Source organism: Niameybacter massiliensis (assembly GCF_001282685.1).
GTDB classification, from domain to species: Bacteria; Bacillota; Clostridia; order Lachnospirales; family Cellulosilyticaceae; genus Holtiella; species Holtiella tumoricola.
The window spans coordinates 2,501-59,636 of sequence record NZ_LN875032.1 but is presented as its reverse complement, the minus strand read 5'-3'; the positions used below and the strand labels follow the sequence as shown (position 1 = coordinate 59,636).

Annotated in this window: 65 protein-coding genes, 4 tRNA genes, 1 rRNA gene, 2 riboswitches and 1 other annotated feature (2 of these 73 cut by a window edge); of the genes, 54 read left to right on the top strand and 16 right to left on the bottom strand. The window is 34.5% G+C overall.

Annotation, left to right across the window (positions count from 1 at the left end):
- On the top strand, positions 1–291 hold the final stretch of the coding sequence (locus BN2390_RS01425) for a glycoside hydrolase family 31 protein (RefSeq protein WP_082238526.1). The gene continues 1,773 nt to the left of window position 1, outside the view; the window shows 291 of its 2,064 coding nt (coding positions 1,774–2,064); its start codon lies beyond the left edge, outside the window; its stop codon occupies positions 289–291.
- 34 nt (positions 292–325) lie between these two features.
- Positions 326–958, top strand: coding sequence for a DUF305 domain-containing protein (locus tag BN2390_RS01420; protein ID WP_053982570.1), 633 nt, complete (start codon positions 326–328; stop codon positions 956–958).
- 38 nt (positions 959–996) lie between these two features.
- Here BN2390_RS01420 and BN2390_RS01415 read toward each other — a convergent pair whose 3' ends face one another.
- Genes BN2390_RS01415 through BN2390_RS01395 form a run of 5 tightly spaced genes read right to left on the bottom strand, consistent with a single transcriptional unit; the run spans position 997 to position 4,486 of the window.
- Entirely contained in the window at positions 997–1,836 is an 840-nt protein-coding gene (locus BN2390_RS01415) for an ATP-binding cassette domain-containing protein (protein ID WP_053982569.1), read from the bottom strand.
- A 7-nt stretch (positions 1,837–1,843) separates the two neighbouring features.
- Positions 1,844–2,623 carry a cobalt ECF transporter T component CbiQ gene (cbiQ, locus tag BN2390_RS01410; RefSeq protein WP_053982568.1) on the bottom strand — a complete coding sequence of 260 codons (780 nt, stop codon included), beginning with the start codon at positions 2,621–2,623 and terminating at the stop codon, positions 1,844–1,846.
- Complete coding sequence (locus BN2390_RS01405) at positions 2,620–2,916, bottom strand: energy-coupling factor ABC transporter substrate-binding protein (protein WP_053982567.1); 297 nt, start codon at positions 2,914–2,916, stop codon at positions 2,620–2,622. The genes cbiQ and BN2390_RS01405 overlap by 4 nt, the downstream gene beginning before the upstream one ends.
- 3 nt (positions 2,917–2,919) lie before the next feature.
- Positions 2,920–3,660, bottom strand: coding sequence for an energy-coupling factor ABC transporter permease (locus BN2390_RS01400; protein ID WP_053982566.1), 741 nt, complete (start codon positions 3,658–3,660; stop codon positions 2,920–2,922).
- 46 nt (positions 3,661–3,706) lie between these two features.
- Positions 3,707–4,486, bottom strand: coding sequence for a sirohydrochlorin cobaltochelatase (locus BN2390_RS01395; RefSeq protein ID WP_053982565.1), 780 nt, complete (start codon positions 4,484–4,486; stop codon positions 3,707–3,709).
- Between the two features lie 129 nt (positions 4,487–4,615).
- A riboswitch (cobalamin riboswitch) is annotated at positions 4,616–4,803 on the bottom strand.
- 152 nt (positions 4,804–4,955) lie between these two features.
- Here BN2390_RS01395 and BN2390_RS01390 point away from each other — a divergent pair.
- From BN2390_RS01390 to BN2390_RS01315, 16 genes are all read left to right on the top strand, one after another.
- A complete protein-coding gene (locus BN2390_RS01390; protein WP_242847631.1) occupies positions 4,956–6,713 on the top strand; it encodes a sensor domain-containing diguanylate cyclase/phosphohydrolase in 1,758 nt (585 codons plus the stop codon).
- Positions 6,714–6,750: 37 nt separating this feature from the next.
- Positions 6,751–6,987, top strand: coding sequence for a DUF1653 domain-containing protein (locus BN2390_RS01385; protein ID WP_053982563.1), 237 nt, complete (start codon positions 6,751–6,753; stop codon positions 6,985–6,987).
- A 121-nt stretch (positions 6,988–7,108) separates the two neighbouring features.
- A complete protein-coding gene (locus tag BN2390_RS01380; protein ID WP_053982562.1) occupies positions 7,109–7,615 on the top strand; it encodes an RNA polymerase sigma factor in 507 nt (168 codons plus the stop codon).
- Entirely contained in the window at positions 7,615–7,941 is a 327-nt protein-coding gene (locus BN2390_RS01375) for a hypothetical protein (RefSeq protein WP_053982561.1), read from the top strand. Before BN2390_RS01380 ends, BN2390_RS01375 begins: the two co-directional genes overlap by 1 nt.
- Before the next feature lie 19 nt (positions 7,942–7,960).
- A complete protein-coding gene (locus BN2390_RS01370) occupies positions 7,961–8,800 on the top strand; it encodes a zinc ribbon domain-containing protein (RefSeq protein ID WP_053982560.1) in 840 nt (279 codons plus the stop codon).
- A 198-nt stretch (positions 8,801–8,998) separates the two neighbouring features.
- Positions 8,999–9,718: a polyphosphate polymerase domain-containing protein gene (locus BN2390_RS01365; RefSeq protein ID WP_053982559.1), complete on the top strand. Its 720-nt coding sequence runs from the start codon at positions 8,999–9,001 to the stop codon at positions 9,716–9,718.
- On the top strand, positions 9,700–10,374 hold the full coding sequence (locus BN2390_RS01360) for a DUF4956 domain-containing protein (RefSeq protein ID WP_053982558.1): 675 nt from the start codon (positions 9,700–9,702) through the stop codon (positions 10,372–10,374). Before BN2390_RS01365 ends, BN2390_RS01360 begins: the two co-directional genes overlap by 19 nt.
- A gap of 20 nt (positions 10,375–10,394) precedes the next feature.
- The gene (locus tag BN2390_RS01355) at positions 10,395–12,470 is read left to right on the top strand and encodes a carbohydrate-binding domain-containing protein (protein WP_053982557.1); all 2,076 of its coding nucleotides are present in this window, start codon (positions 10,395–10,397) and stop codon (positions 12,468–12,470) included.
- Between the two features lie 259 nt (positions 12,471–12,729).
- Positions 12,730–13,545 carry a C39 family peptidase gene (locus tag BN2390_RS01350; RefSeq protein WP_198524838.1) on the top strand — a complete coding sequence of 272 codons (816 nt, stop codon included), beginning with the start codon at positions 12,730–12,732 and terminating at the stop codon, positions 13,543–13,545.
- 221 nt (positions 13,546–13,766) lie between these two features.
- Positions 13,767–15,065, top strand: a complete 1,299-nt coding sequence (locus BN2390_RS01345; protein ID WP_053982556.1) for a phenylacetate--CoA ligase family protein — start codon at positions 13,767–13,769, stop codon at positions 15,063–15,065.
- Between the two features lie 20 nt (positions 15,066–15,085).
- Entirely contained in the window at positions 15,086–16,384 is a 1,299-nt protein-coding gene (locus BN2390_RS01340) for a phenylacetate--CoA ligase family protein (RefSeq protein WP_053982555.1), read from the top strand.
- Between the two features lies 1 nt (position 16,385).
- On the top strand, positions 16,386–16,811 hold the full coding sequence (locus BN2390_RS01335) for an ACT domain-containing protein (RefSeq protein WP_053982554.1): 426 nt from the start codon (positions 16,386–16,388) through the stop codon (positions 16,809–16,811).
- Between the two features lie 60 nt (positions 16,812–16,871).
- On the top strand, positions 16,872–17,186 hold the full coding sequence (locus BN2390_RS01330) for a PadR family transcriptional regulator (RefSeq protein WP_301335055.1): 315 nt from the start codon (positions 16,872–16,874) through the stop codon (positions 17,184–17,186).
- A 118-nt stretch (positions 17,187–17,304) separates the two neighbouring features.
- Positions 17,305–17,808, top strand: coding sequence for a nitroreductase family protein (locus BN2390_RS01325; protein ID WP_053982553.1), 504 nt, complete (start codon positions 17,305–17,307; stop codon positions 17,806–17,808).
- A gap of 17 nt (positions 17,809–17,825) precedes the next feature.
- Positions 17,826–18,482, top strand: coding sequence for an ABC transporter ATP-binding protein (locus tag BN2390_RS01320; protein ID WP_053982552.1), 657 nt, complete (start codon positions 17,826–17,828; stop codon positions 18,480–18,482).
- Entirely contained in the window at positions 18,482–19,225 is a 744-nt protein-coding gene (locus tag BN2390_RS01315) for an ABC transporter permease (protein ID WP_053982551.1), read from the top strand. The genes BN2390_RS01320 and BN2390_RS01315 overlap by 1 nt, the downstream gene beginning before the upstream one ends.
- 101 nt (positions 19,226–19,326) lie before the next feature.
- Here BN2390_RS01315 and BN2390_RS01310 read toward each other — a convergent pair whose 3' ends face one another.
- Positions 19,327–20,172: a DegV family protein gene (locus tag BN2390_RS01310; RefSeq protein WP_053982550.1), complete on the bottom strand. Its 846-nt coding sequence runs from the start codon at positions 20,170–20,172 to the stop codon at positions 19,327–19,329.
- Positions 20,173–20,288: 116 nt separating this feature from the next.
- On the opposite strand from BN2390_RS01310, the gene BN2390_RS01305 reads away from it, so the two are divergent.
- Entirely contained in the window at positions 20,289–20,825 is a 537-nt protein-coding gene (locus BN2390_RS01305) for a TetR/AcrR family transcriptional regulator (protein WP_053982549.1), read from the top strand.
- 268 nt (positions 20,826–21,093) lie between these two features.
- On the top strand, positions 21,094–22,149 hold the full coding sequence (locus BN2390_RS01300) for an ABC transporter substrate-binding protein (RefSeq protein ID WP_053982548.1): 1,056 nt from the start codon (positions 21,094–21,096) through the stop codon (positions 22,147–22,149).
- A gap of 60 nt (positions 22,150–22,209) precedes the next feature.
- Here BN2390_RS01300 and BN2390_RS01295 read toward each other — a convergent pair whose 3' ends face one another.
- Positions 22,210–22,836 (bottom strand): biliverdin-producing heme oxygenase, encoded by a 627-nt coding sequence (locus BN2390_RS01295; RefSeq protein ID WP_053982547.1) that lies wholly within the window; start codon positions 22,834–22,836, stop codon positions 22,210–22,212.
- A gap of 268 nt (positions 22,837–23,104) precedes the next feature.
- Here BN2390_RS01295 and BN2390_RS01290 point away from each other — a divergent pair, with 268 nt between their 5' ends.
- On the top strand, positions 23,105–23,413 hold the full coding sequence (locus tag BN2390_RS01290; protein ID WP_053982546.1) for a hypothetical protein: 309 nt from the start codon (positions 23,105–23,107) through the stop codon (positions 23,411–23,413).
- 51 nt (positions 23,414–23,464) lie between these two features.
- Here the strand turns inward: BN2390_RS01290 and BN2390_RS01285 are convergent, their stop codons facing one another.
- Positions 23,465–24,118: a lysoplasmalogenase family protein gene (locus BN2390_RS01285; RefSeq protein ID WP_053982545.1), complete on the bottom strand. Its 654-nt coding sequence runs from the start codon at positions 24,116–24,118 to the stop codon at positions 23,465–23,467.
- Between the two features lie 139 nt (positions 24,119–24,257).
- Entirely contained in the window at positions 24,258–25,649 is a 1,392-nt protein-coding gene (locus tag BN2390_RS01280) for an alanine/glycine:cation symporter family protein (RefSeq protein WP_053982544.1), read from the bottom strand.
- A 75-nt stretch (positions 25,650–25,724) separates the two neighbouring features.
- A riboswitch (glycine riboswitch) is annotated at positions 25,725–25,822 on the bottom strand.
- A gap of 195 nt (positions 25,823–26,017) precedes the next feature.
- On the opposite strand from BN2390_RS01280, the gene BN2390_RS01275 reads away from it, so the two are divergent.
- Together BN2390_RS01275 and BN2390_RS01270 are read left to right on the top strand one after the other, a co-directional pair.
- A complete protein-coding gene (locus tag BN2390_RS01275; protein WP_154668748.1) occupies positions 26,018–27,478 on the top strand; it encodes a hypothetical protein in 1,461 nt (486 codons plus the stop codon).
- A gap of 56 nt (positions 27,479–27,534) precedes the next feature.
- Positions 27,535–27,729, top strand: a complete 195-nt coding sequence (locus BN2390_RS01270; protein WP_053982542.1) for a ferredoxin — start codon at positions 27,535–27,537, stop codon at positions 27,727–27,729.
- 65 nt (positions 27,730–27,794) lie between these two features.
- On the opposite strand, the gene BN2390_RS01265 is transcribed toward BN2390_RS01270, so the two are convergent.
- Positions 27,795–28,640, bottom strand: a complete 846-nt coding sequence (locus BN2390_RS01265; RefSeq protein ID WP_053982541.1) for a DegV family protein — start codon at positions 28,638–28,640, stop codon at positions 27,795–27,797.
- A 221-nt stretch (positions 28,641–28,861) separates the two neighbouring features.
- Between BN2390_RS01265 and BN2390_RS01260 the strand changes: the two genes are divergently transcribed.
- The 6 genes from BN2390_RS01260 to BN2390_RS01235 all read left to right on the top strand — a co-directional run bounded on the left by BN2390_RS01260 (position 28,862) and on the right by BN2390_RS01235 (position 31,223).
- Positions 28,862–29,056, top strand: coding sequence for a ferredoxin (locus BN2390_RS01260; RefSeq protein ID WP_053982540.1), 195 nt, complete (start codon positions 28,862–28,864; stop codon positions 29,054–29,056).
- A gap of 215 nt (positions 29,057–29,271) precedes the next feature.
- Positions 29,272–29,817 (top strand): NADH peroxidase, encoded by a 546-nt coding sequence (locus BN2390_RS01255; RefSeq protein WP_053982539.1) that lies wholly within the window; start codon positions 29,272–29,274, stop codon positions 29,815–29,817.
- Positions 29,818–29,961: 144 nt separating this feature from the next.
- Positions 29,962–30,825, top strand: a complete 864-nt coding sequence (locus tag BN2390_RS01250) for a class I SAM-dependent methyltransferase (protein WP_053982538.1) — start codon at positions 29,962–29,964, stop codon at positions 30,823–30,825.
- A gap of 129 nt (positions 30,826–30,954) precedes the next feature.
- A tRNA-Ile gene (locus BN2390_RS01245) sits at positions 30,955–31,028 on the top strand.
- A 15-nt stretch (positions 31,029–31,043) separates the two neighbouring features.
- Positions 31,044–31,115, top strand: a tRNA-Asn gene (locus tag BN2390_RS01240).
- A gap of 35 nt (positions 31,116–31,150) precedes the next feature.
- A tRNA-Thr gene (locus BN2390_RS01235) sits at positions 31,151–31,223 on the top strand.
- A gap of 88 nt (positions 31,224–31,311) precedes the next feature.
- Here the strand turns inward: BN2390_RS01235 and BN2390_RS01230 are convergent.
- Positions 31,312–31,836 (bottom strand): DUF6512 family protein, encoded by a 525-nt coding sequence (locus BN2390_RS01230; RefSeq protein WP_053982537.1) that lies wholly within the window; start codon positions 31,834–31,836, stop codon positions 31,312–31,314.
- 384 nt (positions 31,837–32,220) lie between these two features.
- Positions 32,221–33,078, top strand: a sequence feature (23S ribosomal RNA rRNA prediction is too short).
- 759 nt (positions 33,079–33,837) lie between these two features.
- Between BN2390_RS01230 and BN2390_RS01220 the strand changes: the two genes are divergently transcribed.
- The 20 genes from BN2390_RS01220 to BN2390_RS01130 all read left to right on the top strand — a co-directional run bounded on the left by BN2390_RS01220 (position 33,838) and on the right by BN2390_RS01130 (position 50,335).
- A complete protein-coding gene (locus BN2390_RS01220; RefSeq protein WP_053982536.1) occupies positions 33,838–34,143 on the top strand; it encodes a PTS sugar transporter subunit IIB in 306 nt (101 codons plus the stop codon).
- Between the two features lie 36 nt (positions 34,144–34,179).
- Positions 34,180–35,451 carry a PTS sugar transporter subunit IIC gene (locus BN2390_RS01215; RefSeq protein ID WP_053982535.1) on the top strand — a complete coding sequence of 424 codons (1,272 nt, stop codon included), beginning with the start codon at positions 34,180–34,182 and terminating at the stop codon, positions 35,449–35,451.
- A 141-nt stretch (positions 35,452–35,592) separates the two neighbouring features.
- Positions 35,593–35,907: a PTS sugar transporter subunit IIA gene (locus BN2390_RS01210; protein WP_053982534.1), complete on the top strand. Its 315-nt coding sequence runs from the start codon at positions 35,593–35,595 to the stop codon at positions 35,905–35,907.
- Positions 35,908–35,935: 28 nt separating this feature from the next.
- Positions 35,936–36,151 (top strand): hypothetical protein, encoded by a 216-nt coding sequence (locus BN2390_RS01205; protein ID WP_053982533.1) that lies wholly within the window; start codon positions 35,936–35,938, stop codon positions 36,149–36,151.
- 20 nt (positions 36,152–36,171) lie between these two features.
- Positions 36,172–36,321 (top strand): hypothetical protein, encoded by a 150-nt coding sequence (locus BN2390_RS21530; protein ID WP_154668747.1) that lies wholly within the window; start codon positions 36,172–36,174, stop codon positions 36,319–36,321.
- Positions 36,322–36,333: 12 nt separating this feature from the next.
- Complete coding sequence (locus BN2390_RS01200; protein WP_053982532.1) at positions 36,334–36,774, top strand: DUF3284 domain-containing protein; 441 nt, start codon at positions 36,334–36,336, stop codon at positions 36,772–36,774.
- 39 nt (positions 36,775–36,813) lie between these two features.
- Positions 36,814–37,905 (top strand): DUF871 domain-containing protein, encoded by a 1,092-nt coding sequence (locus BN2390_RS01195; protein ID WP_053982531.1) that lies wholly within the window; start codon positions 36,814–36,816, stop codon positions 37,903–37,905.
- A 16-nt stretch (positions 37,906–37,921) separates the two neighbouring features.
- Positions 37,922–38,590: a GntR family transcriptional regulator gene (locus BN2390_RS01190; RefSeq protein ID WP_053982530.1), complete on the top strand. Its 669-nt coding sequence runs from the start codon at positions 37,922–37,924 to the stop codon at positions 38,588–38,590.
- Between the two features lie 49 nt (positions 38,591–38,639).
- Positions 38,640–39,359: a glucosamine-6-phosphate deaminase gene (nagB, locus tag BN2390_RS01185; protein WP_053982529.1), complete on the top strand. Its 720-nt coding sequence runs from the start codon at positions 38,640–38,642 to the stop codon at positions 39,357–39,359.
- A gap of 87 nt (positions 39,360–39,446) precedes the next feature.
- A 5S ribosomal RNA gene (rrf, locus tag BN2390_RS01180) occupies positions 39,447–39,564 on the top strand.
- 28 nt (positions 39,565–39,592) lie between these two features.
- A tRNA-Met gene (locus BN2390_RS01175) sits at positions 39,593–39,665 on the top strand.
- 180 nt (positions 39,666–39,845) lie between these two features.
- Positions 39,846–41,465, top strand: coding sequence for an extracellular solute-binding protein (locus BN2390_RS01170; protein WP_053982528.1), 1,620 nt, complete (start codon positions 39,846–39,848; stop codon positions 41,463–41,465).
- 74 nt (positions 41,466–41,539) lie between these two features.
- A complete protein-coding gene (locus tag BN2390_RS01165) occupies positions 41,540–42,466 on the top strand; it encodes an ABC transporter permease (protein ID WP_053982527.1) in 927 nt (308 codons plus the stop codon).
- Between the two features lie 12 nt (positions 42,467–42,478).
- Positions 42,479–43,351, top strand: a complete 873-nt coding sequence (locus BN2390_RS01160) for a carbohydrate ABC transporter permease (protein WP_053982526.1) — start codon at positions 42,479–42,481, stop codon at positions 43,349–43,351.
- 59 nt (positions 43,352–43,410) lie between these two features.
- Positions 43,411–44,337, top strand: coding sequence for an N-acetylmuramic acid 6-phosphate etherase (murQ, locus tag BN2390_RS01155; RefSeq protein WP_053982525.1), 927 nt, complete (start codon positions 43,411–43,413; stop codon positions 44,335–44,337).
- A gap of 2 nt (positions 44,338–44,339) precedes the next feature.
- Positions 44,340–45,344: an N-acetylglucosamine kinase gene (locus BN2390_RS01150; protein WP_053982524.1), complete on the top strand. Its 1,005-nt coding sequence runs from the start codon at positions 44,340–44,342 to the stop codon at positions 45,342–45,344.
- Positions 45,345–45,366: 22 nt separating this feature from the next.
- Positions 45,367–46,677 (top strand): 6-phospho-beta-glucosidase, encoded by a 1,311-nt coding sequence (locus BN2390_RS01145; RefSeq protein WP_053982523.1) that lies wholly within the window; start codon positions 45,367–45,369, stop codon positions 46,675–46,677.
- Between the two features lie 20 nt (positions 46,678–46,697).
- Positions 46,698–47,852 carry an anhydro-N-acetylmuramic acid kinase AnmK gene (anmK, locus tag BN2390_RS01140; RefSeq protein WP_053982522.1) on the top strand — a complete coding sequence of 385 codons (1,155 nt, stop codon included), beginning with the start codon at positions 46,698–46,700 and terminating at the stop codon, positions 47,850–47,852.
- A 16-nt stretch (positions 47,853–47,868) separates the two neighbouring features.
- Positions 47,869–49,437, top strand: a complete 1,569-nt coding sequence (locus BN2390_RS01135) for a glycoside hydrolase family 3 protein (protein ID WP_053982521.1) — start codon at positions 47,869–47,871, stop codon at positions 49,435–49,437.
- A 43-nt stretch (positions 49,438–49,480) separates the two neighbouring features.
- Positions 49,481–50,335: a MurR/RpiR family transcriptional regulator gene (locus BN2390_RS01130; protein ID WP_053982520.1), complete on the top strand. Its 855-nt coding sequence runs from the start codon at positions 49,481–49,483 to the stop codon at positions 50,333–50,335.
- Between the two features lie 55 nt (positions 50,336–50,390).
- On the opposite strand, the gene BN2390_RS01125 is transcribed toward BN2390_RS01130, so the two are convergent.
- Positions 50,391–51,716 carry a LysM peptidoglycan-binding domain-containing protein gene (locus BN2390_RS01125; protein ID WP_198524837.1) on the bottom strand — a complete coding sequence of 442 codons (1,326 nt, stop codon included), beginning with the start codon at positions 51,714–51,716 and terminating at the stop codon, positions 50,391–50,393.
- A 193-nt stretch (positions 51,717–51,909) separates the two neighbouring features.
- Between BN2390_RS01125 and BN2390_RS21290 the strand changes: the two genes are divergently transcribed.
- The gene (locus tag BN2390_RS21290) at positions 51,910–52,086 is read left to right on the top strand and encodes an HTH domain-containing protein (protein ID WP_082238524.1); all 177 of its coding nucleotides are present in this window, start codon (positions 51,910–51,912) and stop codon (positions 52,084–52,086) included.
- A gap of 49 nt (positions 52,087–52,135) precedes the next feature.
- Here the strand turns inward: BN2390_RS21290 and BN2390_RS01120 are convergent, their stop codons facing one another.
- Both BN2390_RS01120 and BN2390_RS22385 read right to left on the bottom strand, forming a co-directional pair.
- On the bottom strand, positions 52,136–52,573 hold the full coding sequence (locus tag BN2390_RS01120; protein ID WP_053982519.1) for a globin domain-containing protein: 438 nt from the start codon (positions 52,571–52,573) through the stop codon (positions 52,136–52,138).
- A complete protein-coding gene (locus BN2390_RS22385; RefSeq protein WP_053982518.1) occupies positions 52,567–52,950 on the bottom strand; it encodes a YbaN family protein in 384 nt (127 codons plus the stop codon). Before BN2390_RS22385 ends, BN2390_RS01120 begins: the two co-directional genes overlap by 7 nt.
- A 170-nt stretch (positions 52,951–53,120) precedes the next feature.
- Between BN2390_RS22385 and BN2390_RS01110 the strand changes: the two genes are divergently transcribed.
- The gene (locus BN2390_RS01110; RefSeq protein ID WP_053982517.1) at positions 53,121–53,516 is read left to right on the top strand and encodes an RrF2 family transcriptional regulator; all 396 of its coding nucleotides are present in this window, start codon (positions 53,121–53,123) and stop codon (positions 53,514–53,516) included.
- A 569-nt stretch (positions 53,517–54,085) separates the two neighbouring features.
- Here BN2390_RS01110 and BN2390_RS01105 read toward each other — a convergent pair.
- On the bottom strand, positions 54,086–55,063 hold the full coding sequence (locus tag BN2390_RS01105; RefSeq protein WP_053982516.1) for a hypothetical protein: 978 nt from the start codon (positions 55,061–55,063) through the stop codon (positions 54,086–54,088).
- Positions 55,064–55,354: 291 nt separating this feature from the next.
- Between BN2390_RS01105 and BN2390_RS01100 the strand changes: the two genes are divergently transcribed.
- The 3 genes from BN2390_RS01100 (at position 55,355) to BN2390_RS01090 (ending at position 56,554) form a co-directional block, all read left to right on the top strand.
- Positions 55,355–55,921, top strand: a complete 567-nt coding sequence (locus BN2390_RS01100; protein ID WP_053982515.1) for an RNA polymerase sigma factor — start codon at positions 55,355–55,357, stop codon at positions 55,919–55,921.
- Between the two features lie 53 nt (positions 55,922–55,974).
- Complete coding sequence (locus tag BN2390_RS01095) at positions 55,975–56,172, top strand: DUF1659 domain-containing protein (protein WP_053982514.1); 198 nt, start codon at positions 55,975–55,977, stop codon at positions 56,170–56,172.
- 151 nt (positions 56,173–56,323) lie between these two features.
- A complete protein-coding gene (locus BN2390_RS01090) occupies positions 56,324–56,554 on the top strand; it encodes a DUF2922 family protein (RefSeq protein ID WP_053982513.1) in 231 nt (76 codons plus the stop codon).
- A 71-nt stretch (positions 56,555–56,625) separates the two neighbouring features.
- Here BN2390_RS01090 and BN2390_RS01085 read toward each other — a convergent pair whose 3' ends face one another.
- Positions 56,626–57,136 carry the 3' portion of an alpha/beta hydrolase family protein gene (locus tag BN2390_RS01085; protein ID WP_053982512.1) on the bottom strand. It continues 407 nt past the right edge of the window, so only the last 511 of its 918 coding nucleotides appear in the window; its start codon lies beyond the right edge, outside the window; the stop codon is at positions 56,626–56,628.

Here is a 57,136-nt window from a genome sequence, read left to right as displayed (position 1 = left end):
GGTCATCATTATATTGAAGCAGATCTTGATCATTTGCCAGTATTCATTAGACCAAATCATATGTTGATTTTAGGTGAGGTAGCAGCTAATGTAGAGGCACAAGACAGCTCTAAGCTTCATGCTATTGGTTACTACAAAGATCATTGTGCATATAAGCTCTATGAAGATGATGGTATAACACCTAAACCAAAATTAGAAGATTCTATAACTGAAATTTATATGTCTGATATAAACGTGAAACCAGAAAAACTTGAAAAAATAGAGGTATACAAAATCTCATCTTGCGAATAATAAAAAAGAATAAGCGCAAGAAGGAGACAATACTATGAAAAGACTTATCCGAAGAAGCTTGGCGGTTGTATGTCTATGTCTAACATTGGTAAGCTCTGTACAGGCTCAGGAAAGACCTCCAGAAGATCCTGTGGCATATAGAAAAGAACAGAAAGCTATTTTAAAAACGTTAAGAAAAGACATGGATAAGTCGTCAGATGAAGATGATGCTACCCTTGATTATGTAGAACAAATGTTAGCTTACTATAAGGCAGGTTCAGCACTTGCTAAGAATGTAATGGATCATGGCGATAATCAAGTGATTCGTCAAGCAGGACGTAGCATGCGTAAGCGTAATGCTACAGAAGTTAAAAAGATGGAAGAGATTAGGATCCGTCTAAAAGAACAAAAGGTAGAAGATGATTTAAAAGAAGCAGAGTATTTAAAAGTCTTTAAAGAAGCTCTAGATACTATGATAGATGATTTAGAGAAAGTTGAAGATGAAAATGTAGATCGTATGTTTTTACTTCAGATGATTTGCTATAACGAAGGGATTATTAAGATATCACAAAATATCTTAAACTATACACCTAATGTAGAAGTACAAGAAATCGCACAAAAAATCATAGAAAGACATACAAAAGAGATTACTTATTTGCAAAAGTTAGCAAGAGAAATACGTGCATAAAAAAGGCCACCTAAAGGTGGTCTTTTTATAATTAAAAATTATTTTAATAAAGACAGTAATGTCTTGCGAGCATCTTGAACAGTAACAGGTAAATTAGTAAATGCTAAGTGATCCTTTTCCTTAAGCACGTACATGAGTTGACCAACATAAGGTAAGCATAAGTCAGCAGTCTCAAGAATATGAGGTTGTGAAAAAACATCTGACACGGTACCAGATGTATGGAGTTGACCAGATTTTAATACATAAAGATAGTTACAGTATAAAGGAACAAGGTCCATATCATGGGTTGCGATGATTATAGCCATATTAAGATTTTGCTTAAGGGTATCTATAAGATCCATAATTTCTTTAACACCTTGTGGATCTAATCCAGCAGTAGGTTCATCTAGGATGAGAACAGTAGGTTCCATAGCAATAATCCCGGCTAGTGCAACACGCTTTTTTTGACCATAGCTTAGACTATGTGTAGGCTTATGACGTAGTTCATATGTTCCGGTTTGTTTAAGAGCACGTTCAATACGCACACGTGCTTCCGATTCGGAAATACCCAGGTTAACAACTCCAAATGAAACATCTTCATAGACACTTGCAGAAAAAAGCTGTGTGTCAGGATCTTGAAAAACAATACCTACAGATTGACGCAGTTGCTGAAGACCCTTAGAGGTATAAGAGATTGGTTGGTTATTATAAAGTACCTCTCCTTGAGTAGGCTTCAAGATGCCATTTAGAAGGAGAAACAGAGTAGATTTTCCAGCGCCATTACCACCTAAGAGACCTGTAGTAGTACCTTTTTCAAGATGAAGGCAAATATTGTCTAAGGCGTGGGTACCGTCAGGATACTGAAAGGATAGATTTTTAGTCTCCATAATGTAATTCATAGGTATGTTATCCTCCTAAGATAAATTCTATAATTCCTAATCCAATGAGCAAAGCCTCTACAAGGATTAAGTAAAGGTAGGGAAGAGACTTATAAGAGCCTTCATGTAAAACATTAAAGGAACCATTATAGCCACGACACTCTAAAGAAGTATAAAGAACATTGTTCATCTTCAATGTCCTAATAAGTAATGTACTAAGTAACATGCCAAATGAGCGTATGCCTAGATGGAAATTACGATAGCCTAATCTTGCTACTTGAGCAGTATACATGGTAGTAGCAGTATCTATAAATACAAAGATAAATCGATAGATAAGACTCATAATCTCTAATAAAAAGGTAGGACAATGCCATTTTTCCAATACTCTTAAGATATCATTCATAGGTGTAGACAAACATAAGAAGTATAGGCAACTTACACTAGCAAAAACTTTGAAAAACATGAATAAACATATTTCTATACTCCCTTTGCTTATCCCCATGTACATGTGGGTAATGTGGATAGACCACAAAAAAGAATTACTTTCTGTGGAGAAATCAAAAAGTAAAGTAAGCAAACTTAAAATTAAAAAGGTTAGAGGTACTAACATTAGCATAATATAAAGTTTAATAGGGGTTAGCCCTTTGCGGACAGTAAGCCACCCCATTAATAATATAACTGTGATATAGAGCAAAAGAGAATGCTCTATAAGACAAGTTATAAGGACTAATAAGCTAAATAATACTTTTTGAACAGGGTCAAAGTGACGTAGTGGTGAACGATAGGCGTATTGGTCGATAACTTTCATCGATTTTTTAGTGCCTTACTCTTACCGTTGAGGTAACCGAAGCCATAAGCAAGAATACCTGCACCTATAGCAGCTTGGAGTGCAAAAAGAAGGCTTTCAATTTCGCCGCTAGCAGGCTCAACAAGTGGCTCAAACCAAGGTTCATAGTCTTCGTTAATTTGAGTAATCATTGTTTCGGCTTCACCATCTGCACCACCAAATTCTGCATTTTTAATAAGAAAAAGAGGAGCAAAGCTTATAATAATAACAAGTAAAATAAGTAATAAATTAGTAGGGAAAGTATTTTTAGTCATGATTTAAACCTCCTTATTGAGTCGGCCTAAATGGATTAGACCTTCATCACTATATTTTTTTAATGCGTTAACTACAACAACGGTTAAGATACCTTCACTAATTGCAAGTGGAAGTTGAGTAAGTGCAAAGATACCGAGGAATTCAACTAGAGAACCCATAAAGCCACCTGTAGTACTTGGGAAGGCAAGAGCAAGTTGGATCGAGGTCATTACATAGGTAAGTAAGTCACCCAGTGTTGCTGCAAGGAAGATTGCTAACCATCTAGGGGCTTTTGTCTTACTAATAAGTTTATAGATAAAGTAGGCAACAAAGGGACCGACAATAGCCATTGAAAATACATTTGCGCCTAATGTTGTAATGCCACCATGAGCTAATAGGAGGGCTTGAAAGAGGAGGACAATACCACCGATTACAACCATAACAGTAGGACCCAGTAAAATTGCTCCAAGTCCAACACCTGTAGCATGTGAACAACTTCCTGTGACAGAAGGAATCTTTAACGCAGATAAAATAAATGCAAAAGCACCAACCATAGCAAGTAATAGTTTGTTCTGCTTATCCTCTGCAACAATCTTTTTAAGTGAGAGTAAGCCTACTACAAAGAAAGGTAAACAAAGTATTCCCCATGAAATACTCCAGCCAACAGGTAGGAAGCCCTCCATAATGTGCATAGCCTGTGTATCTAATGTTACAAGTCCTGCTACAAAACAAAACATAGCAAAAATCATTAATCTTCTTTTCATTTTCCTATCTCCTTTACGGTTAATAATTTATTTAGTAAATCAAAAACTAAGCTTTTAAAGCATCTAAAGCATGCTCTATAAAGAGGTGGCGAATAGTTTGACTTTCACCTAGACCTTTTAAGTGGATAATAGGGTCAATGTTGTTTTGTTCTAATAGGTTTTTCCAAGAATCAAGTTCATCTCCAGCCATATCGTTAATAGCATGGTCGCCTGCTACTAACATAAAAGGAGCAAGGTAGGCACGTTTACAGTGAGTTTGTTGGAGCTTTTGAAGCACATCCTCGATAGTAGGAAAGCCCTCGACAGTGCCGATATAGACATTAGTATTTACTTGATGGAACATATACTCTAATGCACAGTAAGCAGGGAATACAGGGTGGAAGGTGCCATGCCCCATAAGGATAAGTGCTTCATCTTGTTTTAATTCAGGGAAGAAATCTAGTGTGGCATGAACTGCTTTTTTGTAGTCTTCGATAGTTGTTAATAAAGGTCTGCCAAATTTAAGACTTTTGAATTTAGTACTAAAGGATTCAATTTCTGAGCTAAGCTTATGATACTCATCTCCACAAATAATGTGTAAGGATTGAATTAAGACTTCCTCGAATCCAGCTTCATAAATAGCATTAAGGGCTTCAACTGGGTTAGGTATAATGAGTCCATCACGTTTGGCAAGACGATCGATCACCATCCTAGATGTATAAGCCCTAAAAAAAGTATAGTCAGGAAAAGCCAGCTGTAGATCATGTTCGCACTGTTCAATAGTTTTCTTTCTTGTGTCTTCATAAGTTGTTCCAAAACTTACGACTAATAATGCTTTTTTGGTCATGTTTAACACTCCTTATAAAATGTAATAAGGGGATAAAGGCAATAAAAAAAGCCCTCTATGGAGGGCTCTATGTAAAAAATGCGCACAAAAAATACACAAAATACATATTACCTCCTTTCCCACCGAAAGGGTAATGCATCATTTTAGGCAGGTCTCCTGGCTGACGAATCATCCCAACTGCTCACCTTCCCATACTTATAGTACAGTGGTTAAGCTAAGCTTTTGAACAGATGGTCCTCGTCTACAGTAGCGGGGGCTGCAGTGTATCACACGTTTCCCTATTAAGCTAAAGTAGCACCTAAAATTCTTTTGTTTATATATAGATATTATTTAATTAACCATTTTATTATAGTTTAGAGGAAATAAATAATCTAGTATAAAATTTTTATAGGATAATTTATGCTAAGGAGTTATGCTATAATAAGTTAAGTTATATTCTTATCATGAAGAACAAAGGAGGCAAATCAGTGTGTTTCAAGAAATTTATAAAGCATTCTTAGAAAACATTCCTTGGCCGACATGGATTTCATCAGTAGATGCAAAAATATTATTTATAAATAAACCTTATGAAGCAGTATATAATATGAAATTAGAAGAGGTACAAGGAAAACATTTTAAAGAGATTGTACCTGAGAAAATAGCAGAACGTTATTATAATGAACTTATGCAATGTATAGAGAGTAAAGAAATTTGTAAAAATGAAGCATTAGTGAATGGGAAGTATTTAGAATGTACTTTATTTCCTATACTTAATGAAAAAGAAAAAATAGATGCGGTAGCCGGTATGATATTTGATGTTACTGAACAAAGAAGAAGAGAAAAGGAACTAAAGAATGGAAAAGATATTTTAAGAACCATTATAGATTCTCTACCAGAAGTTATTTTTTATAAAGATAAAGAGAGTAGATTTTTAGGTTATAATAAAGCATTTGAGAGGTATTATAATCAACGAGGTATTTATGATATTAAGGGAAGAACAGATCTTGAGATATACGGAGATCAAGAAGTTGCAAAACAGTTTATAACGTTAGATAAAGAGGTCATGGAGTATAAAGAATCTAAGAGATATGAACAGAAGATTATAGATGGTAACGGGATTATGAGAATAGAGGAGAATATAAAAGTTCCTGTACTTGGGGAAGATGGAGAAGCTTGGGGAGTAGTAGGACTATCTAGAGACATTACAGATAAAAAAGCATTAGATGAAAAGTTAAAGTATATTAGTGAAATAGATGCTTTAACGGGTTTATATAATAGATATAGTTTTGAAGAAAAAATAAATCTATATACTAGAGAGGAATATCTGCCATTAGGAATGATTATGGGAGATGTGAATGGATTAAAGCTAGTGAATGATACATTAGGCCATTTAGAGGGAGATGAACTCTTAAAGAGTATTGCAGAAGTATTAAAGAAGGTATGTAAAGCAAAAGGCCATGTATTTAGGTGGGGGGGCGATGAATTCTTTATCTTAATTCCTAATTGTACAGAAAGTATGTGCGAGGAAATGATGACAGAGATACGTGAATCCTGTGAAAATTATGAGAAACAATTTATTCAATTAAGTATTGCACTAGGAGAAGATGTTAAGTACAACTTAGATGGAAATATTTATGATGACATAAGATGTATAGAAGAAAAGGTTTATCGCCAAAAATTACTTGATAAGAAAAGTATGAAAAGTTCGGTACTGCATACGATGAAAAAGACTTTAGAAGAAAAAAATATGGAGACTCGTGAGCATGCAGATAGAGTAGCGAATAATGCAGTAAGTATTGGACGAGCTATGGGCTTTAAAATGAGTGAATTAGATGAATTAGAATTAACAGCGGAGCTTCATGATATTGGGAAAATAACAATAGCAGAAGAGTTACTTTTAAAACCATCTAAGCTTACAGAAGAAGAGTTTGAGATACTTAAAACTCATGCTGAAAAAGGGTATCGCATTATACATGCATGCGGTGAACTAATTGATGTTGCCAAGTCTGTATTAACTCATCATGAACGATGGGATGGTAGTGGCTATCCATTAGGGTTAAAAGAAGATGAGATACCTCTTATGGCAAGAATTATTAGTATAGCAGATGCTTATGATGTTATGACTCATGATAGAGTATATAAAAGTGCTATAAGCCAAGAAGAAGCTTTTGAAGAGTTGAGGCGTAATGCAGGGACGCAGTTTGATCCTCAGATTGTAGAGGTCTTTATAGAGTATTTAGTACAGTAAGTAGAATATGATTTAATTGAGTATATAGGAGAAAAACATGGAAAGAACAATAGAAATAAGAAGGCCATATAGACACTTCAAAGGGAAACTTTACTATATACATGACATAGCAGTACATACAGAAACAGAAGAATTAATGGTATCTTATCAAGCATTGTATCCACCGTATGGAATGTGGGTTAGACCACTTAAGATGTTCGTAGAAGAAGTAGAGCCTGGACGTGAAGATAATATAACGGGGCAAAAATATCGCTTTGAACTATATAGAGGATAGGTGAAAAGGCTGTTGTATAACAGCCTTTTATTTTTTATAAAGAATATAAAAATCTTTCCAACTTACCTAACACGAGTACGTATATAATAGTGTAAGACAAAACAAGAAAGGGGGATATGTCATGGATGTGGAGCAGTTGATTGATATGCACAAAGATCAGTTGTATAGGCTATGCTTATATTTAGAAAAGAATCAGGATAAGGCAGATGACCTATTTCAAGACACTTGGGTAAAGGCAATCGAGAGACTTGCAACCTATGATAAAACAAAAGCTTTTTATCCATGGCTGACCCAGATAGCAGTTAATAACTATAGGGATAAATTAAGACGTCTAAAGCTAGAGATAAAACGAAGGTGCTATGAACCTGAAGCTGTTATACAAGATAGGAAGAGTGAGGAAGAAAGTATAGAGAGTCAGCTTGTACATAAAGAGGAGCTCCAATGTGTACAACAAGCATTACAACGTCTAGGAGATAAACATAGATTACCTTTGATACTGACAATGGGAGAGCGCATGTCCTATAAAGAGGCTGGAGAAATCTTAGATATTAACGAAGGCTTAGTAAAGTCGAGAGTATATGAAGCAAGGCAAAAACTAAAAAAACTATTAGAAAAGGAGGGGTTATAATGGATGATAAAAAGTTAGATTATTTATTAGGTGAGCTATTTGAGGAAGATATACAAGTTGATATGAAACTAGTCTATGCCACAAAAAATAAAGTAAGAGAACGGGAATCTATTAAGGAACAGAAAAAAGCATGGTATCCTTTCATACTCGTTATACTCATGAACATCCTTCTTGTTTTAATAGAAGTAGGGTGCATGCTCTTTTTAGTAGATACACTGAAACAAGCATCAATGATTATTACTATAGGCCTAGGGTTAATGCAAGTACCTGTTGTAGCTTATTTAATAGGCCAAATTTATTATAAAGAAAATCATAAAGTAAAATAGATTAAAGGAGAGATGAGTGATGGTAGGAAGTATAGTGATGACGTTAATGTTAGCAGCCATAATGGTGATTCCAATAGGATTAATGATTGCATTAGGTGTAGTAGTTTATAAAGATGCTAAGGCACATCATATGAGTGCAGGGCTATGGACAGCAGTGGCGATCCTAGCACCCAACTTTATTGGGGTAATTATCTATTTAGTAGTAAGAAGTAATCAGGAGAAGATTTATACATGTTCTAACTGTGGAGTAGATGTTAAAGAAGATTATAATATGTGTCCAAACTGTAAATCTGTATTTGAGAAGATATGCCACGTGTGTAAGAGAGCAATTAATAATGATGTAGCGTATTGTCCATATTGTGGTACAGAAGTAGATGAAGCTGAACAAGTTCAAACAGCAACCAAGGTATCTAAAAAAACAAATATTGTGAAGCCTTTAGCTATTATTGGTGGTATCTTCTTAGCTTTTGCTCTTATACTTTTTGTTGGAATGTTTTCTATGGCTATAGCTAGTGGAGAGTTTAATAATAGTACTTCTGTATCTGTAATGAGCTATGAAGTAAGCATGGGAGAGCATCTTAAAGCCGGATTTAAGTATAATGAAGGTCGTGATAGTATTAAACTCGATAGACAAGCCGGAGAGGTAGTAGGCCTAGAAGGGGTTATGAATGTGACAAAAGGGAATATTACACTAGATATATTTAACCCAAAAGGTGAAAAAGTTTATACAGAAAAATATGAGGCAAGTGATGTAGAACAACCAGTTAATATTCAATTAGAGGCTCAGGACTCAGGGAAGTATAAGGTTGCATTGACGATATCAAAAGCTTCTGGTAGCTATGATATAAGAGGAAATTAAATAGAGATTAGGTTCATTTTTGATAGGCACGGTAAAGAGATCGTGTCTATTTTTTATGGCTTTAAGCATCTATATATTTATGTAGTAAGACATAGCAGAATAGAAAAATTTCGCACAACCTTCACATAGACAACAATTCATCCTCAAATAAGTAGGTCATAATGATACTATAGCAAGTCACGAAAGGAGCAAAATGGCATGAGCCAAAATGTATTTGAAAGAGTTGAGAAGAAATTTTTGCTTTCTGAAAAACAGTATCAATTATTATTGCAATATATGAATTCCTATATGACTATGGATAGTTATGGAAAACATACGATTTGTAATATTTATTATGATACACCTACTAATGACCTTATTAGTCACTCTATAGAGAAGCCTAAATATAAAGAAAAACTTCGCTTAAGAAGTTATGGTACACCTACTAAAAAAGATAAGGTGTATATCGAAATCAAGAAAAAGTATGATGGGATTGTCTATAAAAGACGTGTACAAATGACCTTAGAAGAGGCCGAACTCTATTTAAACAGACATATTAAAGCGGCACAGGATAACCAAATTCTAAAAGAAATAGACTACTTTATGGATTTTTACAGACCAATTCCTAAGCTATATCTTGCTTATGAAAGAATTGCATACTTTGGAAATGAAGACAAAAATGTGCGTATTACTTTTGACCATAATATTAGAAGTAGAGAAGATAATCTAAGTTTGGGGAATGGAGATAAAGGGGAGTCACTTTTAAAGGATAAGGAGTACTTAATGGAAGTTAAAGTACCTGGAGCAATGCCTTTGTGGCTTGTAAATATTATGTCTATGTTAGAAATCTATCCAGTTTCATTTTCTAAATACGGTAATATTTATAAAAATAAAATCTTACAATCAAGGAGAGATGAACCATGTTCGGTAGCATTATAGATTTAACTTCAAGTGATTTAACCTTAAAACTAATCGTACTTTGTACAATGACATCTATATTAGCAGGATTTGTGATTTCTTATATATATATGTACACAGGTAAGTACACCAAAAATTTTAGTATTGCTTTGGTCATCTTACCAGTACTTATACAAGTTGTAATTATGCTTGTAAATGGTAATTTAGGAACAAGTGTAGCAGTGCTTGGGGCCTTTAGCTTAGTGCGTTTTCGGTCGGTACCAGGAAGTTCAAAAGAGATTTGTAGTATCTTCTTTGCAATGGCAATAGGCCTTGCAACAGGGATGGGGTATTTGACATTTGCACTTTTAGCGACTGTAATCGTAGGCTTAATTTTTGTTATACTCTATAAAACAAGCTTTGGTGAAGTAAAGCAAGATGAAAAAGAACTAAGAATTACAATTCCAGAAAATCTAGATTACACGGAGATTTTTGATGATTTATTTGAAACGTATACATCAGAGTATACATTAGATAAAGTTAAGACAACAAATTTAGGAAGCATGTATGAACTTCATTACCACATCATATTAAAAGATCAAACAAAAGAGAAAAACTTTATTGATGATTTAAGATGTAGAAATGGTAACTTGACCATTATATGCAGTCGTGTTTCTAGTAGAAAAGAAGAATTATAAGACAGATAAGGAGATTAAAAATGTTACTTAAAAAAGTTAGAAAGAGTTCTATAGTAATGGCAATTATACTGAGTATGTCTTTATCTGTAGGATGTAATAATACACATGCAGCTACTGAAGTACCAGTACAAAAAGAACAATCTAATAGTGATCAAGGTGAGAATAACCCAGTAGAAACGGTAGCTACAGGAGATAGACAATTAATCGAAGTGTCCTATAAAACGGCAGATTTAAATGATAGCTTTGAACTAACTAATATGATTAATCTATCAGGCAGTACCATTAACTTTAATGGGAATGGTGCAACTGTATCAGGTAATAGTATTACCATTAATAGTGCAGGAACTTATGTAATAAGTGGAACGCTAGAAGATGGACAAATTATAGTAGAAGCAGATAAGGCGGACAAGGTTCAGTTAGTCTTAAATGGCGCAAGTATTCACTCTAAGACAAGTGCGCCAATCTATGTTAAAAGTGCAGATAAGGTTATTGTAACTTTAGCAGAAGGAACAGCAAATAAATTATCTGATAGTGCTAACTATGTTTATGAAGATTCAGCATCAGATGAACCTAATGCTACCCTTTTTAGTAAAGATGATTTAACAATAAATGGTAAAGGGACACTTGAAATCACAAGTGTATTTAAAGATGGAATTAGAAGTAAGGATGACCTAAAAATTGTAGATGGAACATTTGTTATTGATGCTGCTGACCATGGTATTGTAGGAAAAGATATGGTAGCTATTAAATCAGGTGATTTGACGATTAAAGCAAATGGAGATGCTATTAAATCCACTAATGATACAGATGCAGCTAAAGGCTTTGTATCTGTTGAAGGGGGGAGCTTTAACCTCATAGCTGGTCAAGATGGTATTCAGGCAGAGACAGCTGTACAAATCTTAGATGGTACTTTTGATATCACTTCAGGTGGAGGTAGTAGCAATGGGAGTAAGAAAGTTAATAGCCAAATGATGGGTGGACAAATGCCAGGAGGACAAAAACCATCAAGAAACCAAGAGACAGGTCAAGTTGCTGGAACTTCAACTACTCAGGCTACTACAACTACAGAACAAGAAAGTACAAGTTCAAAAGGTATTAAGGCTAAAACAAATCTTGCGATAGTAGGTGGAAGCTTCACTATAGATGCGGCAGATGATGCAGTACACAGCAATGGTAATGTATTTATTTTGGATGGAGCGCTTGAAATCGCAACAGGGGATGATGGGATTCATGCAGATCAGACTTTGCAAATTGAAGGTGGAGACATTAATATTACAAAGAGTTATGAAGGTTTAGAGGGTTCAGCGATTAATATCTTAAATGGAACCATCCATGTTGTAAGTTCAGATGATGGTATCAATGTTGCAGGTGATACAGGAGCAACTACTAATAGCGTTTTAACTATTACAGATGGCTATGTTGTAGTAGATGCTGGTGGTGATGGTTTAGATGCCAATGGCTCAATTGTAATGACAGGAGGAACGGTTATTGTCAATGGTCCTGAAAATGGTGGGAATGGAGCCTTAGATTATGATAGAGCCTTTGATATAAGTGGTGGCACACTAGTAGCAGTAGGGAGTTCAGCTATGGCACAAGGAATCGCAACCTCATCTTCTCAAAATGCAGTAATGATGACTTACTCAACAACTCAACCAGCAGGAACAATGCTACATTTAGAAGATAGTAAAGGTAACAATATCTTAAGTTTTAAACCAGCCAAATCTTACTCATCAGTGGTGATGTCTACACCTCAAATTGAACAAAATCAAAGCTACAAGCTTTATGCAGGTGGTTCAGTAAGCGGGGATGCTCAAGATGGGCTTAATGTAGATGGAACATATACTGGAGGAAGTTTGGTAGTAGAGTTTAAAACAGGTGATGTACAAACTTACTTAACAGAGTCAGGTGTGACAACAAGTACTTCAAACAGAGGCGGTAGTAAAGGAATGCAAAGACCAAGTGGGTTAGAAGGGCAAAATAGTACTATGGAGAAACCAACAGGTGGCCGCCCACAGAAAGAAGGCATGATGCCTCCAACAAGCGATGAAATAACATCAACTAATGAAAAAGAAACACCAAAAAGCACAACACCATAAAAGTAAAAATCAGCTCTTCCTAACTTATAAATAAGTTAAGAAGAGCTGATTTTTTATAAAAAACTTTTAAAAATATAAAATAGGCTAAAATAAAGTGAAATGATAGTGTATTAAGAGAAAAGTATTCTAAAAGAAATAAAAAGTAACAATATAACTAAACTTAATATACAGTAATAATAAAAAAGCTCTTGAACTCTAGATAAAATTATGTTATTTTTTGTTAGGCAAAGTATACATAAAGATTGGAGTTGACAATTAATTGAAAAAGAAATTATCAGTAGTACTATTCGGATTAACATGTTTATTAGGTATGAGTGTGGTGAGTTACGCAAAAGAAAGTAATCTTATTCCATTCCCAAAAGAGTATGATGCAACAGCTTCAGGAGCTTCTTCATATGATGGAATAGGTAACGTAGCAAACTCAGCATATTTCCCAGTATTTGATTTTTATAATATGGAGAGCAAAGGTAGTCTTACACTTTTACCAAAATATAAGACTTACCAACAAACTACAGAGTACACTTGTGGGCCTGTAGCAGCACTTACTGTTCTTCACCATTTTGGAGAGACAAACTATGAGGAACTTGAGATAGCGGATATTATGGGGTGCCATAAAGATCGTAACTACTCAAATAAACAAAATCCAGGCGTTGCTGATGAGCAAGGTGAATATGGAACTTCTACTTCAGGAATGGTACATTTCTTTGAAGAAATAGGCTGGGATGTAACTTCTAGCTTAACAGAGGCAGATGAAGCAGGTTATACATTCTATGATCCAGAGGATTTCAAAAACTTTGTACTTGAAAACTTAAAGAATAACACACCTATTATGGTTGAAAATATAGATTTTGGTGGCCATTGGCGTGCAATCATTGGATATGACACAATGGGAACAGATGCATTCAGTGATGATGTAATTATTATGGCAGATTCATATGATACATCGGATCACCTTCAAGATGGTTACATTTATACAAATGCAGAAAGATTTTTCTATATGTGGTTTGATTCACATATCTTACCAAACACTCAAAAACAACAACAATGGTTAGTGGCTAAGCCAGCTAATAAATAACAGAGATTTACATAAATAAAGAGGTTATTGCAAAAGATGCAATAGCCTCTTTGTTTATGTATAGAAACTTAAAAATATGCATGATGAAAAAGCCGTATATTCATATTTTCAAATATTTCATATAATGTAGTACAATTTTATTGCGCATAAAAATTAATAATGCTAAACTTCTATGTATAACAAATAAGAAAATATAAATCTTGTATGACAGGGGGAGCAATATGACTTATTGGCAAAAGGAAGAAGTTTATGACATTGAACAAAAAAGACAAGTTCAATCAGAAAGATTAATTACAACGGTTAATCGTGTTTATAATAATGTACCTTTTTATAAAGAAAAAATGAAAGCTATGGGGATTGAACCGGGGGATATTAAGGGGATAGGCGACCTTGATAAGTTGCCTTTTACAACAAAGCAAGATTTAAGAGACCACTATCCTTATGGGTTGTTTGCGGCGCCTATGGAAGAAGTAGTACGTATTCATGCATCTTCAGGTACTACCGGTCAGCCAACAGTAGTTGGATATACAAAGAACGATATTGAAATGTGGTCAGATATGATAGCGCGTTCTTTTACAGCTATGGGTGTAACAAAGAAGGATATTGTTCAAGTGGCTTATGGATATGGACTTTTCACAGGTGGTCTTGGTGCCCATTATGGCACTGAAAGATTAGGAGCAGCAACAGTACCTATCTCTGGCGGGAATACTAAGAAACAAATTCAGCTTTTACAAGAGTTTGGAAGTACTGTTATTGCGTGTACACCATCCTATATCTTGTATATTGGGGAGACCATGAAAAATATGGGAATTGACCCTAGAAGTACAAAATTACATACAGGTATCTTTGGAGCAGAGCCTTGGACAGAAGAAATGAGAGAGCAAATAGAGAGTATGTTTGGTATTAATGCCATGGATATATATGGTCTTAGCGAAGTATTGGGACCAGGTGTTGGGTTTGAATGTAGTGCAAGAAGTGGTATGCATATCAATGATGATCATTTTGTACCTGAAATTATTAATCCAGATACCCTTCAAGCACTACCTGAAGGGCAATCAGGAGAGCTAGTATTTACAATGATTACAAAAGAGGCACTGCCTTTATTAAGATATCGTACAAGAGATATTACAACCTTACATACAGGACAATGTTCATGTGGTAGAACACTTACACGTATGGATAAAATTGCAGGTAGAAGTGATGATATGCTTATTATCCGTGGTGTGAATGTATTCCCATCACAAATAGAAAGTGTTCTATTAAAAGTGGCAGAAACTGCACCACATTATGTCATTATTGTAGACCGTATTAATAACTTAGATACCCTTGAAGTATGGGTTGAAGTAAGACCAGAATTCTTTACTGACGCAATTAAATCACTAGAAAAAATAGAAAAGCATATTACAGCGGAACTGTTTAGTTTATTAGGACTTCATGTAAAAGTTAAGCTTGTGGAACCTCGTAGTATTGAACGTAGTGAGGGCAAAGCGAAACGCATTATTGATAAGAGAAATAAATAGATAATGAAGGAGTGGTATGGGTGATTTGGCAAAAGGAAGAGGCGTTGTCACGGGATGAAATGTGTGCACTTCAAAGTAAGAGATTAGTAAAAACAGTGGCACATGTATATGAAAATGTACCCTTTTATAAGAAAAAGATGGATGACATGGGGCTTGAAGTAGGAGATATTAGAGGGATTGAAGATTTAAATAAGTTACCTTTTACAACCAAACAAGATTTAAGGGATAACTATCCTTATGGTATGTTTGCAGTGCCTATGAAACAAGTTGTACGTGTGCATGCATCTTCAGGGACAACGGGCCAACCTACAGTAGTAGGCTATACCCAAAATGATTTAGATATGTGGGCAAACTGCATGGCTAGAGTATTAGCAGGTATGGGTGCTACAGATGAAGATATTGTACACAATGCTTTGGGATATGGATTTTTCACAGGTGGACTAGGATTTCACTATGGAAGTGAAAAGTTAGGAGCAACTATAGTCCCAATCTCTTCAGGAAATACAAAGAAACAAGTCCAAATCATGCGTGAATTTGAAAGTACAGTACTTGTAACAACACCATCATATGCACTTTATATGGGTGAATATTTAAGGAATTTAGGGATTGACCCAAGGGAATTAAAGTTAAGAATAGGTGCACTAGGTGGAGAGCCTTGGAGTTATGAAATGAGAGGACAGATTGAAGAAAGCTTAGGTATCAAGGCTTATGATAGTTATGGTATGAGTGAGATTGTAGGTCCAGGAGTAGGTTTTGAGTGTACACATAAAAACCATGTTCATCTCAATGAAGATCATTTCATTCCAGAGATTGTTGATCCAGAGACATTAGAAGTACTTCCGATGGGAGCTACTGGAGAGATAGTTTTTACTACTGTTACCAAGGAGGCAATGCCATTATTAAGGTATCGCACAAGAGACATTACAAGCCTTGTAGAAGGTCCATGTAGCTGTGGAAGAACAACGGTACGTATGCGTAAGTGTACTGGAAGAAGTGATGATATGCTTATTATCCGAGGTGTGAATGTATTCCCATCACAAATAGAGAGTGTACTTCTTAACTTAGGAGAAACAGCACCACATTATATGCTTATTGTAGATCGTGTCAATAATTTGGATACCCTTGAAGTATGGGTTGAAGGTAAAGAGGGCATTACTTTTGTAGATGGTATGAGACATATGAAAGAAATTGAAAAGCGTATAACAGCTGAGATTCACTCAGTACTTGGACTTCAAGTTAAAGTAAAGCTTGTTGAACCTAAGTCTATTGAACGAAGTGAAGGGAAGGCTAAAAGAATTATTGATAAGAGGAGGAATTAAAATGATTATTAACCAACTTTCTGTATTTGTAGAAAATAAATCAGGTAGACTTTATGAGGTTATGCAAATTCTAGGAGATGCAAATATTAATGTGTCAGCACTTTCAATTGCGGATACATCAGACTACGGTATTGTAAGACTTATTGTAAGTAACCATGAAGAAGCGTTAAGATTACTTAAAGAACATGGATTTTCAGTTCAAAAAACACCTGTAATAGGATGCAAGGTACCGAATACACCAGGTGGGCTTAAAATGCTCTTAAGTTATTTAGCAGAAGATGATATTAGCATTGAGTATATGTATGCATTCTCAATAGGAGATGATGCTTCTATTATTTTACGCACTGAGGATTGTAATAAGACAATCGAAAATTTATCTAAACATCAAATGGAACTTGTTAAAGCAAGTGATATTTATCAAATTTAAGCTTTAACTGATTCTTTACAAAGTAAATTGCCTATAATAAGATTATTAAGAGGCAAGGAGATGAGATATGTGAAGGATCAGATTATTAGAAAGATATTTAATGGCTTAATATATATTCATATACTTCATCATGGTAACGACGATAAGTTTTATGGAAGTTGGATGATAGATGAGCTCAAAGAGCATGGCTATAACATGAGCCCAGGCACATTATACCCAATTTTAAAAAACATGGTAGAAGAAGGACTTTTAGAAAAAGAAGATGTTAATGTAAATGGTAAGATTAGAAAATACTATAGAACAACTTCGGATGGAGCTAAGTTATTAAATGAATTAAGAGTTAATTTGAGAATATTAGTAGATGAGATAAGCTAAGGAAATGATGGAAATCATATTCTTAGCTTATTTTTTTGTTGCAATTAAGAAAAAGAAATGATAATATTTATAATCGATATCGGAAATCGATATAACTAAGATCCTAAAGGAGTACGACATGAGTATTATTACAAGTAGACAAAGTATACGAACCTTTCTAGATAAATCAGTTGAACAAGATCAAATAATGCAAATTGTAGAAGCTGGTATGGCAGCACCTTCTTCAAAAAATAAAAGACCATGGCAATTTTTAGTGATTAAAAATACAGAACTCCTACAAGAAATTTTAGCCTTTCACCCAAACTGGAAGATGGTAAAGGGAGCGCAGAAAGCTATTATAGTATGCGGTGATAAGAGTAAAGATGATAGAGAGCAGCAACTGACAATGACATGCTCAGCAGTAGCTCAAAATATACTATTAAAGAGTACAGAGCTAGGGCTAGGATCAGTATGGTTAGGATGCTTTCCAGATGCAGCCAGATGTAACTTTTTAATAGAAAAATTAGAATTACCTTCTTATATTGTCCCTATGGCACTTATTCCGATTGGTTATGCAGCTGAGACTTCTGAAAAAAATAGGGTAATAGATCTTCAAAAAATCCATATTGATAGATGGCAGTAAGATAGGAGTCCTACAGAATGAATATTTTAAGTCTAAAAGACATTAAGTATGTAGTAGATGGAATGGATATTTTAAAGGGAATTTCTACAGATATTGATAAGGGTGACTGTATTTCAATAGTAGGTCCTTCAGGAAGTGGTAAAAGTACGTTGATAAAGATATTAGCAGACCTCATACCAATGACACAGGGGGAGGTCTTGTATAAGAATAAACACTACAGAGAGTATGATCCTATTCAATTAAGAAGAGAAGTAAGTTATTGTATTCAATTGCCCCATCTTTTTGGATATACAGTAGAGGAGAATCTTATGTTTCCTTTTAAAATCAGGAAAGAGCAGATGAATAGACAAAGAGTGATTGATCTACTTGAACGGATGAACTTAAATGAGAGCTATATAAGTAAGGATATTCATGCCTTATCTGGTGGAGAGAAACAAAGAGTAGCTTTAATAAGGAATCTAATCTTTACACCACAAATATTGCTGTTAGATGAAGTAACTTCAGCATTAGATAAGGAAAATGCTTTAAATATAGAAACCTATATTAAAGAATTAAATGAGGAAGGTGTAACAGTTTTGTGGATTACCCATAACGAGGCTCAGAGTACAGGTATATTTAACAAAAGATGGATTATGGAAGAAGGACAACTTTTACGTCTGGAGGTTATAAGATAATGGATACACTATCTTTGATTATAGCATCAGCATTGATTCTTATACCTATTATAATCTCGTATAAGGAACAGTTGGGACTAGGGCGTGACATTGTAGTAAGTGTAGTAAGAGCTGTCATTCAGCTTGTTATAGTAGGATATGTTTTGGATATAATCTTTGGGTTAGAAAATCCTATTTTTACAACAATACTGGTATTCGTTATGATTATAAATGCAGCTGTACATACAAAAAAGCGTGCAGGTAATATAGAACATGCAAGATGGATTTCCTTTATTGCCATTACTGTAGGGGCCGGTATTACCATGACAGTATTAGTAATATCAGGTTCTATAGCTTTTACGCCTAATGAAGTCATACCAGTAGCAGGGATGGTTGTAAGTAATGCTATGGTAGCCATTGGACTTTGCTATCAAAATGTTAATAATGCATTTCATAATAAGCGAATAGAGATAGAAGTCAAGCTCTCATTAGGAGCAGATATAAAAGAAGCATCAAAAGATGCAATAAGAGAGAGTATTAAAATGGGGATTGTGCCAACGATAGACTCAGCAAAAACCTTAGGAATCGTAGCCTTACCAGGAATGATGACAGGGCTTATCTTAGCAGGTACTTCACCACTTATGGCGATTAAATTTCAAATTATGGTAACCTTTATGATACTATCGGCAACATCTATTTCAGGCATGCTTGCGACTTATTTATCTTATAGAAGTTTCTTTAATCATAGAAAGCAACTTAAATAAAAATTAGCGTATAATACATAGATTTATATATATGAAAAAGAGCTATAAAACTAATGTGAATTTCTAGTTTTATAGCTCTTTTGTTATTCATCTAAATAACTTTATGCTTCAAATCCGATTAAGATACCACCTTGTTCAGCGTAATAGCTACAAAGGCCACTCGTTGGCATAATTTCAATTTCACATTGTGGAAACTGCTCACGTACTTTAGAAGCAATGTATTCTGCAGTATCAGGAGCAAAACAGTGTGAAATAATCATTTTGCCACCTTTATATTGTCTAAGGAACATTTCTTCAATAGCTTTATCATAAGCTGTCATTTTGCCACGACATTTATGGAGTAAGCCAAGCTCACCTTCATCAGTTGCTACACCTAATAACTTAATGCCAAGGATACCTGCAATACTACCTTGGAATTTACTAAGACGTCCATTTTTGACTAAATTATCAAGGGATTTAAGGACAAATAAGAGATGTGTATGTTTGCGATATTCTTCGATGCGATCTACAATCTCTTCAAAGTCTAAATCTTGACTCATATATTCAGAAAGTTTTCTCACAATAAGTGTCATTTCAGGCCCGGTTGATTTAGAGTCAATGAGATGAATCCTACGTTCTGGATATTGTTCTTTGAATAAATCTACTGCTGTTTTTGCACTAGAATAGCTTCCAGAGAGTGTACCAGTAATGGTAATAGCAAATACACAATCTGATTTTGCATAAGCATTCACCCAATCTTGAGGACTAGGTGCAGCACTTCCTGTTTTACCTTTATAGGCATACATTTCTTTCATAAATTCGTCTATATTAAGATTAAAATCATCAGTAAATTCTTTATCACCGATATCCAGTTTGAGCGCAGCTCTACTAAAATCAATTTTATTAGCTACTTCAGGTGCTAAACTTGTTACGTCACATCCTGAATCAACAACTATTCCGTATTTCATAAACACCTCCAAAGTATTATATATGTATAGTTTTACTTGTTCAAATTGTACTATGTATACGTCTGTGATACAATTTACAAAAGTAGTGAAAATGTAAGAGTATTGGAGTAATGATAATGAGGATATCAGAAGGTGGTACAAATCTTACAGTTAGAAACCAGTACATTAGAATGTGTATAGCTAAAACTTTAATTCAGTTGATGGAAACAAAAGATTTTGATGATATAACAATTACCGAACTAGTAAAACAGGCTAGTGTATCTAGGATGACTTTTTATAAATACTATAAATCTAAGCATGAAGTGCTTGCAGACTATATGTATGAGATTGTAAATGAGTATGTAGAAGATATAAGACAAAGAAATGACATTGGAAAAGTGCATGAACTTAAGCGTATTTGTCACTGCCTTGAGTTTTTTAAAGGATATAGCCATTTAATCATAACCTTGGTGAATGCCAATATGTATAGTGTTATTATTGATGCAGTTAATAACTATATGGATACTTACGTAGTGCCAGAGTCCCACTATTCCCGTTATGAACTTTATTACTATGCGGGGGCATTGTGTAATATATTCATTAAGTGGTTAGAGTCAGGTATGGAAGAGTCACCAGAAAAAATAGCTGAAATGGTACATGGCCATTTTGCATAAGTTAAGGAGGCACTAGGAGTATAAGAGTGTGCGTCCTTTTTTGATGTTCAAAATGAATTTAGGGAGATAAATGTACACATAATAAGTAAAATATTGATTGATAGATATTTTTAAATGAAGAGGTGTTCTAATATTTGTTTATATAAAGATAAATAGTTAAATGATAATTATTCTTTTTAGATTAAAGATGATGTGGTATAGTAAGAAAGTTAGATTATAAAAATTTATTTTAACTCAATAGATATAATGAAAGGATAAAACAATCAATATGAATAAATTAATGAAAGTATTAAGCTTAGCAGGTTCTGTACTAATAGCAGGGATGCTATTTACAGGATGTAGCCAACAGAGTGGGGAATCAATTACCTTCTTCAACTATGGAGAGAATATAGATAAAGAAACACTAAAACAGTTTGAAGAAGAATATGGAATCAAAGTGAAGATGAGTACTTTTGATGATATGGACACTATGTATCTGAAATTATCTGAGAGTAATGCGCAATATGATGTTATTTTAGTTTCAGATGCAGTAATGCCAAAGATGATTGAAGGAGGTCTCCTTCAAGAGCTTAACAAGGATAACATACCTAATATTTCTCAAATGGATGAAGAGTATTTAGATTTATCCATAGATCCAGAAAATAAGTATTCAGTACCATATATGTTTGGAACTATAGGAATTATTTATGATAAGAATGTAGTTACAGAGGCAGTAAATAGTTGGGATATACTATGGGATGAACAATATAAAGGCAAAGTATTTATGTTTGATACGTATAGAGATACTATAGGAGCAACATTAAAAAGACTAGGTTATTCAATGAACTCAGAGAATCCAGATGAGCTTGAAGAAGCTAAACAACTTTTGATAGAGCAAAGAAAATTAGTAGATCCAATATATGGTGTTGACAATGGAACATCTATGATAGCATCAGGAGAGACAGCCCTTAATATGATTTGGTCAGGTGAGGGACTTAATCTTCAAGATGAATACCCAAACTTAGTTTATACAATTCCTAAAGAAGGGGCAAACTTCTGGATAGACAGCTTATGTATTCCTGCTAATGCAAAGAATGTAGAAGGTGCTGAGAAGTTTATTAACTTTGTAAGTGATAAAGAAAGTGCATTCAGAATAGCTGATGAAATTGGCTATACAACACCAAACAAAGAAGCAAGACTAGAACAACCAGAGCATGTGAGAAATAATCCTAATGCTTATATGCCAAAGGAATTAATGGAGTTAAGTGAACTTTATGTACCTTTATCACTTGATGTGAAAAAAATGTATGATCGTGTATGGACAGATATTAAAGTAGAACATTAAGAGCATAATAAATCCCCCTCCTAGAAGTGTTAGACAGCACTCTAGGAGGGGGATTTTAGTTTATTTTAATTTAGCTTCTAGTTCGTTTGAAATAGCTAAGTTATAAATATAAGCGTTATTTACTTCGTTGATGAAATCTCTTTTTTGTTCTTCAGATAAATTGATTTCAGCTAACATGTTATGGTACTTCATAACATACCCTCTAAGGTCATTAATTTCAGGGAATTGATAATAGTTGAGGCCTTCACTTTTAACTTTATAGGTTGTACTTAAAAGAGAAAGGAATGTTCTACCACCAAATAAGTCTGCTAAGAAGCGTGTATAAGCATAAGCTACTACAAGTTCAGGATTATATTTAGATAAATATTCGATTCGAGAGATGCAAGTTTCAGTAGAAGCAAGAAGCTTCATAGAATTTAACTGATCACCTAAAAGGAAGTTTAGATCTTGTCTCATAAGCTGTGAACGGTATAACTCTCTTGTTACGAAAGGTTTAACTGTTTCGTTAGATTCATTTTGATCAAGAGCATCTTCTATAGCTTTGTACATTCTTTCTAAATTGAAGATGTATTCTGCATAGCCATCAATAGAAGCTTTGCCATCTACTAGTTTCTTAATATAGCCTGTATTTTCTGCTGCACTGTGTAATAAAGAAGTTTTTTCTCTAATGTCCATCATGAATTTCATATTTCTCACCTCGTTGGTTAAAAATAATGAAGGGTAATAACTAAAAATATGTATGTGTTTGTATGTATGATGATAATATATAACAAATGATAAATATTATCAAGTAAAAAGTGTGATTTTGTAAAAAAAGTTTTATGTATAGGCTTTAGATGACTTAATAATACAAAAAGTGAATAGATGTATTTAGAAGATAACAAATATGATATAATAAGGATTAAGTATAAGCTATTTATATATAATAAGATTATATCAATAGGAGAAAATATAAATGAATGAAATTCAAAGAATAGAAGAATTAAATGATAAATTCAGAGATGCTTTAATTACTGAAAGAGAGTTATATCATAGTAGAACAATGGCGAATCCGGCTGAAGAAAAAGAAATGCAAATACTTATGAAACAATATATTAATGAAGCCAAAGAGATTTTAACTCAACAAGGTATTAAAACAAGAGAAGAGTTAAAAGCAATAAGCAAAAAATACTTTATGGTAGAATTTTTAAATGAATTATTTAAAGATCAGACCTATAATAGTGAAGCATATAATGTTGAAATTGATATAGACTGTGGTTTGTAAGAATGGTATTACTAAATAGAAAAGCTCTCCTCAATTAGAGGAGGGCTTTTTTTAAAGTGTACACAAAACGAAGGCCAAAAGTAGTTGACCACTATAATATAGAAGATAATTAATAGAACGTAAAATAGGATATCTATCAGCAAAGAAATAAACAAAACATAATATGATATCAGATAAGACAAATAAAATAGCACCGAAGATAATGAAAGGGCTATGGGTACAAAAAGCAGCAATTAACATAAATGTGATAATAAAGGCATAGATAGCAACAAGGAAACGCATAGCACCGAAATTAAAGGGATCTTTAATCATAATTAAAAAGATATTAAAAGCAATAATGATAGGAATGAATACATAGTACATAGGAATAGAGGCACCAAGCAGGATAAAACAATAAATAAAGCTTAAATGGGCACAGCCAAAAGAAGTAATACCAATTGCAGCTGGCATATTATATTGCAAAGGATAGCCATGAGAAAAAGCTAATGCTACATCACCTATTACACATAGTACAAGTCCTAGAAGGAGGTAAGTAGCTGAAGGTATACCATTGCCAAGTAAGTAGCCTATTGTGCCAATAGTTAAAAAGCCTAAGCTTGTCAATGTTTTAAATACGACACATAGATTTGAATTAGGTTTTAAATAAGTGATAGTCATAAGGATGACAAGTGAAAGAAAGAAAAGAAATGTAAAAGGTATGACCAAGTTATCCACTCCTTACAATAAGATCTTAATACTATTCTATTCAGGCCTAGGGATGACATACCACAAAAATGAAGGGTTGATGAAAAGAATATTTCTAGACATAAAAAAAGGACTGCTTTAACAGTCCTTTTTAATCTATTTATAAGCTTTCTAAATCAGCTGATTTAAGTTCTTTTTCTTGCTGTTCTTCTTGTTTAAGGTGTTCAAAGTATTTCTTCGTTTCTGATACCACTACACCAGATAAGGCAAGAAGGGCAATTAAGTTAGGGAATGCCATAAGTGCATTTACGATATCTGCAATTGTCCATACAAGTGCAATTTTGAGGAATCCACCAAGGCCTACCATAAGAACGAATATAATACGGTAAGGTACAATACCTTTTACGCCAAATAAGAATTCAATACAACGTTCACCGTAGTAGTTCCAGCCAAGAATTGTTGTAAAAGCAAAGAGTACAAGACAAATAGATAAAGTAGCAGCACCGAAGTTGCCAAACACTGTACCAAATGCAGCTTGAGTCATAAGTGCAGCACTCATATCTGTAGACCATACGCCTGTAATAACAAGAGTAAGACCTGTTAGAGTACAGATGATGATACTATCAATAAAAGTACCTGTCATTGAGATAAGCCCTTGTTCTGCTGGCCAATGTGTTTTTGCAGCGGCAGCAGCAATAGGTGCACTACCAAGTCCTGACTCGTTAGAGAATACTCCTCTAGCAACACCTTTACTAATAGCTTCTTTCATAACGGCACCAGCAAAACCACCAAGTGCAGCATGACCTGTAAAGGCTGAAGAAATAATAGTTGAGAATGCAGCTGGGATAGCTTTGAGGTTAAGTGCAAGGATGATAGCACAAGCCAAAATATATAAAATTGCCATAAAAGGTACAACTTTACTTGATACTTTAGAGATACTTTTAATCCCACCAATAACAATGACACCTACTAAAATTGCAACGACAACAGAAATAATTTGAGGTGCAATACCTGTAAGGTTATTAATACTGCTTGTAATAGAGTTAACCTGTGAAAATGTACCGATTCCTAGTAAAGCAACAAGTACACCACTAATAGCAAAGAATACAGCTAGTGGTTTCCACTTTTCACCCATACCATTTAAGATATAGTACATTGGTCCACCAGACATTTGACCATTTTCATCTACTTTACGGTATTTAATAGCAAGTACGCCTTCTGCGTATTTGGTTGCCATACCTACGAATGCAGCCATCCACATCCAGAATAATGCTCCAGGTCCACCAGCAGCAATAGCTGTAGCAACACCAACGATATTACCAGTACCAACGGTTGCAGCAAGGGCAGTACAAAGTGCACCAAAACTATTGATATCACCAGCACCATGATTCTTTGCTGTAAAGATAAGTTTTAAAGCTTTTGGAAGTTTTACAATTTGAATAAGACCAAGTCTTACTGTTAGGAGCAAACCTGTTCCTAATAAAAGCGTGAGTAGGGGCCATCCCCATGCAAAGTCATTGACTTTACCTAAAAATACTGTGAGTTGTTCCATTTTGATATCTCCTTTTAATGTTAGATTTTACTCTGCATAAAAAGGGATAGGGAAAGTATGTAATTGTAATATAAAATTAGAATCCCTGTCCTTTTGCCTGAGAGTTTGAGCATATATGCTATGCCTTGCACCTTCGGCGCTTGCTTTACGCAAGTCTCTCCAGAGTTCCGTCAGCTTGGCAGTCCCACTTATACATAAGTACCTGAGAGCGTTACTCCTTCGGTAGTCCATAAGGACGTTCTTCTACTAAGCTTCAACCGGATTTGTCACCATTATAGCAGAGGACAACCCTAAATGACAATACAATTGTGTTAAATTAAGAGACATTGTATAATGGAGACAATAACATAATGAGACAAGGAGAACGTATGAATTTTAGAGAAAAACTAATCTTGTTAAAAGAAAAAGTTATTCAATGGATTATAACGTATAAAAATGTTGTCATTCCTTCTGTAATAGGGGTGTTTATATTTGTTTTGGTTATTATAAACATGAACCTCTTCCAAATTACTTATTTTAGAATGAAACATATGCCTGATAAAGTAGTAAACATTCTAACTAAAGCCAAAGAGCAAAATTATGATGACCTTTATTTTAAACAAGGTCTACAATACTTGGTAGAAGATGCATCTGAGGTAAGCCGTGTGTTTTTAGAAAAGCATTTTAAAAATTTAGATACAGCCAGTCAAGATAAGATTCTTGAAAAATATAATGCTGAAGGTATTCAGTTTGTAAGTCAGCAAGAAATCTTTGATGTAATCATACAAGGCACAAAGACGGATACAATAAAGGCATATATGAAAAAGTTAGATGATGTAACATTTGAACGTGCATTAAGTGAATACTTTGATGCTAGTGCGAAGCTGACTCAGGATTCTGTAGATGCACTATATACATTATTGAGTTTAAAAGGGGAGCGAATACCTTTAAAGAACTTCAAACTAAGTATCTTTGAGCTACTTAATTTCCCTCATAATGGAGATGCTGAAAGTATATCTGTTAAGATTCTTGATTATATTCAACCAGAAAGTGTAAAGACTACGCTTACTAATGAACTTAAAACTAATGAAATAGAAGTAAAGACTTTAAGCATATGGGTAGATATCCTTAATAAAAAACGTATTATAACAGCTCAAGAGTATTTAAACTTTACAAATGCCTACGGAATGATTAAAAAGTCTCAAGAATCCCTTAAGCAAATTCAGCTACAAGAGGTTGACTTAATTAATATGAAACAAACTGTAGATGTAGAAACAGATGTTATAGCAAATCAGATAGTACGTTTACAAAAGGATATAAAAACAATGCAAGATCAGACAGCGAATATAAATGAGCAAGTAAGTACACTCAAAAATTATAAACAAATCGACTTATATATCTTAGATAAGTACGAAAATGGAGAATATGAGGCAGCTATTCCAGAAAAAAGTTGGTTATTTGGGACATATAAGCCAAGTTCCCAAAAGGTAAGATTAAAGACAACGCGCTCAAGTGTTGGTGAGATAGGAGTACATAGTTTTAAAGTATATGATGGTGGAAGAATTGATGGAAATGTGCTTTATTATACAGAAGTCTCCGAAGAACAATTAATAAAGATAGAAGGTTTAGAAGACCAAATACGTGATGCAAATGCTCAAATTAATACTAAGAATGGTGAAATAGATAAGTTAAATAAAGAGATTGATGAAATACGCAAAACAAATAATTATGATGCAACATTAAGTTTAATAGAAGAACTAGAGCTTAAAAAGAACAATATAGCTGTAGAAATTGAAAAAAATAGATTAGCGATACAAACCTTATTTGGCATTGGAAATGTAATAGTATAATTCCCACTATATAGGAGATAATAACCAAAGAAATCTTTTATTTAGGAGGAAAACCAATGAAAGCAAGAGTTGATAAAGATACTTGTATTGGATGTGGACTTTGTCCAGCTACATGCCCAGAAGTATTTTCATTAGAAGATGATGGTTTAGCAGTAGCAATTGAAGGAGATATTCCTGAAGATGTGACAGAAGAAGCTGAAGCTGCAAGAGATGGCTGTCCAGTAAGTGCTATTGATATTGACGAAGATTAAGAAATACAGATTATAAAAAAGCGATACTCTAATTATAGAGTATCGCTTTTTGTTTTATATTTACTCTAGAATTCTTCTAAGATTGCACAACCTACTACACCAGGGCCAGTATGAACACCCATAGAAGGACCAACTACTTCTAATGATAAGTGATTAATATTTGGATGTCCTTTTAATATTTCATAAAGGTCTGTGCCACCTTGTAGTGCATCCCCATGAAGAACCCATATACTACATTTACCCTTATCTAAATGAGAAAGGATAATTTCTTTTACTTTTGCAAATGATTGTTTTTTGCCACGTACTTTACAGTAAGTATATAAAACACCATCATCATTTGATGAAATAATAGGTTTTAATTTGATTAATTCACCAACTGTAGCAGTTACTTTTCCGATACGACCGCCTTTTTTTAGATATTCTAAGGTATCTAAAGCAATATAGCCATAAGTACGTTTTCGTACGTCTTCAAGTCTTGCTAAAACCTCTTCTAAACTAGCGCCGGATTGTGCCATTTTTCCAGCTTCCATAGCAATAACACCTTGTGGATAGCCAAGAGTAAGTGAATCAAAGAAATGGAAGTTGAGGTCTGGAAAATGCTCACTTAATATTCTAAGGGCATTAAGTGTACCTGAAAGTTGAGAAGAAACAGTGATGATAATAAAATCAGTGTAACCTTGCTCCTTAAGTTCATGAACTTTATTTTCACAATAATGAAGGTCTGGGAGAGAAGTAGTAGGTACTTCTTCATGTAATCTGCTATACATTTCCTCAGAAGAAATTTCAATTTTATCAAGATATTCTTTTTCTTTATAAATAACACGAATAGGAAACATAGTTAAGTCATATTGTTGAAGTGAAGCGAATGTTAAATCACAACAGCTGTCTGTAATTACGGCAAATTTTTTCAAATTGGGCCTCCTCAAAGTAGGTATTTAAATCATTGTCACCATTAGTATATTCTAAAAATATGAACAGGAAATGAGCAAAGACAATGAAACTCTTGGAAAACCTCTAGACAGATTGAAAATACTAAAAGAGGTTGACAAAAAGAAAATGATTGCGTAATATCATTATGTAATAGTAATTATTAAATAACTATAATTAAATGAAAATAGAAGAGGTAATTGATATGAAAGCAAGAGTTGATAAAGATATTTGTATCGGATGTGGACTTTGTGAATCAACATGTTCTGAAATTTTTACGATAGAAGATGATGGTTTAGCTGTAGCGATTGAAGGAGATATCCTTGAAAGCTTAGTTGAGCAAGCTGAAGAAGCTAAAGATGGTTGTCCAGTAAGCGCAATCGAAATAGACGAAGAATAAGGCATAATGAGTAAAAGCGATATTTCAAATTTGAATATCGCTTTTACTCATTATATGGACTTTAAAATAAAAATCTACTAATATAAAATTTATTAAAAAAGTAGTTGACAATTCCAGAATAGTTGAGTACAATAAGTATGTAATAATAATTATTAGTTAACGACAATTTCAAATAAAACTAGAAAATCAAAATAATTAAATGGAGGGAATTAATTATGAAAAAATATGTATGTACAGTATGTGGTTATATCTTCGAAGGTGACGCAGCTCCAGCTGAATGTCCAATCTGTCACGTAGGTGCTGACAAATTCAAAGAACAATCAGGTGAGTTAGTATGGGCTGACGAACACGTAGTAGGCGTAGCACAAGGTGCTGATGAAAGAATTATTGAAGGTTTAAGAGCTAACTTTGAAGGTGAATGTACAGAAGTTGGTATGTACTTAGCTATGGCACGTGTTGCTCATAGAGAAGGTTATCCAGAAATCGGTTTATACTGGGAAAAAGCAGCTTACGAAGAAGCAGAACATGCAGCTAAATTCGCTGAATTATTAGGTGAAGTAGTTACATCTTCAACAAAGAAAAACTTAGAGTTAAGAGTTGCTGCTGAAAATGGCGCAACAGCTGGTAAAAAAGAATTAGCAACACTTGCTAAACAATTAAACTTAGATGCTATCCATGATACAGTACATGAAATGGCTAAAGACGAAGCTCGTCACGGTAAAGCATTCGAAGGTTTATTAAACAGATACTTCGGTAAATAATAAATAGAGAACATTATAAAAGGACTACTTTCGCCCCCTCGAAAGTAGTCCTTTTATAATGTTAAAAAGTATACAATCTTAAGTTGTCAGTCAATACTAACTAATGATAAGATAGAATTAATTAAATGTTAGAAGGAGTCTGAGATGGGTATTATACGTTTGATCTATGAAAATATAAGCAAAAAGCCTAAAAATAAAAAAGCAATTGCATACATAGAAAAGCAAGAATCAAATAGTAATATAAGTGAGTGCTATGAGCCTGCATTTATTCAAATGATGGAACGTCATAATGAAAAAGTTATAGAAGAGTTAGAGGCGTTAATAGATGTAAATATGCCAGCTCAGATATTAGATGTTACAGGAGGAAGAGGTCAAAATCTTTCTATTTTGAAAAAGCAATATAGTGATGCAGATTATACCTTGATTGAAAGGAATGAGGAAAATATAATTTATGCAAAAGCTATACTAGGGGAAGAAGTGACCTATATTAATAGAAATAGCCTACAATATCTACAAGTATGTTTACCTGATACATTTGATATCATTTTGTGTATGTGGCCTAATAAGGCAACAGTATTAGATGCTCTCATAGAAGAATGTACTCGTGTATTAAAGCCACAGGGGAAATTACTTATTATTACAAGTTTAAGAGATACTCTTCCAGAAATAGTTAATATATATCATAAATTATTTGTTAAATACAACAATAAGGTAAATGCAGTGAAATTAGTTAATGGATTACCTACAGATATAAAAAAACTAAATAAAAAATGTGAAAAAATGAAACTTAAAACACATGTATGTAAAGAAATAAGACATATTAGCGGTTTTGCATCAGCTAAAGTATTAGTCAGTTGGATTCTTCAAAGTGGAGTAATGACAGACTATGAAGCAATATTATCACTAAGAGATAAAAAAGTTAGGGATGATATGATAGCAATGCTAGAAGAAAAGCAAATCAATTGGGTTACTCAAAGATTTGTTTATGGGATATGGGAAAAAAATTAGAATCATAAAACCTTATTTTTCAATGGTTAGACAAAAAAGGTTAAAAAGTTTCAAAAAACCTATTGACATTTGTCCGGATTTAAGGCATTATAATACACGTCGCTAGTGCTTAACAGCGACACACAATATAGGCTCGTAGCTCAGGTGGTTAGAGCGCACGCCTGATAAGCGTGAGGTCGGTGGTTCGAGTCCACTCGGGCCTATATCCTTTATAATATTCCTCGATAGCTCAGCGGCAGAGCATTCGGCTGTTAACCGAAGGGTCGTAGGTTCGAACCCTACTCGGGGAGTTTTTATTGCGAAAGCAATAAGCAAAATTGAATATGCCGACGTGGCTCAATTGGCAGAGCAGCTGACTTGTAATCAGCAGGTTATCGGTTCGAGTCCGATCGTCGGCTTCATTCGACCTCTATCATTGATAGAGGTTTTTTGTTATCTAAAAGTCACCTAGTGGTTATTATACTACTAGGTGACTTTTGCTATTTCTTATTTAGTAGGATCTTTGAAAATATCAAAGCGAGTAAGTGGTTTAAATGTGAAAATAACAAAACCACTAATAGTAATAAGAATAATAAAGATACCAATCCAGTTAAAGATAGGTGGTAAAGGTGGAAGTGCAAGTATTTTATATAAGATAAAAAAGGCAAAGATTATACCTATTATAAACAAGGTAATATCAATCCAGGGAATACTATGATGAATAAAAAGTTTATAGAGATAGAAAAGTAACCCAATACTTACATTTAGACCAATAGAAGATAGAGATAGGCCAAATATAAAATTATTTACTTTATCTCTTATAAAGAAGTAAGTAATAAGTCCATAGAGTAGCAAGGCATAAAATCCTAGTTTGAAATGTTCCCAAACACTTTCACTAACGGGAGCAATGAAACTTATTAGGATGTTTTGATTACTCCAATCATATAGGAAGTGCAAAAGGCTACCTACAGCAGCTACAAATAAGATACCTAATATAATAAACTTCTTTAATGTAAAACCACTTTTAATCATATGAACACCCATACTAATTTAATATGCTATTAGGATGTGAGAAAAAGAGGGAAAACATTCTCTAAAATAGCATCGTGTCCTTAAAAACTAAAAATAAAAAGAAATTATAGAAAGGGTGTTGACATATGTAAGTATATAGCCTATACTAATACAAGTCAGCAGCGCACAGGCGCCACTGAGAAAAGGCTGTAGGCCTTGATAAATAAAANAACAAGGTAGCCGTATCGGAAGGTGCGGCTGGATCACCTCCTTTCTAAGGAAACGATTTGGTAATTAATCGGATACTATTTTATTTTGAGAGTTCATTCAATAAACCTTTCAAAACCGGATCTTCATAGAAGATAAGGTAATAAAAAGCGTTTAGACATTGAAAATCTCAACTTGTACTTTGAAAAACAAATACTGCAAATAACGGATTTAAACATTTNTTACTGTAACTTGATACTGAGGTTGGGTATTACATGTACAGGATAGGAGGGAGGCTAAGAAGTGTGGACGCCAGTCTGCATGGAGCCGCCGGTGGGATACCTCTCTTGTAATACTTAACTTCTAACCATAGCCCGTGATCCGGGTTTGGGACAATGTCAGGTGGACAGTTTGACTGGGGCGGTCGCCTCCGAAAGAGTAACGGAGGCGCTCAAAGGTAACCTCAGAATGGTCGGAAACCATTCGTAGAGTGCAAAGGCAGAAGGTTGCTTGACTGCGACACCGACGGGTGGAGCAGGTACGAAAGTAGGACTTAGTGATCCGGTGGTATGAAAGTGGGATTGCCATCGCTCAACGGATAAAAGCTACCCCGGGGATAACAGGCTTATCTCCCCCAAGAGTTCACATCGACGGGGAGGTTTGGCACCTCGATGTCGGCTCATCGCATCCTGGAGCTGAAGCAGGTTCCAAGGGTTGGGCTGTTCGCCCATTAAAGCGGTACGCGAGCTGGGTTCAGAACGTCGTGAGACAGTTCGGTCCCTATCCGTCGTGGGCGTAGGAAGTTTGAGAGGCGTTGTCCTTAGTACGAGAGGACCGGGATGAACAGACCGCTGGTGCATCTGTTAGGCTGCCAAGCCTATAGCAGAGTAGCTAAGTCTGGAGCTGATAAACGCTGAAGGCATCTAAGCGTGAAACAGACCTCAAGATAAGACTTCCCATCCAGAAATGGAGTAAGACCCCTTGTAGACTACGAGGTAGATAGGTTGGAGGTGTAAGCATGGTAACATGTGTAGCTGACCAATACTAACGGTTCGAGGGTTTGACCTAAAAAAACAGGTTAAAATGATTGCAGTATTTGTTTTTGAGAGTATAAGAGATATGGGCATCCGAGAGGATGTCTTTTTTGTTGTACAGATTTATATAGAGATATTAGATGAATATTTACTGAGTTATACGCATCTATGGATCTTTTTATAAAAGATGATATAAAAACAAAAGAAATGACTTAAGCTTAGGATAATACTAGATATGAAGCTTGAATAAAATGAATAGTACTAAATACAAGCCATGGATTACTTCTATTTATATAAGAGTAATTCATGGCTCTTTTATTATAGATAGCATCTGACTTTATTTTGAACAAATCAAAGGTTTAGAATGTATATCTAAAATAAAAGAATAAGAATAGCAAAAGAAATGCAAACTAATATGGTATTTAAAATTACTGATTATAAAGTATGGAAAATCCAACCTATTTCATAGGAAAATTGAACAATAGAGTAATAAATCTTAAGGTATATGTGCATAAAAATGATGATGAATACTAGTTAATATGTATATGTGATAAAAATTTAACCTTATTATTAGGTGTATATATACATTTACTGATATTATTTTTTGTTTAAAATAATAGAAATGTACATTTTGCCTAATATATGATTGTAAAAACTAGATAAACTGGTATAATAAAAGCAAGTGGTATATACCAGATGTATATACCGGATGTATATACCGGACTATACCAAGCGTAAGATTATTAACTTTATGTTTATTTATTATAAGGAGGACTAAGAAATGCATAAAATTTTATTAGTATGTTCAGCAGGGATGTCTACAAGTTTATTAGTTAAAAAAATGGAGGAAGCTGCTAAAGAGATGAACGTGGAAGCTAAAATCTGGGCAGTAGGCGATGCAGAAAGTGATAGCAACGTTGGCGAAGCAGATATTATCTTATTAGGACCACAAGTAAGATACTTATTAAGTAAAATGCAAGATAAAGTAGAAGGTAAAAAGCCAGTACAAGTTATTAACATGATGCACTATGGTACTATGAACGGTAAAAAAGTATTAGAAGAAGCATTAGCAACTTTACAAGGATAAATATAAAATCAAAAAATATAAGGGGATGAGATAGCTATGACAGAGTGGTTAGAGAAACACTTTTTACCAGTTGCAGCTAAAATAGGTGCTGAAAAACATTTAGTAGCTATACGTGATGCATTCATTTCAATCATGCCAATTACAATGGCAGGAGCTGTAGCAACATTATTAAATGTATTTTTTAGAGATTTACCAACACAATTTGGATGGACAGGATTTGTAGATACTATGAGTCCAATCATCGGCATTAACTCCAACGTATGGTGGGGAACACTTGCTATTCTTTCACTTGTGTTTGTTTTCTCTTTAGGATATAACTTATCAAAAGCATATGATGTAAGTCCATTACCAGGTGGATTAATTGCTTTTGCTGCACTTATTACACAAATGCCACAAACAACAGCTGATGGCAGCATGTGGGGCTATATTAACTGGTCATATACACAAGCATCAGGATTATTTACAGCTTTATTTATTGGATTTATTGCAACATTTATTTATATCAAATTAGTAAAATCTAAAGTAACGATCAAGTTACCAGATTCAGTACCACCAGCAGTAAGTCGTGCTTTTACTGCAATCATACCAGGTTTAATTGCTATTTATGTTATTGGTACTTTAGCATATGTAGTAAATGCTTTTACAGGCATGCCTATTAATGATGTAATTTCAAAATACGTACAAATGCCATTCTTAGGATTATCACAAGGCTTAATAAGCGTTGTCATTACAGTATTTGCAGTACAACTTTTATGGATGTTCGGATTACATGGAAGTAATGTTCTTGCACCTGTATTAGATGGTATCTACCTTACAGCTTTAAATGAAAACAACGTTGCATTTATGCAAGGAGCAGAGTTACCTTACATGTGGACAAGAGGTTCATTTGATGCATTTGTTTGGTTAGGTGGAGCAGGATGTTCACTTGCCCTAATTATTGCAATTCTTATTTTCTCTAAAAAAGAAGAATCAAGAACAGTAGCAAAACTTTCTGCACCGATGGGTGTATTTAATATCAACGAACCAGTTACATTTGGATTACCAGTTGTATTAAACCCTATTTACTTTATTCCTTCTATAGGAATTCCTATTATTTTAACAATAATAGCATACGTTTGTACTTCTATTGGTTTAATCCCACCAACATTTGTTGCGGTACCATGGATTATGCCACCAGTAATTTATGCATTCTTTGCAACTGGAGGTAGCCTGATGGCTGCACTAGTCGCTTTAGTTAACTTAATTATTGCGGTTGCGCTTTATGCACCATTCGTATTATTAGCAAACAAGGCAGATAGCCAAGTATAATCATTACCATTAGATAAAAAACATAACGATAAGGATTGAGAGAAGGATTTATATTAACTTCGATCAATCCTTATTTATAAGAGAGAAGATTTAATTATAAAAGAAAATTTACTATAAAAATAAGATAGGTAGGATAACAACATGGAAGAATTAGAATTATTATGTTTTGAAATTATTGCTAACGTAGGAAATGCAAGATCTTTATATATTGAAGCGATTCGTGCTGCTAAAACTGGAGATTTTGAAAAAGCTGAGCTTTTAATTAAAGAAGGTGAAGAATCTTTCGAGCTAGGTCATAAAGCGCATGCAAACTTAATTGTAAAAGAAGCTAATGGAGAACCTATTAAAGTAGGTGTACTTTTATTACATGCAGAGGATCAATTAATGAGCGCAGAAGGATTTAAAATCATTGCAAATGAGTTCATTGATCTTTACAAAAAATTAGAAGACAAATAAGAATACGAGCAATAAAGGAGCACTAAATATGATTTATATAAATTGTCCACTTAAACAAGACTACATCATTGACTTACTAGAAAACAATAATGGTGATATTCACTATAAATTTGTAACTAAAGTGGGTATGAAAATGCAATTTGAAGTAGATACAACAGATTTAGATGCAGCAATAGCTACGGCAAAGTCATTAATTAAATCAACAGAAGTAGGCAGTGTTCTTTACTTTCAAGTAACAAAATAAGTAAGGTAGAGGTGTAACGTATGAAAAGCTGGGGACTGGCACTTGCAAGTTTGGGATGTATAAGTATTATGGTAGGGCCTGCATTAGTGGAGAATTACTTATGGATGATTGTACAAGGCATCTTACTTCTGATCATTGGATTTGTATTATTGAAAAAGGGTAAGAGCTAAGGAGGATAAGTCATGCATGTAGAAAAAGTGCTTAAAGTAGGTGCAGAAGAATTTTTTGAACAGATTAGTCATTCTGTAGAACAAGATATTTATGCTACAACAAATAAGAAGGTAAAGGTTGACCAGCTAAAAGAAGGCTTTACCTATGAAAAGAATTTAAATAATAAAGTCGGTAAAAGTAATAGAGTAACAGTTGAAATAGTAGAAATACATTCACCTTCATCCTATATAGCAAAATTTATGAGTAGAGATGGAACAAATACAATAAGTTATCGTATCGAAGAACTAGGCCCACAGCAAATAAAAGTCTATTATCAAGAAGATTTTAAGGGTGCTACAAAAGCAAAAAATCTTAATGCAAAAATCATGCAACTCTTATATAATTTTAATAGTAAAAAGAGAACAAATAAGTTATTATGTAATATAGAAACTTATATTATTGACAATAGATAAAGACACTGTGGGAGAGATAACGACATTTTAGGAGGCAACATGAAAAGATTAGGAATATCTCTTTATCCACGCTATGAAACGTTAGATAAAGATAAGGCATATATCACATTAGCAGCCAAATATGGCGTAAAAAGAATATTTTCTTGTTTAATTAGTTCTAGCGAACATAACACAGCAGACCAAATTAAAGATTTATATAAACAACTTACAGCACACGCGCATCAATACAATATGGAGTTTATTGTAGACGTAGCACCTGTTGTATTTGAAAAGTTAAATATACCAGCTTATGATATGACTTATTTCCATGAAATAGGTGTAGATGGTATCCGCTTAGATGAAGGCTTTAATGGTCACAATGAAGCACTGATGAGCTATAATCCTTATGGATTAAAAATAGAGATTAATGCAAGCTTAGGTACAAAGTATTTAGACTATATCTTAAGTTATAAAGGAAATAAAGAAAACATTATTACCTGTCATAATTTTTATCCTCAAAAATATACTGGATTAAGTTATGAGCATTTCAAAAAATGTAGTGAAGATATCAAGAAACATGATGTTCCAGTAGCTGCATTCGTTTCTAGTCAAGAACCAGGCACATATGGTCCATGGCCAGTAAATGAAGGATTATGTACATTAGAAGAGCATCGTTTTTTACCGATAGATGTACAAGCTAGACATTTATTTGCAACAGGTTTAGTAGATGATGTTATTATTGCTAATGTTTATGCTAGTGAAGAAGAGTTAAGCCGCCTTGCAAAGATAAATCCTAATAAGTTAAGCTTTACAATTGATAAGGAAGTTGACTTATCAGAGGTTGAAGAAAAGATTTTATACGAGCACTTACATTTTGTACGTGGTGATATGAGCGAATACATGGCAAGAAGTACAATGACACGTATTACTTTTGCAAATGAATCAATACCTCCTAAAAATACGAGAGATTTAAAACGTGGTGACGTTGTTATCCTTAATGACCAATATGGTAGATATAAGGGAGAAATGCACATTATCTTAAAGGATATGCCTAACGAAGGCAACAAAAATGTAATAGGGCATATTGCAAACAACGAACGTATGCTATTAGATTTTATTGAACCATGGGTGGTCTTTGAATTTATAAAATAGATTGGGTAGGGGTAGGATGAACGAGATAGAGAAACCGGTTTATATACAAGTAATTGAAAACTTAAAAGAAGAGATTATGCATAAATGTCCAAATGAGCCTATTATGTCTGAAAGAGAATTGGCATTACACTTTAACATCAGTCGTATGACAGCTAGAAAAGCTGTAGATGCTCTAGTTAATGATGGCTATTTATATCGTATTAAAAATAAAGGGACATTTGTAGCAGATAAAACTTTATATAAATCAAATACATTATATGAGGAGCATGAAGATACAGTCTATAAAAATCTATACTTTAATGTTATACCAGCAGATAAAGAAATTGCTGAAAAACTTAATGTAAAGGTTGAAGAACTAATTCTTAAAATAGTTAGGACTGCACATTACAAAGGTCAGCCACAAACACTAGATGAAATATATTTTGTAAAAAAATATTTGAGTAGTGATGATATTGCTAACATTAGTAAGGTAGTAGATATAAAGAAATGTATCAATGAAAGTGTTGTAGAACAACGCTTTTATCCTATGATTGTACCATTCAAATATGCAGTTTTATTAGAAATTGCGCAAGGTACACCTATTATTAATGTACAAAGTATTATGCGTAATCATTTAGGTGTTCCTACCCTATTCTTTTCAAGCTACCTTAATCCACATCAAGTAACCATTCAGATTAAGAATTAAAATATACAATGAATCGTATTATAATAGAGGTAAAGGAGGAGGATAATATATGTTAATTATTAAAGCATCAAGCTATGAGGACTTAAGCCGTAAAGCAGCAAATATTATTTCAGCACAGGTTATTTTAAATAAGAAAAGTGTATTAGGATTGGCAACAGGATCTTCACCTTTAGGAGTATATAAGCAACTAATAGATTGGTATAACAAAAATGATATTGATTTTTCATCAGTAACTACAGTTAACTTAGATGAATATTTAACTTTATCAGGTGATAATGTACAAAGCTATCGTTACTTTATGAATCAAAACTTTTTTGACCATATTAATGTTAAAAAAGAAAATACTCATGTGCCAAATGGATTAGCAACAGATTTAGAAGCAGAATGTATAAGATATGATGAACTTATTGAGAATCTAGGTGGTATAGATGTTCAACTCTTAGGTATCGGACATAATGGTCATATTGGTTTTAATGAACCAGATGAAGCTTTTGAAAAAATGACTCATGTAGTTGATTTAGGTGAAACGACAATAGAAGCTAATACAAGATTTTTTGAAAGCAGAGATGAAGTACCTCGTCAAGCAATTACAATGGGTATTAAATCTATTATGCAAGCTAAAAAAATCATCTTAATAGCAAGTGGAAATGATAAATTAGATATTTTAAGAAAAGCACTTAAGGGACCAATTGTTCCACAAGTTCCAGCATCTATTTTACAACTCCATCCGAATTTAACAGTTATTTATTGCTGTGACGAAGAAATTTAAAGAAATCATAAAAAAGACTTGACCTATGTAGGCAAATGGTGTAACATAGTAGAAGTCGTCAAGTGAATAACACAAGACGGAAATATTTTTGGTGGCGATGCGACTAGGGGACACACCCGTTCCCATACCGAACACGTAGGTTAAGACCTAGTCGGCCGATGGTACTTGTCTGGAGACGGACCGGGAGAGTAGGTGGCTGCCAAAATTTTTTTATAAGTATAACAACATAATGACGCGGAGTGGAGCAGTTGGCAGCTCGTCGGGCTCATAACCCGAAGGTCTCAGGTTCAAGTCCTGACTCCGCAATTTGTAAAAGGCTTTGTCCAATTAATCTTAGTGATTAGTTGGACAAAGCCTTTTTTGTGTTAGAAACAAAAAAGTCAGCAATTTAGAAAAAACGTGAAAAAACTTTTCATTGATTCCCCTAAGCTAGCATATATATACACTGTACAACAACATTTAGGGTGTACCAAAAGGGGGATATAAATGAAAAAGAGCATAAGGCGATTTTTGGCAGCAGCATTATCAACAGGGCTTATATTAGGTACTATGGCAGGATGTTCTACATCCTCTAATTCAAATGATACAATAGATAATTCTACAACACCAGAAACGACTACTAAAGAAGAAACAAAAGAAACAACTAAGGATGATAAGCTCAATATCACACTTTACTATTCTGACAATGCCACATTACCATTTAGTGAGAACTGGCTTACTGTACAAGAAGTCCAAAGTAAATATAATGTAAAACTTAATTTTGAACCTATTCCTATTGCAGATTATCAAACAAAAGTATCACTAGCACTTAATACAGGAAATAATGCACCAGATGTTATTCTCTATCAAAGTACTAAAGGGGAAAATGCTGCTTTAGCATTAAATGGAGCGATTGTACCTATTAGTGATTATAGTGATTGGACACCGAATTTCAATCAAATGGTTGAGAAGTTTGGACTAGAAGAAGACATAGAGACCATTCGCTTAAAAGATGGAAAGTATTATTACTTACCAGCACTTTTTGATCAACCATTCTATGATGGTGGACTTATTTTAAGAGAAGACTTATTAAAGGAATATGGTTTAGAAGCACCTAAAACCTTTGATGATTTATACAATGTACTTAAAACATTTAAACAAGAAAATCCAGATTCATACCCACTTACAATTTTGGCTGGACCAAGGGTACTTTATCGTATGACAATGCCTTCTTATGGGGTAAGCCTTGGTAAGAACGCTGCATCAGGTAGTGGTACATTGAGTTGGGATTATGATAAACAAGAATATTTTGCTGGAGCTATTGATGACCGCTATAAAGAATATGTAAGTTTTGTTGCAAAGCTCTATGCAGAAGGTTTACTTGACCCTGAAATGGCAGAACCAATTGATGGAGACCGCTGGACACAAAAACTTGCAACAGGTAAATCTTTCGCAACATATGCTTATTATGATCAAATTGGTGGTCTAGAAGGAACAAGTGATATTGAAGGTATTAAGTTCCAAATGTATGCACCACTTGAAGGACCATCAGGTGCACATCATCAACCAAAGAGTAAGACTGGTAGTGGTATTCTCTTCCCAACTAAAACAAGTAAACGTGATGACTTTGAACAAGTAGTACGTAAAATTGATGAGATTTTCTTCTCTGAAGAAGGTGCTAAGATTTGGTGTCTTGGTGTAGAAGGTACAACGTACACAGGTCAAGATGATGCAATTACATATACTGATGAAATTGTTAATTCACCAGATGGCATTTATAAGACAATGCAAGTGAAATATGGATGTGGCTCAGACGTAACACAAATGATTTGGGTAAATGTAAGAGAGATGAGTAAGTATGATGAAAACTATTCACGTATTAATAAAGAAGTAGCACAAATGGATAACGCTATTCAATATATCCCACCAACACCAATGCTAGATGATCTTCAAGCAGAAGAAGCAGGCATGTTACAATCACCACTTCTTGATGCTTTTGAAAAATGGGATAATGCATTTGTTACTGGAACTAAGAGCGTAGAAAATGACTGGGATGACTATGTACAAGAAATGAAAAACTTGCAGATTGAAAAATTATGTAGTATTTACAACGATAATTTGAAATAAATAGCATTACCCTGAAGTATCTAAAGGGGCTGTTATATTAAACAGCTCCTTTCTTATTAAAAGGAGGAGGAGCTATGCATAAGCAAGATAATAAAGAAGGCTGGGGAATGCATCTTAGGCGTTACTGGCAACTTTACGTTATGATTCTCATACCATTAATTTATTTTATTGTATTTAAGTACATCCCTATGTTTGGAAATGTATTAGCCTTTAGACGTTATCGTCCTGGGATGAGTCCCTTTGGAACAGAATGGGCTGGTTTAAGATACTTCGAAATGTTTATAAAAGATCCTTCTTTTTGGCGTGCATTCCGTAATACTATTACGTTGTCTCTACTTAATTTGCTTGTAAACTTTCCAATTCCTATACTTTTCGCTTTATTACTTAATGAAGTGCGTAATTTAAAATTTAAAAAGCTGGTTCAAACAGTATCCTATATGCCAAGATTCATTTCAACAGTAGTTGTTATTGCAATGTTAGGAGAAATATTGTCACCAAGTTCAGGTATTTTAAATCAGTTTTTAAAAGATGTTTGTGGCATGGAGCCTATTTACTTTATGAATGAAGCACGTTTTTTTAGGTCTCTTTATATTTTCACAGATACGTGGCAGTTTATGGGGTGGACAGCAATTATTTATTTAGCAGCTATTACAGGAATTAGCGAGGACTTATTAGAAGCTGCTGAGATAGATGGAGCTTCACGTATTCAGCGTATTATGTATGTAACCATTCCAAGCATTATGCCAACTATTATGGTTATGTTAATTTTGGAAGTAGGAAGACTTCTGAGTTTAGGTTTTGAAAAGGTATTATTGATGTACACACCTAATAATGCAGAAGTAAGTGACATTATTAATACGTTGGTTTATCGTGTGGGATTAATGAATCAAAACTATTCTTATGCGACAGCTATTGGGTTGTTTAGTGGCATTATAGGGGTATTGCTTGTAAGTACAACCAATCGATTGAGTAAGAAATTTACCGGTGAAGGTATTTACTAAGGGAGGGTGACCATGAGTAAGCGATATAAATCAAAAAGTAATACCATCATGGATACTGTTATCTATATAATCATGGGGCTTGTTCTACTCATCTGTATTATCCCCTTTTTATATATGCTGACACTTTCTATATCTGATCCAAAGGCAATTGTAAATAATCAGGTGAAGTTATGGCCAGTTGGTTTTAATCTAGAAGCTTATAAACAAATTTTTACGTATCCTAACTTTTTTAAAGCTTATGGCAATACCATCTTTTATACCGTTGTAGGAACAGCTATTGCACTAGCAATGACGACCCTCTTTGCTTATCCATTATCTAAATCATTTTTAAAGGGACATGGTCTATTAATGAAGATGGTTATTTTTTCAATGTACTTCTCAGGAGGACTCATTCCTAACTATCTTTTAATTTCTAGTTTGCATTTAACAGGAACCATATGGGCTATGTTATTACCTTTTGCTATCAATCAATTTAACTTGATTATTTTAATTAACTTTTTTAAATCTTTACCTCAAGAGTTAGAAGAAGCAGCGCTTATTGATGGACTTGGCTACTTTGGTATCTTGAAAAAGATAGTTATTCCACTATCCAAGCCAGCATTAGCTACTATTGGATTATACACCGCAGTATTTTTCTGGAACGATTGGTTTAATGGATTAATTTATTTAAATACGAGTCAATTCCCAGTTATGCTATTTTTACGCAATATTGTAAATGGTACAGCCGTTATGGGTGAAGGGGCAGGATCAGCGGATAAGGCAACGATTGCAATTTCTATTAAATCCGCAGTTATAATCACTTCTACGTTACCAATTATTGTACTTTATCCATTTTTACAGAAGTACTTTGTAAAGGGGCTTACAGTAGGAGCTGTTAAGGGATAGGTAAATGAGTGAAGTAAAATAGACACCTATATGATTAGGGCATACATGGGAGGTAATCAATGGCGATTAAATTAGAAGGTTTAACAACAGAGGAGCGCAATCCATCCTCTAAACAAATAGATACAGTGAGTACTCAGGAAATGCTTAGAATTATTAATGAGGAAGATAAGAAAGTACCTGAAGCTGTAGAAAAAGAGATTGAACATATTGCAAAAGCAGTTGAAATTATAGTAGGTGCCCTTAGACAAGGAGGACGACTTGTTTATCTTGGAGCAGGAACTTCGGGACGCTTAGGTGTGTTGGATGCAGTAGAATGCCGTCCTACATATGGCGTAACAGATGAAGTGGTTCAAGGGATTATGGCAGGTGGCAATGGAGCCATGTTTAAGGCCAGAGAGGGTGCTGAAGATAGTAAGGACTTAGCAGTAGAAGATTTGAAGGATATAGGATTTAACAGAAAAGATGTGTTAGTAGGAATCGCAGCAAGTGGGCGTACACCTTATGTTATAGGCGGGTTAGAATACGGTAATCAAATAGGAGCAAGTACTATAGCTGTTGCATGTAATAAAGATAGTGAGATGGCAAGGGTTGCTCATATGGCTATAGAGCCAGTAGTAGGACCAGAAGTTATTACAGGTTCAACACGTATGAAGGCAGGGACAGCTCAAAAGCTAGTGCTTAATATGTTATCTACAGGAGCAATGATTCAATTAGGTAAAGTATATTCTAACTTGATGGTAGATGTTAGAGCATCTAATGAAAAGCTTGTGGAACGTGCAAAGTCTATTGTTATCCAAGCAACAGGATGTACACGAGAGCAAGCGACAAGGGTGTTAGAAGCTACACAGTATGAGGTTAAACAGGCTATCGTGATGTTAAAAACAGGCTTAGAAGTGGAAAAGGTAAAAGCATTACTAGATGAGCATCATGGACAAATGAGTATAGCCATTAAATCCTATGAAGAAGTAAGAAAGAAAGAGGCGTAGTTATGGGTAAACAATATGTCATAGGTGTAGATGGAGGTAATACCAAAACAGATTATTTTTTATTTGATATAAAAGGTAAGCTTGTTTCTCACCTTAGAGGAGCAACCTGTAGTCATGAAAAAATGGTAGATAGTTATGAGGGTACATATAGAGAAATGAAAAGGTGCTTAGACTATCTACTCAGTGACAAGGGTATTGAAATAGAAGATATAGTAAGTGGAGCCTTTGGACTTGCAGGATTAGATATCCCTAGTCAAAAAGAGTATCTAGAGGCAGTTATAAATAGGATTGGGCTGAAGAAATTTGTTGTAGATAATGATGGATATTTGGGACTTAAGGTAGGCAATGAAAGTGGAAGGGGTATTTGCTCTATTAATGGAACTGGAACAGTAACAGTTGGGATTGATAGTAAGGGACATAGGTTGCAAGTAGGTGGTGTTGGCTATTTATCTGGAGATGATGCAGGTGGTGCCTTTATTACAAGGCTACTACTTAGAGACATCTATAGCATCCTCTATAGATGTGGAGAAGCATCTAATCTAGTAGGGCCTGTTATGGAGTTGTTAGGAGTAAGGGACAAGTTGCTTTATATTGAAGCGGTTACGCAGCAGTATAGTAAGGGCCTAAATCACACCCCTTTTGTAACTTTAGTACTTGAATATGCCCAAAGAGGAGATCAACTTGCAAATCATATTATAGATAGAGTGGCATCATCTCTAGCAGAGTCTACAGTAGGGTGTATCAATAATCTTCAGTTTGAACAAGACGAAGTAGTAGATATTATTCTAGCTGGTTCTGTATGGGTAAAACCAACAACTCCTATTTTGATTGAACGTTATAAGGCATATGTAAAGATACTTAGGGAAGGGCGTTATAACTATAGTGTGCTTCAAGTGCCACCAGGTATAGGTGCAGTTTTATGGGCACTTGAGCTAGCGTATAATCAAGAAATAGGTGGTACACTGCGTAAGCAAATCATAGAGGAAATGGAAGCTATTTATAGATAGAGATAGAAAGGAAGGGGAAATCATGAGTCAAGGAATTAAAATTGTAACAATAGGTGGAGGCTCAAGCTACACCCCAGAATTAATTGAAGGTTTTATCAAACGCTATAATGAATTACCAGTTAAAGAAATCTGGTTAGTGGATTGTGAAGCGGGGAAAGAAAAGTTAGAAATTGTAGGAAATCTTGCAAAACGTATGATAGAGAAAGCTGGTGTTCCTATCACACTTTATATGACTCTTAATAGAAGAGAGGCTTTAAAAGATGCTGACTTTGTAACAACGCAGTTTCGAGTAGGATTGCTTCAAGCACGTATCAAAGATGAACGTATTCCCCTTAGTCATGGTATGTTTGGGCAGGAGACAAATGGAGCAGGAGGGCTTTTCAAGGCGCTACGTACCATTCCTGTTATTCTTGAAATCTGTAAGGATATAGAGGAACTTTGTCCTAATGCATGGCTTATTAACTTTACCAATCCAGCAGGTATTATAACAGAAGCAGTTAATAGATACAGTAATATTAAACGGGTTGTGGGATTGTGTAATGTTCCCTTTGATATGCATACAGCAATTGCTAAGATTGTTGAAAGACCCAGAAATGAAGTGCATATAACAATGGGTGGTTTAAATCATATGAGTTATGTAACAGGTATCTATGTAGATGGGGAAGATAAAACTGAATATGTACTGAATAGATGGGGTAGCCAGAGTATGAACAACATTACAGGTACTGAGTGGAATAATGCCTTTGTAAGGGAACTAGGTGCTATTCCTTCACCTTATCATCGCTATTATTACATGCAAAAAGAATCTTTAGAAGAAGCTATTATAAAGTTTCAACAACACGGTACCCGTGCAGAGACTGTAAAGAAGTTAGAAGATGAATTATTTGAGCTTTATAAAGATACGAGTTTGAAAGAAAAGCCCAAGCAGTTAGAAAAACGTGGAGGTGCCTACTACAGTGATGCAGCATGTAATCTGATTTGTTCCATTTACAATGATAAAGGAGATATCCAAGTTGTAAACACAATCAATAAAGGGGCTATGGAAGAGTTAGAGTATGATGAGGTTGTAGAAGTTAGTGCAGTCATTACAAAAAATGGTCCTATTCCTCTTGCGGTAGGTAAATTACCTAAATCAGCTAAGAGTTTAGTACAGCAAATCAAGTCCTTTGAAGTAGCAGCATGTGAAGCAGCTGTCACAGGGGAATATACAAAGGCTTTATATGCTATGATGATTAATCCATTAGTAGCCTCACAAAAATATGCAAAAATCGTACTTGATGAATTATTAGAAGCACATAAAGACTACCTTCCACAATTTTCTAAAGAAGTCTAGTAAACTACGGAGGAAGTAAGATGGATAAACGATATGTTATAGGCCTTATGTCAGGCACTTCCTTAGATGGTATAGATGCAGCGCTTGTAGGTATTGAAGGTTATGGAGAACAGACCAAAGTAGAGCTTATAGACTTTGTAGAAATGGCAATACAAGAACCATTAAGGGAGAAGATTAAGGCTGCTTGTAACCTAGAGACTTCTAATGTAGAAATGATATGTAGCTTAAACTTTGAGTTAGGTTATGCATTTGCAGAGGCGGCACAGGCGGTTTGTAAGCAGGCTGGAGTTAAAATGGAGCAAGTTGCTTATATAGGTTCTCATGGACAGACAATTTATCATATACCAATGGCAATGCAACATACTCTGTGTTCTACACTACAAATAGGTGAACCAGCAGTTATTGCTTATGAGACTCAGACGCCAGTTGTATCAAACTTTAGGGTAATGGATATGGCAGCAGGAGGGCAAGGTGCACCACTTGTTCCTTATACAGAGTTTTTAATTTATAAAGGTAATAAGAATAGATGTTTGCAAAATATAGGTGGCATTGGCAATGTAACGGTTATCCCAAAACATACAAAGTTAGAGGACGTATTTGCCTTTGATACAGGGCCTGGTAATATGATTATCAATGAAGTGGTTCAATCTTTAGTAGGTATACCTTTTGATAAGGATGGCATGATTGCAGGAAAAGGATGTATCAATGAGACACTTCTAAGAAATCTTATGGCAATACCTTATATTAGGCAGGTCCCACCAAAGACAACGGGAAGAGAACTTTTTGGGAAACAGTTTGTAACTAAGCTCATACAAGAGAATAGGCAACTTTCAGTAGAAGATCTAGCCGCAACAGTAACAATGTACACAGCACAGTCCATTGCCTATAACTATGAAACTTTTATTGCGCCTAAGGTAGCTATAGAAGAGGTAATCATAGGAGGTGGTGGGAGCTATAATCAGACATTGATGGCTATGCTTAGAAAGCTACTACCTTATGCTAAGGTTATGACACAAGAAGACATTGGTTATACTTCTGCTTCTAAAGAGGCAATTGCTTTTGCTGTTCTAGCCAATGAAACAATGCATGGTATGGCTAGTAATGTACTTGGTGCAACAGGTGCGAAGGAGAGAGTTGTCTTAGGAAATATTACACCTTTTACAAGGAAGTCTTAGATAGGAGGGGAACAAATTGAATTTAGCACAAAAAATAGGTCAGTTATTGGTAGTAGGTTTTAAAGGAACGACGGTAAATGAAGAGATCTATGAATTGATTACCCAATATCATGTAGGGAATATCATTTTATTTGAAGATAACTGTCAGTGTGCAGAACAAGTATTTCATCTCGTACAAGAATTACAAAAAATTGCTATAAAAAGTAATGGTGTTCCTCTTTTTGTAACTATAGATCAAGAAAATGGTATTGTAACAAGACTATATGATGGGGTGACAGTATTTCCGGGAAATATGGCGCAGGCAGCAGGTGCAACATTAGAAGAAACAAAGCAAATTGCTTATGCTACAGGAGTAGGGCTTAAAGCATTAGGAATTAACTTTAACTTAGCGCCTAGTCTTGATGTAAATAACAATCCTCATAATCCTGTTATTGGAATAAGAAGCTTTGGAGAAACGGCTAACGACGTTGCAATGCGGGGGAATGCTTATATAGAAGGATTACAACAAGCAGGTATTATTGCAACGGCTAAGCATTTTCCAGGTCATGGCGATACGAGTATAGATTCACATTTGGCATTGCCTGTAGTAGCACATGAGAAAGAACGTCTTAACAAGGTAGAGTTATATCCTTTTAAAGAAGCTATTAAAATGGGTGTTAAAGCAATTATGATTGCTCATATTAGATTTATGGCGTATGAGAAAGAGGAAGTGCCAGCAACACTTTCCTATCCTATAGTTACAAAGCTCTTAAGAGAAGAGCTGGGGTATCAAGGACTAATTATTACAGATTGTATGGAGATGAAAGCGATTGATACAGAATGGGGAACGGCTAAGGCCGTACCTATGGCAATCCAAGCAGGAGCAGATCTTATATGTATTTCTCATACCAAGGAAAAACAGTTAGAAGCCATCCAAGAAATTTATCAGGCAATAGAAGAAGGACGGATTGATGAGGCAAGATTAGATCAGTCTTTAGAACGTATATTAAAAGCTAAGAGAGAGTGGAATAGTACACAATTCATGGATATGACCTATGAAGAGGCTAGAAAGTACCTTTATCAAGAAAATTATGAAAAGCTGGCAAAGAAGGTAAGTTTAGAGAGTATTACGGTAGTTAAGAATGAGGGGGTTATACCTATTCGTGCTAGAGATATTTTAGTTATAGCCCCTAATGGAAGAGTGCTTACAGGAGCAGATGGTACAAGAATAGCGCCAAACTTTGCAACATTTTTTAAAGAGCGTATTTCAGATAGAAAAGTAGAGGCTTATGAAATAGATAATCTACCAACTAAAGAACAAGTAGAAGAGGCAGTAAAAAAAGCAAAAGAAAGAGAACTTATCATTTGCTGTACACATAATGGGATCTTAGCAGCTACACAGCTAGAATTGGTACGTAAAGTGACGGCAATTAATCCAAATGTTATTTTGCTTCCAATGCGTATTCCCTACGATATTGAAGTATTAGAAGAGGTTAAAGGGTGTCTTTTATCCTATGAATATACAACTAAAGCAATGGAGAGTTTGATACAAGTTTTAATGGGAAAAGCCGAGCCAAAAGGAAAACTTCCTGTAACCTTAAAATGATCTTCTAAAGGTTAGAAAATTTGATAGAAAGTAGGTTGCAAAGATGAATTGCTTAGTTAAAATCCGCCAGATATATGAAGCATTTACAACTTCAGAAAAAAAGATAGCAGATATTATAATAAAAACACCTGAAAATGCTGTAGGGCTTACAACAAATGAACTTGCAAAGTATAGTGAAACATCCCCAGCTTCAGTGGTAAGATTTGCAAAGAAAATAGGCTATTCGAGTTATGGAGAAATGAAAATAGAGTTAGCAAGAAATATTGAAGCAGAGACTAGGCCAGAAATAGGAACCTTACTACAATCTGATGATAGCCTAGAAATCATTTCAAAAAAAATCGTTAATAATATCAAACTTACCCTAGAAGATACTTTAGAACTTATAGACTTCACCAATATTAATCAAGCCGTAGAGAAAATAAAAGAAGCAGATACAGTATATCTTTTTGGGGTAGGAGCTTCGAGTATTGTAGCACAAGATTTGCAACAGAAACTTGTACGTATTAATAAAAAATGTATTTTTTATATGGACTATCACCTAGGTCTTGCAGGTTCTTTACATATTAGGCCTGACGATGCTGTAATTGCTTTTTCATATAAAGGCAATACAAAGGAAGTCAATGAAGCTGTACAACAGGCTAAAGCAAATGGAGCTACTTGTATAGGTGTTACGGAATGCTTAATGAATCCGTTACATCCATTAGTAGACATTCTTATTACACTTCCTAAAACCGAGCAAGAAGTACGTATAGGTGCAGTATTATCCCGCTATACTCAGTTAATGATAGTAGATATATTATTTACAGGTGTTGCAAAAGAAAACTTAGATGCAACACAAGAGTATTTAGTAAGAACACGTCAGCTTATAGATACATTGAAGAAAAAACCAGGCTATTAGTTGAAAATAACCACTAACATACCAGCTAGTGGTTATTTTTGGTTTAAAGTAGTAGTTAAGGTAACTGAATAATTTCTCCAGGATAAATTAAATTAGGATTAGAGAGATTATTAAGTGAAGTAAGCGTAGCAACTGTTGTATCAAATTGTTGGGCAATGCCCCAAAGGGTATCTCCTACTTGTACAGTATAGGTAGAGGAAGTGTTTGTAGGGATATTAGTTGATGTTTGGGAGATTGTTTGAGGGAGAATAAGTGTCTCACCTACATAGATAAAGTTAGGGTTAGAAATATTATTAAGGTCAACAAGCTCAGCAATCGTCGTATTATACTGAAGCGCAATAGCAGATAAGGTATCACCAGACTGAACAATGTAAGTTGGAGATGTAGTATTAGTATTAGAAGAGATGATGGTGGATGAAGTTGTATTAGTAGAAGAAGTAGGTGAAGTATTTGAGCTAGGAATAGTAAGAGATTCGCCTACATAGATGAAGTTAGGGTTAGAAATATTATTAAGGTCAACAAGCTCAGCAACTGTTGTATTATACTGAAGTGCAATAGCAGATAAAGTATCACCGGATTGAACAATATAAGTGATATATGAGAGTGAGTTAGAGGAAGAACCAGAAGATATATTGGTTGAAGAAGTATTAGAAGAAGTAGCATTAGAAGAAGTAGCATTAGAAGTACCAGAGAGGAAAATATCAGGGGTAAAATGATCTAAATCTACAGAAGTTGTGTTGATACCAGGTACAGTACCTGCATCAGAATATTGGAAGCCAACCCAATGATTCCATTTATCATTTGCTCTAGGTTCTGTGACATCATACTCAGCTACCCAAAGAGGATAAATAGTAAGAGAATTATCCCAAGTATTTATAGCATTATAAGTATCGCTATAAATAATCACATCTTTACCACTTAGTTCCCTGACTGTTTGAAGAAAAGTTGAGGCAATCGTATTAATCTCTCCATTATTAAGTGACCCAAAACTTTCAAAGTCCATAGCTAATTTGCAATTAGGGTCTAAATCTTTAGTAAGGGATACGAAGAATTTGGCTTGTTCTATGGCTTCCTCTGGCGTAGTAGCTGTTACATAATGATAAAAGCCAATATTTAATCCAGCAGCTTTGGCATTTTTATAGTTAGTATTAAAGTAAGCATCAATGTAGTTACTTCCTTCACCTGTACGAATATAAACAATATCAATACCTGAATCTTTAACTTGAGAAAAATCAATGTTACCTTGCCATTCACTTACATCAATACCATTATAAAGCGTGTTACTAGAAGGTGATAGAGAACTTGCAAAACAGAGCGTGCTTAATAATAAAGGAATAATAATAAAAAAAGCAGTAGTTATTTTTTTGAAAAAATGTGACATGGGTAAAGAACCCCCTTCTATAAGGAATAGGATATCAATATATACATATGATAAAAATGCTAGAAGGTGACAAGCTGAAAATAAAAATTAAAAGCAAAGAATGTATTTTATATTATTAGATAATAATTATTGAATGGCGAAAATATATTTAGTATAATAAAGAAAATAATTAAATTATTTAAGGAGAGTAATCATGGAAGCAAAGGATAAAGTACTTAATTTATTAAAAGAAAACAATGAACCAATGAAAGCTGGAGAAATTGCTGAAAGTTTAGGCGTAGATAAAAAAGAGGTAGATAAAGCAATTAAAGAACTTAAAGCAGAAGAATTAATTGGTTCACCAAAACGTTGCTACTATGCAGCTAACTAATTAAATAAGATATAAAAAAGAACTGCATATTTTGCAGTTCTTTTTTATATTAAGCTTGTTGTGCGTAAATTTCTTTTTCAACTTCGATAAACACATCAGCAATAACACCGTATGCTTGACCCCAAGCATCAATAACTTCATCAGTAGCAGCGTCACCTAATACTTCTTTAATGGCAATAAGAAGGTTTTGTCCTACAATAGGATAATGTTCTGGACGAATGCCTACCTCAACGTGACGTTGGCCAATTTTTTTTACAACAGGAAGTAAAGCACCTAAATTATCAATATTTTGTGCAGCAGCAAGAACTGTCATAGCAAGTGCCTTAGGTTGTTCTCCAGATGCTTGTTTGTCCATACTAAATAAAGATTTTACTTCTGGGTTATTAGTGAACATAGTTTTATAGAAATGAGTTGTAATTTCTAAACCGTGTGCTTTAAGAGCTGGTACAGTACTTTTAATGATTTCAATAGTTTTTTGATCTAACATGATATATCCTCCAATGTATGTTTAATAGTTTTAATTTTAAAGATAAAATAGTAGTAAAGATAAAGGTAAAGTCCTAGGATCACCAGTTTCCATGCTCCATTTAATATAAATAAAGGAAATAAAAGCATAGTTGAAGCAAAACTTAGTAGAAAAATCTTCCTTCCTAATGAAAGTTGTCTATGCTCTACAAAGTCTTTAGCATACTTTCGATAAACTTTACTAGATGTAAGTTTATTATGAAAGTGAGTAGAGCTCTTACTATATAAATAGCAACTTAGCATCAGGAGTGGTGTGGTAGGAAGAACAGGTAAGAAGATACCTAGAATTCCTATAAGTAGGGATAACGTACCTAGGAAAATATAAATATATTTTTTCATATGAGATATATGAGAACTCCTAAAATAATGTGTATTTGTTTTACACATTTAATATAACATGATAAAAATAAAAGTGCAAGTAAAATGCACATTTATTTTTTATATCCTTTATAAAAGATATAAGAACTGTTAAAATAGAGAAAAAAGTTAAGAGAAAGGAAATTTGAAGGATGCAATTATCTAAGTTCACAGATTATACGTTTCGTGTACTCATTTATATGGCAGCACATCAAGAAGAACTTTGCACGGTAGAGCAGTTGGCTACAAAGTTAGAGGTCTCAGAACATCACCTGAAAAAGGTTATTCATAAATTAGCAAAAACAGATTATCTTATTTCTATAAAAGGTCGATCAGGTGGATTGAAGCTAGGTTTACCGCCAGAAGAGATTAACTTAGGAGAAGTCTTAAAGATAACAGAAGATAATCTTACGATTATTGAATGTATCAAGCATGAGACAACTTGTAGCTTTATGACAGGAGAGTGTAAATTAAAAGGAATCATTCATCAGTCATTAGATAAGTTTATAGAGGAATTTAGTAAGTATACATTACAAGACATTATGTAAGTGGAATAAATAATAGAAAATACAAAAAGCTAACCTAAATCTGCCTTCCCCCTTATAACAATAGGCAGTTTTAAGTTAGCTTTTTATTTGTGGCAAAGCTTATACCATGTCCAGCCCAAGGCTTACTATCCAAGAGGCATCCGATACAGACCTATAGACTCTGAATAAGGGGCATGGGGCTCGTAGCTCTAAGTGAAAGGGATGCTATGCATGTATCACGTTGAGGGCAGTTGGCATGACGCTTAGTAAGAGGCTAGAGGGTTGGAGTAGACGCAACTTGTCAAGCAAACAACAATACGCCGATCAAACCTATAAGCAATTACCCTAACTCTACTTTAGATTGCCACCACCAGGGAATAGAGTAGGGGTGCTAAATGGAGCCTATATCTTAAAGTAAGAAGGGGGAGAACTTACTAGAAGATACACATTTCCATTTAGCGAATGATTGAAGGAGGAGATGCAAACGGCCTAGGATGTGTTTGCTAGCTCGTCCTTACACCTATATATATACGGGAAGGGTGGTCATTTTCCTCAAAATATTTAAAAGAAAAAGTGTTTTTGGTAAAAAGCTATAAAAGAGTAGTGGAAGTATTGTGCAGATTTGCTTCGTATTTGGCCTCTTGCCAAGCACGCTCTTTTGCTTCTAAAGCTTCAATGTCAAAATTATGGGTGTACATACGATTGAAAAGACGTGTAGGTTTTACAAAAGGTGTCGTAGAGGGTGCAGATAGAGTAGATAAGGGTGCACATGGAGAGCCAGCACAAGATGACACTTGAGATGTAGAGCTTGATAAAGCTGGAGCTGCAAATGTAGAGTCAGGCATAGAGGAGACAAAAGGTGCATAGTTCCCCTCTAAGATGGCAAAGAACTTGTCCGGCTTCAAGATCCAGCTAAGAGACGCTAGGAAGGTAGACGTAGAGAGCCTACCACATAAGAAGTCCGAAGCTTCCACTTGGCAAAAGACCGATTTAAAAGTCTCAAGTAGGTTAAGTTCTTTAGTGGTGATGACTTTGACTAAAGTATGTAGACGCATTTTGGTCGTGAGGGTGAAACATACTTTGGCATTAAGGCTAGGGCAATAGGTCTCAAATAACTTTTTCACATCTGATTCTATATCTGAAGAAGTATTTTGAATAGACTTGATAGGTTTAGTCTCTGAATACCCAAATGAGAGATTCAAATTTCTAAGAAGTGTGTTAACTAAAGTCTCATTACGTTCGTAGTAAGTGAGACGTTTGATCCGATCATAGTAAGACAGATAATACTTCCCTTCGAATTTATCCTTGCTTTCTAAGTAAGCCTTTTTAGATTTATACACTTTCCCGATGTTACTAAAAGCTGTACGAAACTCGGTCTTACCAAAGCTCAGCTCCTCTGTCCAGCTATCTCCAGTAACATACTGAGGGGCTTCACAAGGCTCAAGAAATTTATAAAAGGTTTTGCCACGGGTTACTTTAAACCAATACTCCAGTTGCATAAAAAGTAGACTAGAAGTAATGCTGCCTGTATATGGATTAAGCTCTGGGTAATAAATTAATGATTTCATCTGATCGCCTCCTAAATGAGAAAAACTGATTTCTATATCTCTTTATATACGGAATCCCTCTCCATTTTCCTCAAAAAAATTTAAAAAAGTACTCAATAGACCTTTTCCTAAGGAAAAGATAAGAAATCCCGAGGAAAAGTAGCAAAATCCTTAGGAAAAGGCGTACTTTCCTTAGGAAAAACACTAAAATCCTTAGGAAAAAGGATGAAATCCTAAATTTACGAAATGTTTTCTAAGAGGTAAAGTAAAAGTGCGCAAATACAAAAGCTGCAGCAGAAAACAAGGTGAAGCATGTGTGAAACAATGGAAGAGTTAGTAATGAGGAGCAAAGAACATAGTGTATATACCTATGAACTATGGAAACAATTTGAGCCTCTATGCTTTAAGTGGGCACATAAATTGAAAGAAGTTGATTATAGTGTGGAAGACCTTATGCAAGAAAGCTATTTGATTCTATGTAGGGCAGTAGAAACTTACCAACCAGCAAAGCAAACTTCCTTTTCAGCGTATTATAAGTTAATGCTCTATAGATGGGGTGGAAACTATAGGAGTAAAAAAAGAGAAATGCTAATTATAGAGGAGAAAGAAGATTTTTGGGACAAAATACAAGATGAAGGTGCAGGTATTGAAGCACAAATACTTCAACAAGAAATGATAAGAGTAATAGAAGAGGCTTTACATAGGTTAAGTGAAAAAGAGCAAAGTTTGCTTCTTAAGCTTTATTCAGAAGAAAAAAGTCTATCCGATTTAGCATTAGAAGAAGGTTTGTCCTATAAGGCTTTGACTAGTAAGAAATACTATCTTCTCAAAAAACTTAAGAAAATCCTTGAGGAAAATTCAGGCCTATTCCGTATATAGTAAGTATAAGCAACCGGTGCTTAAAACAGATTTAAACTTAAGGAGGAACGCACATGGCAATTCAAAGCGTACTTGAAGAAGTTAAAGTAGCACTTAAATTTACAAAAGGGTCACAAACTATTGGGCATTGTAATAAACAGGCATCAGATGAAAGCTTACATACTTTAGGAATGGCAATTGGTAGTTTAAATGCAGAAGCACTTCAGTCCATTACAAAAGTTACAGAGACCTTATTACTTGTAGAAGCCTAAGTTACCCTATAATGACAACTCATTCCACATCTAGTACACACCTTGTATATAATTTTACACAATTTATGAATTAGAAAGAACTTAAAGCTTTGATAAAGTTAAACATTAAGTCTATATGAAATTATGATAATAACTGAGGAGGAACTTTACTATGGAAGTTACAAAAAGGAACCTAGTACTCACCTTTGGCACACCTGCTAAGACAGAAGAACTTATCACAATCTCTAACCCAGCGGAAACACTTTCAGGTATTCAAGTTAAACAAGCTATGGCAAAAGCCTTAGGCAGTGGCGCTATTGGCGAGAATGTACAAGCAAATGGTATTATAGGTGCTAAATATGTAATTCAACAAGTAGATGCTATTGATCTAGATGAGGAATAAGCATTAAATAGTATTCTTCTTATATAGAAGAGGTACATGGAACGGATTCGTTTCATGGACCTCTTTTTTTATTATAAATTATTTTTAAACCAACTAACTGTAACATCTAAAACTTCTTGGGTTTGAGGTGCATCTGGAATAAAACAATTAAATGTATGGTCAGCATCTTTGATAAGGTAGAAAGCAGCATCCTTACTAGTAGCAGCATTTATCATATTTACACTATCTATAGGATTTACTACAGTGTCAGCAGAGCCGGCAATAGCAAGAAGCTTACCTTCGTATTTGGTAATATCTTTGAGAACAGATTGGGAATGAATTTCTTTAAACCACTCCAGGCTAAAATTAAGGGGAGAACGCCAATCGAAGTCTACTTTTGCAAAGCCATTTAATTTAGCTTCTTCATAATATGTATCAAAGAAAGACTTAAAAGCTTCCTCACCAGGACTTGATACACCGGACCAAGACACAAAAGCTTCTATATTTTCATTTTCAGAAGCAACCAATTGACCAATAAGTCCACCTTGGCTAAAACCGATAAGACCAATTCTATCAGTATTAAATTCAGGGCGATTAAGGAGG

Bases quoted from the DNA above. Each gene is read 5' to 3' on its own strand.
- BN2390_RS01250 (WP_053982538.1), top strand. From the start codon at position 29,962: ATGGGTATTATACGTTTGATCTATGAAAATATAAGCAAAAAGCCTAAA.
- BN2390_RS01385 (WP_053982563.1), top strand. From the start codon at position 6,751: ATGGAAAGAACAATAGAAATAAGAAGGCCATATAGACACTTCAAAGGG.
- BN2390_RS01105 (WP_053982516.1), bottom strand. From the start codon at position 55,063: ATGAAATCATTAATTTATTACCCAGAGCTTAATCCATATACAGGCAGC.
- BN2390_RS01230 (WP_053982537.1), bottom strand. From the start codon at position 31,836: ATGATTAAAAGTGGTTTTACATTAAAGAAGTTTATTATATTAGGTATC.
- BN2390_RS01260 (WP_053982540.1), top strand. From the start codon at position 28,862: ATGAAAGCAAGAGTTGATAAAGATATTTGTATCGGATGTGGACTTTGT.
- BN2390_RS01310 (WP_053982550.1), bottom strand. From the start codon at position 20,172: ATGAAATACGGAATAGTTGTTGATTCAGGATGTGACGTAACAAGTTTA.
- BN2390_RS01165 (WP_053982527.1), top strand. From the start codon at position 41,540: ATGCATAAGCAAGATAATAAAGAAGGCTGGGGAATGCATCTTAGGCGT.
- BN2390_RS01300 (WP_053982548.1), top strand. From the start codon at position 21,094: ATGAATAAATTAATGAAAGTATTAAGCTTAGCAGGTTCTGTACTAATA.
- BN2390_RS01395 (WP_053982565.1), bottom strand. From the start codon at position 4,486: ATGACCAAAAAAGCATTATTAGTCGTAAGTTTTGGAACAACTTATGAA.
- BN2390_RS22385 (WP_053982518.1), bottom strand. From the start codon at position 52,950: ATGAAAAAATATATTTATATTTTCCTAGGTACGTTATCCCTACTTATA.
- BN2390_RS01150 (WP_053982524.1), top strand. From the start codon at position 44,340: ATGGGTAAACAATATGTCATAGGTGTAGATGGAGGTAATACCAAAACA.
- BN2390_RS01120 (WP_053982519.1), bottom strand. From the start codon at position 52,573: ATGTTAGATCAAAAAACTATTGAAATCATTAAAAGTACTGTACCAGCT.
- BN2390_RS01110 (WP_053982517.1), top strand. From the start codon at position 53,121: ATGCAATTATCTAAGTTCACAGATTATACGTTTCGTGTACTCATTTAT.
- BN2390_RS01320 (WP_053982552.1), top strand. From the start codon at position 17,826: ATGAATATTTTAAGTCTAAAAGACATTAAGTATGTAGTAGATGGAATG.
- BN2390_RS01270 (WP_053982542.1), top strand. From the start codon at position 27,535: ATGAAAGCAAGAGTTGATAAAGATACTTGTATTGGATGTGGACTTTGT.
- BN2390_RS01345 (WP_053982556.1), top strand. From the start codon at position 13,767: ATGACTTATTGGCAAAAGGAAGAAGTTTATGACATTGAACAAAAAAGA.
- BN2390_RS01195 (WP_053982531.1), top strand. From the start codon at position 36,814: ATGAAAAGATTAGGAATATCTCTTTATCCACGCTATGAAACGTTAGAT.
- BN2390_RS01280 (WP_053982544.1), bottom strand. From the start codon at position 25,649: ATGGAACAACTCACAGTATTTTTAGGTAAAGTCAATGACTTTGCATGG.
- BN2390_RS01305 (WP_053982549.1), top strand. From the start codon at position 20,289: ATGAGGATATCAGAAGGTGGTACAAATCTTACAGTTAGAAACCAGTAC.
- BN2390_RS01290 (WP_053982546.1), top strand. From the start codon at position 23,105: ATGAATGAAATTCAAAGAATAGAAGAATTAAATGATAAATTCAGAGAT.
- BN2390_RS01220 (WP_053982536.1), top strand. From the start codon at position 33,838: ATGCATAAAATTTTATTAGTATGTTCAGCAGGGATGTCTACAAGTTTA.
- nagB (WP_053982529.1), top strand. From the start codon at position 38,640: ATGTTAATTATTAAAGCATCAAGCTATGAGGACTTAAGCCGTAAAGCA.
- BN2390_RS01400 (WP_053982566.1), bottom strand. From the start codon at position 3,660: ATGAAAAGAAGATTAATGATTTTTGCTATGTTTTGTTTTGTAGCAGGA.
- BN2390_RS01170 (WP_053982528.1), top strand. From the start codon at position 39,846: ATGAAAAAGAGCATAAGGCGATTTTTGGCAGCAGCATTATCAACAGGG.
- BN2390_RS01130 (WP_053982520.1), top strand. From the start codon at position 49,481: ATGAATTGCTTAGTTAAAATCCGCCAGATATATGAAGCATTTACAACT.
- BN2390_RS01190 (WP_053982530.1), top strand. From the start codon at position 37,922: ATGAACGAGATAGAGAAACCGGTTTATATACAAGTAATTGAAAACTTA.
- BN2390_RS01200 (WP_053982532.1), top strand. From the start codon at position 36,334: ATGCATGTAGAAAAAGTGCTTAAAGTAGGTGCAGAAGAATTTTTTGAA.
- BN2390_RS01335 (WP_053982554.1), top strand. From the start codon at position 16,386: ATGATTATTAACCAACTTTCTGTATTTGTAGAAAATAAATCAGGTAGA.
- BN2390_RS01380 (WP_053982562.1), top strand. From the start codon at position 7,109: ATGGATGTGGAGCAGTTGATTGATATGCACAAAGATCAGTTGTATAGG.
- BN2390_RS01375 (WP_053982561.1), top strand. From the start codon at position 7,615: ATGGATGATAAAAAGTTAGATTATTTATTAGGTGAGCTATTTGAGGAA.
- BN2390_RS01160 (WP_053982526.1), top strand. From the start codon at position 42,479: ATGAGTAAGCGATATAAATCAAAAAGTAATACCATCATGGATACTGTT.
- BN2390_RS01275 (WP_154668748.1), top strand. From the start codon at position 26,018: ATGAATTTTAGAGAAAAACTAATCTTGTTAAAAGAAAAAGTTATTCAA.
- BN2390_RS21530 (WP_154668747.1), top strand. From the start codon at position 36,172: ATGAAAAGCTGGGGACTGGCACTTGCAAGTTTGGGATGTATAAGTATT.
- BN2390_RS21290 (WP_082238524.1), top strand. From the start codon at position 51,910: ATGGAAGCAAAGGATAAAGTACTTAATTTATTAAAAGAAAACAATGAA.
- BN2390_RS01210 (WP_053982534.1), top strand. From the start codon at position 35,593: ATGGAAGAATTAGAATTATTATGTTTTGAAATTATTGCTAACGTAGGA.
- BN2390_RS01215 (WP_053982535.1), top strand. From the start codon at position 34,180: ATGACAGAGTGGTTAGAGAAACACTTTTTACCAGTTGCAGCTAAAATA.
- BN2390_RS01370 (WP_053982560.1), top strand. From the start codon at position 7,961: ATGGTAGGAAGTATAGTGATGACGTTAATGTTAGCAGCCATAATGGTG.
- anmK (WP_053982522.1), top strand. From the start codon at position 46,698: ATGGATAAACGATATGTTATAGGCCTTATGTCAGGCACTTCCTTAGAT.
- BN2390_RS01100 (WP_053982515.1), top strand. From the start codon at position 55,355: ATGTGTGAAACAATGGAAGAGTTAGTAATGAGGAGCAAAGAACATAGT.
- BN2390_RS01205 (WP_053982533.1), top strand. From the start codon at position 35,936: ATGATTTATATAAATTGTCCACTTAAACAAGACTACATCATTGACTTA.
- BN2390_RS01295 (WP_053982547.1), bottom strand. From the start codon at position 22,836: ATGAAATTCATGATGGACATTAGAGAAAAAACTTCTTTATTACACAGT.
- BN2390_RS01330 (WP_301335055.1), top strand. From the start codon at position 16,872: ATGAGATATGTGAAGGATCAGATTATTAGAAAGATATTTAATGGCTTA.
- cbiQ (WP_053982568.1), bottom strand. From the start codon at position 2,623: ATGAAAGTTATCGACCAATACGCCTATCGTTCACCACTACGTCACTTT.
- BN2390_RS01125 (WP_198524837.1), bottom strand. From the start codon at position 51,716: ATGTCACATTTTTTCAAAAAAATAACTACTGCTTTTTTTATTATTATT.
- BN2390_RS01090 (WP_053982513.1), top strand. From the start codon at position 56,324: ATGGAAGTTACAAAAAGGAACCTAGTACTCACCTTTGGCACACCTGCT.
- BN2390_RS01355 (WP_053982557.1), top strand. From the start codon at position 10,395: ATGTTACTTAAAAAAGTTAGAAAGAGTTCTATAGTAATGGCAATTATA.
- BN2390_RS01360 (WP_053982558.1), top strand. From the start codon at position 9,700: ATGTTCGGTAGCATTATAGATTTAACTTCAAGTGATTTAACCTTAAAA.
- BN2390_RS01405 (WP_053982567.1), bottom strand. From the start codon at position 2,916: ATGACTAAAAATACTTTCCCTACTAATTTATTACTTATTTTACTTGTT.
- BN2390_RS01325 (WP_053982553.1), top strand. From the start codon at position 17,305: ATGAGTATTATTACAAGTAGACAAAGTATACGAACCTTTCTAGATAAA.
- BN2390_RS01145 (WP_053982523.1), top strand. From the start codon at position 45,367: ATGAGTCAAGGAATTAAAATTGTAACAATAGGTGGAGGCTCAAGCTAC.
- BN2390_RS01255 (WP_053982539.1), top strand. From the start codon at position 29,272: ATGAAAAAATATGTATGTACAGTATGTGGTTATATCTTCGAAGGTGAC.
- BN2390_RS01420 (WP_053982570.1), top strand. From the start codon at position 326: ATGAAAAGACTTATCCGAAGAAGCTTGGCGGTTGTATGTCTATGTCTA.
- BN2390_RS01095 (WP_053982514.1), top strand. From the start codon at position 55,975: ATGGCAATTCAAAGCGTACTTGAAGAAGTTAAAGTAGCACTTAAATTT.
- BN2390_RS01415 (WP_053982569.1), bottom strand. From the start codon at position 1,836: ATGAATTACATTATGGAGACTAAAAATCTATCCTTTCAGTATCCTGAC.
- BN2390_RS01365 (WP_053982559.1), top strand. From the start codon at position 8,999: ATGAGCCAAAATGTATTTGAAAGAGTTGAGAAGAAATTTTTGCTTTCT.
- BN2390_RS01315 (WP_053982551.1), top strand. From the start codon at position 18,482: ATGGATACACTATCTTTGATTATAGCATCAGCATTGATTCTTATACCT.
- murQ (WP_053982525.1), top strand. From the start codon at position 43,411: ATGGCGATTAAATTAGAAGGTTTAACAACAGAGGAGCGCAATCCATCC.